Source organism: Mucilaginibacter sp. 3215 (assembly GCF_050433785.1).
In the GTDB taxonomy this organism is placed as follows: domain Bacteria; phylum Bacteroidota; class Bacteroidia; order Sphingobacteriales; family Sphingobacteriaceae; genus Mucilaginibacter.
In genome coordinates this window covers 576,715-634,385 of the sequence record NZ_JBNPWO010000001.1, presented here as the reverse complement: position 1 = coordinate 634,385, position 57,671 = coordinate 576,715, and the positions used below count along the sequence as shown (strand labels likewise).

Genomic DNA, 57,671 nt, shown 5'->3' with positions numbered 1-57,671 from the left:
GCCTGCTGATATTGCGGTGTTATAGTGATCTCGGCCAGGTTGATACCTGCGCCCAATTGCTCAGCCGACCAGCTACCCATTTTTTCTCCATCGATAAGGACATCATAATTGGCTGTTTTTAACCCTTTAACGGCAAGCAACTCCTGGTTCATTTCTTTGGTAAACGGCACAACCTTAAGCGCATCGGCTTGTTTTTTTCGGTTTCCCCAGCCACGCGGAATGGTATCAATGGGGTACGGCAATGAATTTGCGAGGTAATTGAACGATACGGAATCTGCCGAAGAAACCACGTTAGTTACTTTACAATTCACCGCCTTAACAGCCTTTTTATTTTTAGCATCCACAGCTACATCAGCCACTACCTTATTGCTAAAGCCCTGCGCCTTTAGAAAAAGATAAGCCATCACGAGGTGCCCGTCATTGTCCGGATGCACCCTGTCATTAGGCGTTAAGCTGAAGGTGGAATCTTTGGCTTGCTCACGCAGATTGATCTCTGTCATGGGATGATAGAAATCAACATAACCCCAGTTATTTCTTTTCGCTGCTGCTTGCTGAAAATCGATCACCTTTGAAAAAGCCGCACTTTTTTTAGGATAGATATTTTTTGTAGTAAACTTGCTTGTTTCATCATAAGGCGAACCAAGAATAAAAATTTTACGGATCTCAGGGTGTTGCTTTAGTTTGTTTTCCAGCAGTGTATAGTTATCGTATGAGCCCTGGATCCTTTTATCCATAACATCCTGTGCATCGGGGCGGTACCATTCAAAATAACCGGTATCATTCATGCCCCAGGTAAGGGTTAATACATTTGGTTTTTTGCTGAACACATCATCTTCAAAACGGTCGTTGATCTGCCCTACAACATCGCCGCCAATGCCGGCGTTATAGCAGGTTATCCGCATGTTAGGGAAACGGGTCATATAGTACAACCATATGTACGAGTGGTAATGGCCCCCATCCGTAATACTGTTGCCAACAAAAGCCACCCGGTCGCCCGCGCGAAATGGCGCTATGTTTTGGGCAGTTACTGCTCCCCGGGCTGCTATCAGTACTAATAATAAAATCAACTTTTTCATTAACTGTTAATTATAATGTGTTCAGCAAAAAATAAATTCAAACTATAAACCCACCAGGCTGTACGGAACCCTTACTGCTTTTACCTGGTAAAAGTTAGGATCCTGGTTATTATTTACGCAGGTGGTTGTGCTGCAGCTGCCGCCATCACCATTATAATTAAGGCAATAGGTAACAAGCAATTCGTTATGTCCGTTTATAAACTCAGCGTGGATGGCCGGGGTATAGTACTTTGCCAAATGGCCCTGGTAAACATCATTGATGGTGAAAACCATTTTAGGCGCAGTGAAAGGCCCCTTAGGACTATCGGCCGTTGAAATATAAATGTTATGGCTCGCCGGATCACAAAAATAGCCCAGGTCCATTTGCATCATTACATATTTATTGTTCACTTTTGATATGGTCACATTTTGCTGCGTGGTATTGCCCGCACCTACGTTTATAGCTGCCGCCGAAGCGGTTGTACGGGTTGACGACCATGAAGAGCCTGTCCAGAACGACCAGTTAGACGGGTTACTTACCGGGAAGCGGGCCAGGAATACATTGGACGTATTGAAGAAAACGCTTTTGCTTCCGTAAACATATACCGAGTCGTTAGTAGCGTTTTTAACCATCCCGTTTGAAAACCCGGTTTCTGTTTGGCCCGACATGCCCGCAGGTGTTAATCGTGCGGCTGTACCCCAGTTAAGTCCGGATGTATTTTGAGTTAAGTCATAAAGCACCTGGTTTTCGGGCGTAGCACCGTTGGCCGATTCAAATGTGTAAAGATAAACGTGGCTACCGGCCTCAATTCCCGCGCCGGGCCAGCGGTAGGTTGAGTTATGATCGCCCGGGCTTTCAATGATCTCCATGCTGTTTACCGGCGAATTATTGGTAGTGATATTTGGCGTAAGGGATTGATCCCAGCTGTGACTGGCCGGCTGCAGCAGGGCCGAATTATGATACTTAAAAAACTGGCAATATAACTGTCCGTTACTTTGAAGCTGTGACGATTCATAGGCATCCTCAGTTATCCAAAGCACTTTTCCGTTGTTGGCCCCATAGGTAAGCGGGATACTTTTTCCCTCATCAAAAGCCACGGTGCCATTGGTACGGTGAAAAAAATTCACGACATCATCGTCGCGGTAAGCCTCGGCTGTAAGCCCGTTAAGCAGCCAGGTTTGCGCCGTATTCCCGGCAACAAATACTTCCTGGGTAATAGGCGTACCATTAGTGGCAGATGATCCATGATTGGTGACCGCAAGCCCATTACCCACATTAATAATTTTATAAACGCCGGTACTTACTGCCTGAATATACCATTGCTGGGCATTGTTAGTGTTGGCTTTATCCTGCCATAGGCCTGTACCGGGATTCGTGGTGGCCAAGGGTACTTCCAGATATTTACCGCTGGCTACGTTCATGATCTTAAATTTGGTAGTGCTGGTTATAGCGCCGCTACCCTGTTGTACAATTATCCATTTTTGGTTGGGAGCCGTGGCCGTACCACTGCCCGAGTATTGGTTTTGCTGCGCACCGGTGCCATCATTAAGCATACCGCTGCTATTAATTTCAATAGCTTTACCGCTTAACACGTTGGTGATGAAAAAGGTTCCGTATGAGCTTACCGGCGATCCGCTGGTTAGTTGTACAGAATCTGTGCGTACAAAAGGTTTGGGGTACTTAACGGCAGCTTGTTTGCTGCATGAGGCCAGCAAGGCCATGGCCGTCATGGTACAGGTGAACAGGTTTGTTTTCATAATTTGGTTTGGTTTATAATTTGGTTTGATGTTTGGTTAGTGCTGTAAAATCATTCAATTTATAAAATCGATTTAGCAATTCTATATAAAAAACCTGCTCATCTTTCCTTCACGCATATCCTAAATTATCAGATCCCCCAGTTTTTATTGGGTGTTGCGCCCATACTTAACTCGAGCGTACCGCCGGCAGCAATATCCTTATAATCTATATAGCATTTATTGTAGGCTTTGCCGTTAAGCTTTGCCGCCTGTATATAAATGTTTTTTTCCGAATTGTTATTGGCGATGATGGTAAAGGTTTTACCCTTTGCGTATTTAGGATCAAGCTTTAACGTTACTTTATTGAATACCGGACTGGTGATCTCCTGCCTGGTATCGCCGGGACAAACGGGATGCAAGCCACTCGCTGCCAATACATACCAGGCCGACATCTGCCCGACATCTTCGTTGCCCACCAAACCTTCTACGGAGTTTTTATAAGCCCGGCGGCAGATCTCACGGGTCCATTTCTGGGTAAGCCATGGAGCGCCCAATCTGTTATATAAAAATGGAACATGGTGTACAGGCTCATTGGAATGATTGTAGTAATCGTTCCACATCATGTTATCGGGCGTTTTTTCAAAAAGATTGTTCAAATCAGCTATCACTCTTTCGCGGCCGCCCATTAGGTTTGCCATACCATTTACATCCTGCGGTACAAACCATCCCTGCTGATAAGGGTTACTCTCAATACAGCCATACCATTGTTTAATGCGTCCCTCTGCAGGCCACGGAAGCCAGTTGCCGGTACTATCCTTAGGCCGGAACCAACCTTTATCCGCGTCAAAGATGTTTTTAAAGGCTTCTCCCCTTTCGTCGTATTTTTTTAGGTCTTGTGTTTTGTTAAGCGCTTTTGCAAGCTGTGCAACGCACCAATCGTTATAGGCGTATTCAAGCGTATAGCTTATGCCGCCACCACCCGGAGTAAAACCCTTATCGCCATTGCCAAATTTTTCAACAGTGCTCACCGCTAATTTATAGGCATCTGGTATATTATAATTACGGATGCCTTTGGCATAAGCATCGGCCATTACAGCTACAGCCGGGTTGCCAAGCATACAACCGCTATAGGCATTCAACAGTTCCCAGCGTTCCAGGTAATCTTTCTTCTTTTCATTGGCAAGGGTAACCAGCGAATTAACCAGGTCATTAACCAGCGACGGATTAATAATAGTTTGTAAAGGCATCTGGCTCCTGAAAACATCCCACCCGCTAAATATGGTGCGTTTTTTAAATGTTGTAGTATGATGCACCTTGCCATCGCCGCCCATATATTGCCCTGTAACATCGCTTACAATGCGGGGATCGATCATGGTATGGTACAATGCTGTATAAAACACCGTTTTTTGCTCTGTGGTGCCACCCTGGATACTTACTTTTGATAAGGCGTTATTCCACAGGTTAACGGTATGCTGATGAACAGCATCGAAATTCCAGTCTTTTATTTCGGCTTGTAAATTGGCTTTGGCACCGGCTATGCTTACAAATGAGATACCTGATTTAAGCAACACCTGTTCACCAGCTTTGGTAGCAAATTCGCTATAAAAACCAAGGTGCTTTCCCTGCTTTTCCTTCAATCCTTTAAGGATCTCAGCATTAGCTACGCGTTCCTGGTATTTATCGCCGGTAACGTCGTCCAGCTTACGGCTCCAATCGCTTGGAATATTGGCACTCCAGATGCCATAGTTTTTAAGCGGCTTGCTGAATTGTACATAAAAATACACTGTATAATCTGCATGTCCATCACCATTGCCCCAGCCGCCACCGTCTGGGCTGCATTTCATAAAGCCCTCAATAGTGTGGTCATCAACTACTTTTACATATTGCAGCGTTGAGGTTCCCCCTACCCTCCGGGCCAGATCAATCTGGATACGCGATTGTTTATTTTGTGAAAAGGTAAAGCGCAACATGCCGCTATGAGGGGCGGCAGTGGCTTCGGCCTTGATATGATTATCAGTTAGCAGAACACTGTAATAGCCCGCTGATGCTTTTTCAGTGCTTTTATCGTAAGCAGAACGATATCCAACCCCTGTAGTGCCTGGTTTACCGGCACTGGTTTTAATTGGCCCCGCTGTAGGCATTACCAAAAAATTCCCCAGATCGCCATACCAGCCAATGCCACTCATTTGAGTAAAGGCAAAGCCTTCAATACTTTTATGTTCATAGCTATAGCCCGAGCCATTGTCGCCTCCGGTTATGGTGTTTGGGCTTAACTGTACAAGCCCGTAAGGTGAGGCAGCGCCCGGAAACGTTTTACCTAAGCCATGGTAAACCCCTGCTCCATCGGCACTGGTGCTGGCCCCTATAAAAGGATTAACATAGGAAGCCGCATTTTGCGCTTTCAGCATTGTTGCCGGAATAAACAACATACCCGCGGCAAATACGGTTATTAAACATTTTTTTAAGGCTGGTAGTGTAGTTATGTTCATAATAGTGGTACCGGATAGAAAGCTTCGTTTACCGTAAGTTTTTTATGACAGATAAACCTTCAGAACTAAAATTGACCGGTATTTATTAATTGGTTATCGCACGACCAAATTATATAATAAAATCGATTTAGCAAATTTTTGTTAATTTTATTTTTAAGACTTAGCTGCGTTTAAATTAGCGACTTATTAATTATTCAATAAAATTCATTGCCGTTGACTTCAGCCAACGGAATAATGCCGTAAATTTAAGGGGCTTTAGCCAAAATACCATCTGAATTTGGCTAAAGCCTCTCCTCATTGGCTATTTTACCGTTGGCTGAAGCCAACGGCAATGAATAAATCACTCTTTAAACAGCTTCTTAGAAATACTTAATGGCTTCCCTTAATATTACAATGCTGTATTACAACCATTTGCTAAACCAATCCAACGTCATTTTAAAATGTTCAGGCGTAGATGTATGGAATAGCTTTGGCGTTACATCGCGCATAATCTTATCGGTTGCCCCTTTCGATCTATATACTTGCATGGCCGAAGCGTAAGCTATGTTTGCTCCGGGAAGCGGGCAATTGGGATCGTTTTCTGTGCCTACAATCAACATCGCACGGGGCGCTATCAATCGCAGCATCGACGGACAGTCGAACTCGCCGGTGATACCGGGTAATAGTTTATCCCATACAGCCTGTACATTACGCCTGTTTAAGACCGAATCGCCAAAGTCTTTAGCTGCCTGCAAATGCGCTTCCCGGATAGTACCTGCACGCCCCTGCCATTTATCATTATCTAACGACCATTTGAAACTTTGCACTGCAATATCCAGCACAATTACTTTTATCCGCTTATCTACTGATGCCGCAAGCCATGTTTCCATCCCTCCCATGGATATGCCGCCCATACCGATGCGGCTAGCATCTACATCAGGCCTGCTTGCCAGGTAATCGGTTACCCGCCAAAGGTCAAAAGCGGTATCAAACAAAAATGGATGGGTTTGATGGGCTTTATCCTTATTTTCCCAGGCAGCGGTAGCAGCAGCAACGTATTCTTTTGAGCCATGTGCGCCTCCGGCAATGCGTTCGCCATGAAAGCGGGCATCAATGGCTACGCCCATGATCCCTCTTTTAACCAATTGGTACAACATCTTTTTGTTGTCCTCCTTTTTACCGCCTGTACCGTGCAAAAAAATTACAGCGGGGTATAATTTCGTGCCGGCAACAGGTTTGTAAATCAGGATAGGTACCCGCTCATTCTTTTCGCTATAGATAAAACCGTGTTCTATAATAACTGAATCTGTACGAGTGATAGTAAAAGATGGACTTAACGGAACACGAGGCCTTTCCAGCAGTTTTTTAAAATCAGCAACAACCTTATCAACAGGAGGATAATTTATTTGCTGCGCAAATGAAAGCAAAGAGCATAACGATAATGTAATGCCGACACAAAGCACTTTGATCTTAAACAACATAACATGATTGATTTACCTGTACAATGTATAAAATATACAGCTTAATGAGTGTAACAATACTAACATGTAATAAAAAGCACAAAAGCTGAATGTTTCCATCCAGCTTTTGTAAAACTATCATTAACGACAACTTTCCTGAGCACGTTAATTTTCTTCGGTATATTTCTTAAAGTTGTTAAGTATGGCCTGCCAGCCGTTTTTTTGCATTTCAAGGGGATTTTGATCTTCAGGATCGAAAGCTACCTCAACTTCAGTTTGATCGCCATTGGCTTTGAAAGCAACAGAGGCCTGCCTGCCGTTTGGCATAGTATAGGTAAACTTTTCGCCATCAACAATTTCGTCATAAGTAGCTTCAAAGTCAAAACCGAAGCTTCCGTCTTTCGCTTCCATTCTTGCCGAGTATTTTCCGCCTACCCGCATATCATTTGATGCAGAAGGACATTGCCATGAAGGATCTGCAAAGTTCCATTTTGTAATGTGTTCGGGATTGGTGTAATAATCCCAAGCTTTTTTAGCATCTGCATTTACCGTAGCGGTAACTGTGATCTTGTTGCTCATTTTTTACTTTTTTAAGGTTAATAATAATTGGTCGAGCTTTTCGAGGGTTGCCATCATTCCCTGTTCCATACCCATCTGGATAACGGTTTCCAAATCTGAAAGCGATTTGTAAGTTACAATGGTTTCTACCAAAGCGTTTTCTCCTTTGTCGGTAAAATTCACAAGCCACTCCGCGCGGGGAAGATCCTTATTTATTTCACCTTCTGCATTACAGAAAGCATCCAATGATGTATAGTAATCAATAGGTTTTATTTTCAGATAGTCTGTCCAGCCCCAGTATTCTGTACCGTTGGGCTCTACCATGGCATAGTGCCAGTGGCCACCTTCGCTAAAATCCATTGACTTGGTTTTGGTGGTTAAGGGTGCCGGCGCAAACCATTGGTCGAGCAATTCCTGCCGGGTGTAACAATCCCAAACCAGTTGCCTGTCGGCTAAAAATTCACGCCTGATGGTCAGCGTATTTTTTTCCTTATCTGCAATAAAATCAAAGTGCAAGTTGTTTTTCATTTTTGTTGTTTTTTTAAGGTAGCTAAAAGGTTATCGAGTTGCAGGAACCGAGTTTCCCAAATCTTACGGAATTGCTCCAGCCATTTGTCTATTTCTTTCATTTTGTCAATTTCCAGTTGATAGTAGATCTCACGCCCCTGGTGTTCCTGTTTCACCAGTTCGCATTCGGTCAAAACCTTCAGGTGTTTTGAAATTGCCTGCCGCGTAGTGTCAAAATGCTCGGCGATGGCATTAGGTGTCATTGCCTGTAAGGCGATTAAGGCGATGATAGCCCGCCGTGTAGGGTCGGCAACAGCCTGAAAAATATCTCTTCTCATTGAAGTACTATTTACGAACCGGTTAATAAGATCGCCGGTTCATTTAAAACTTATTTCCTGATCATGGGCAGGTATTTTTCCCAATTGTCAATAATTACCCAAAGAACAATTGCGATCAATACTAATACGATAGGTAAACCTGATGGGGCCATACTAATATTAGCCAATAAAATACCGGTTAAAAGAGGTACGAGTACTAATGCGCCGAGCGCCCTGGTTCTTGGGATAATCAATAACAAACCGCCAAGGATTTCCATGGCACCCACCAGCGGCATGAGCCAGCCTATTTGCATAAAGGCCTGCCCCGCTTTCACCATTTTTTCGGGCATTTCTTTAGGCATCGGCATGTAATGAAAAAATTTGTCACAACCGGCGTTGATAAACATTAGCCCGGTTAATAGGCATAAAATAAATAGGATTTTAGTTTTCATGGTTTGGTTTATTTAAATAAGAAACTGATTGGTTGCAAATATATGTGCAACTAATTGGTTTCGCAAGTTTATTTTGATTTTTTTAAAAGGCTAAATTTTAAAATTGCTGAATCAAATAGTTATAGAAACACAAAGCCCCGATATTTGCGATATCGGGGCTTCTAATTATCCAATCTTATAACTGTTATCCCAGTTGCAGATCTTTTTGCTGTATAGCGCCTGGTTGCCCAGGTGCACACTGATGGCGGTGCGGGCTCCGGTGAATACATTACTATCCGGTAGCTCATTATGCAGTATTTTCTGATAAAAATCGTTGAATGCATACCAGGTACCATCTTTCGTCGCCTCGGGCAGAATGGGTGTGCCTCCTTCTTTATTCCATACTATACGTGTTGCGCCGGTTACGCCATCTACTGTCCCTTTTTCTTTCAATAGTTTTTTCTCAGGATAAAACATGCCCTGGTCGGTTAGCAGGGATACAGTACCCAGGGTACCTTTAATCTTGAAAAGATATCCGTCATGCGCATTGCCGCACATTGCGCCGAAATTACCGATCAGGCCCAGGTCCGGGTAACGTAACATCAGTTGTATATTATCATAGGTCTCCCTGCCATCTTTAAACACATCTATCCCGCCCGTGGCAAAAAATTCCTGCGGATGGGTATCAAAAACCCAGTTAATAAAATCAATCTGGTGCGAAAGCAGTTCGGCCGCCAGTCCTCCCGAATATTCTTTGTACATGCGCCAGTTGATGGCCCGTTCCAGTGAAGGATCAGGCACCGGGCGTCGCCAATTGCCATTGCGGTCCCAGCGGCAATCCACTTGTGTTACTTTACCCAGGTAGCCTTTATTGATCATCTCCTTAACCCGGTAATATAAAGGCGAATAGCGGTACTGGTGACCAACCTGCAGCACCTGGTTGCTGCGGCCATGCATCAGGCTTACAAGCTCAAGCGCTTGATCAATGGTATAGGTCATCGTTTTTTCCAGGTATAAATGTTTGCCCGAGCGGATAACATCAGCTGCCACAGCATAGTGCAGGTAAAGCGGAACAGCAACGATGATCGCCTCCACTTGCTTGTCATCAATTAATTTACGGTAATCCGTATATATTTTTACCGAACCTGGCTTAACCAGCTTTTGTGCCGCTGTCAGCCTGAAATCGAGCACATCGCACAAGGCAGTAATGCGGAACTGATCGGGCATTCCGTTAAGGATATTCATAATCCCGGTACCACGGTCGCCACAGCCTACCACTGCAATTTTAACGGGATCGGCCCCGGGCTGTATTGCGCTCAGGTTTTGGTTTAGCAATAGTCCGCCTGTTAGCAGGCCTGTATTTTTCAAAAAAGTTCTTCTCTCCATTTATCCAATTTTATTGTTGATATCCTTTAAAGTAAGCAGTAACCGTATCTGCTATACGGCCATCCGGCTTCCGGTATACAATATAAGCACCCAGATCCTTCCGGTTTTTCAGAAAGTTCAATGTGCGTTTTAATCCCATTGTCATAAACCCGTTATCATAGCCATCCGCTGTTATCGCATCTTTTGCATAAACGGTAACGCTGATCATTTCGTTTTGTATTGGGTAACCTGTTAACGGATCCATCAAATGCGAAACCTGTTTGCCGCCTGCTTCATGATGTTTGCGGTAATTGCCGGATGTAGTAATGGCGCCATCCCCCGGTTCGATCACTTTCCGCATCGGGGCCGGGTTCAGGTCATCACCGCTGATGCCTTCAATGCCCACCTTAAACGGTTCGTTTCCGGGTTTATGGCCTTTAATGCGTAATTCGCCACCCAATTCGATGAGATAGTTATGAATGGAATGCTGTTCCAATAAAGACGCCAGCAGATCGACAGAATAGCCCTGCGCGATGCCGTTGAGATCCAGTTGTACTTCCGGCTGGGTTTTGTGTAAAAAAGTACCTTTCAAACTAATTTTATTTGCCCCTACGTTATGAAGGAGCTCTTTCACTTCTTCCCGGTCGGGGTCATGTACCGGTTTAATTACACCAAATCCCCAGGCATCAACCAAAGGTTTCACTGTGGGGTCAACCAGCCCCCCGGTTGCGTGGCTGATCTGCAGCGCACGGGTGATCAGCACACGAAAAATCTCATCTATACGGATACCTTTTGCAGAACGGTTGAACTGGCAGATAAGCGAATTAGGCTGATATAGGGATACCGACTGATCAAAACGCTTTAACAGGCTGTCCGTTTGCGCTGTATTCACCAGGCTGTCGGGCGCATAATACACGATACTATATGTGGTACCTTGTGCATACCCCTTCAGCTCGAAGCGGCGGAGCGGCTCCTGCTGTACGAAAGCACAGCATATCAAAATAAAGACGCAAGGATACGCCAGTAAGGTCGTTTTCATAGTCAGATAGCCAAATGTAAGCATTCAGCCGCTTTTTCATCTCATTGCGTGAAATAAGCTTGATGATCATCTGCGGGCTACCGGAAGATCAATTCCCCGTGCTAAAATTCGTAACCAAAACGATAAATGAACTCCTAAAGGCCGGTAGTTAAAGCGGCTTTAAGTGTTTTAATATGCAATGAGCTGATTTAAAATTTGATTAACACCTTTCCAAAAGGCTTTTCCTCTATTAAATAACGCTGGGCTTCCGGTGCATCGGCGGCATCAAACACTTTTGCTACCGTTGGTTTTACAGAGCCGTTAGCAAGTAATGGTAATAGCTGGTTCCATACATATTGCTGTTGCTCGGCTGTAAACCAGCCCGAAAGGCTTTGCCCCCGCATTTGAAGGCCCTTCCACACAAAATCAGTAATGTTTGCTGTAAACTGTGCCCCTGCAGAATACCCAATGTTTACGATGATGCCATTTCTGGCCAGGGCCTTAATAGCGTTGCCGGTTAAATTACCACCAACACTATCAATAACGATGTCAACCCCTTTTCCACCGGTAATACGCATAACGCCTTCGTTAATACTTTCATTTTCCAAATTAATTACATTTTCAAAACCTGCTAATTCCGCAGCTTTTGCTTTTGAGGCCGATCCTGCTGTTGTTATTACCAATGATGCACCATGTGCCTTAGCCAGCTGCACGCCCGCATTGCCAACTGCGCCACCCACTGCCAGAGAAAGCACAGTTTTGCCCGGTGCAAAATCCGCTTTATTTAAACAGGCCTGAGCAGAAAAAAAACCTACAAAAACTGAAGCAGCCTCCTGGTCTGATAGGTTTGCCGGTGTTTTAATTAACTCTTCAGGATATAAAGCAAGATGACTTTGCCATGCTCCGTCAGATGCGATGCCTCTTATGACACCCGCCGGGGTAAAGGCCGATATAATAACTCGTGTTCCATTGGGGAACTGATTGTTACCTTTTACAACAATCCCTGCGGCCTCGTTGCCTAAAATCATAGGCAGCCTTTGAGCTTGTGGGATAAGCCCGGCCCTGATTGTATTATCTACCGGGTTAATTGCTGCGAAATTAACTTTTACCAATAATTGTCCCTGCAGTAAATCGGGTGCGGGGAGTTCTATAAGCTTTAAATTTTCATAAGCCCCGTGTTGCGTAAATTGAATTGCTTTCATTGTACTAAGTTTTAAAATTAATATCCAAAAAGAGACCAAAAGGTCTCAATAATATCAAAAAAATTTATTCCAAAAAGCTCAGGACTTCGCTCCTGAGCATGTCAATAACCATTTTCATTTGGCCTTTATTAGAAAACACCCGGCTGGTAAGTATCGTGCCTTCCAATAAATTAAACATATATATACCAAATTCATGTGGGTCAATATGCTTTTTAAATTCACCTGTTTGTATACCCTCTGAAATTATTCGGGCAAATCTATCCTGTATTGATTTGATGCCAAGTGCAACGCGATCCCTGATAACGTGATCGGTATCGTCAGTTTCCACGCCAAAATTTAATAATGGGCATCCTCCGTTTTCTGCAAGCGATAAACGGTCATGATAAAGATCAAGCACTGCAAATAATTTGTCCTTTGCACTGGTTTGGCTTTTAATCTTGTCATCGATCGCATTAATCAGTCTTTTCGAAAGGAAATTAAAAGCTTCCATTACAATTGCCTCTTTATTTTCAAATTGCCGGTATATGCCTCCTTTCGCCAGTTTTGTAGCTTCCATAATATCGCTGACAGATGTGCCGGCAATACCTTTTTTGTTAAATATCATTGCGGCTTCCTCAATTATACGTTGCCGGGTGCTTTCTCCTTTTTTCATGACAACACAAATATAGAGACCCTTCGGTCTCAAATAAAGTTTATTAATAAAAAATTTTCGATTATGTTATTTCAATGACTTTTGAATGCCGCTAATTGGTGAACTCTTTTTTTTGCAAGCTGTTTTTAAAATTTCTAAGCCGTTTTCAATTAAACCATCATCGGTGCAACAAAAGGGTAATGGTTGTTTTAATCTTCGCACTGTTTGAATAGCCCGCGTATAAAGAAAGCCAATTTAGCATCAGAGGCGCATTTTTTGTACACCCAGACCAATAGTAAGCCGTATTTCGTTCTATCTCATCATCAAATTAAAACGGCCGGGTATGAACAATCAATACCAGCTATTTGGAATGGTAACCTATTTTCTTTAATTAATCGATTAATAGCTTAGCATTTAAATACAATGCCATTATTTCATCTCTGTTCAATATCCGGCCAAACACTTTTATGTTAGTTAAAAATGATGAAGCTGAAAGATGGCCGCAGCTGCTCCCTATTGTTTTTAGCGGACAAACGAATTGCTTTTCGACTGATTCTGTTTCTTTGCCATCGATATACAAAGTACAGGTGTTATGCCCGCCGGTCAAAGTTATTTGCGTCCATTTATTTACAGGGACAGTGCCATTAAATACCTGCCGGTAAAAATCTTCACCCTCACCTGCGTACTCTTTATAGCCAACAGTCCGGGCAATACCTAAACCGGTCTTGCCCGATTTTTTATCTTTAAGGTTCAGGAAAATTGTTCCGTAAGGCGATTCGAACAGTACCGTCGTTGTATCGCGGGTATCTGTTTTTTTAACCCGGAAGCTCAATGTCCAGGGTTGTTCTAACTCGTCGGCTGGTAAGTTTAGCCGAACAAAATCATGCTGATCAAGCGCTAATACAGATTTTGATTCATAACCGGCCAAAGGTTTTATTAACTGTTTATTTACAGCATCGGGTAAAGTATTTTCTTTGAAATCGACGTCAATGATTGGATCACTGTTTTTGGAAGCGTCCAATAGCCTTGTATCATTTACCTGCGGTACGTTTTTCAAGCCGTCAACTCTCTTTATAAATTCATCAAAAGTAGGTGACATTTTATTGCCCCATAGTTTCTCGGCCATTAAGGGTAAAGCCACCGCAACCTCTTCTGCCGTTTCATGATAGGTAAAACCCATTGGCCCAAGATCATTCCATACATGCAGCTTCGCCCCTAACAAATCAGGTTCGCCCGGGTTTAGCTGCTGGTTTGGCCCGAAATCGTTGGGTGCCCATTTTTCATATAAAAACTTATTATCTACTCCATAGTAATTTGTACCCGGAACAATATACAGCCACCCGTCAGTTGATTGTACTACCTGGTGACCCGCTTTAATCTCCTCCTTCGCATTATTACCCAACCACATATCAATCATTATATTGCTATCAATAGGGGTAAATCCCGGCATTTCGTTGTATCCGGACCATATCATTACTTTTTTTCCCTTAGCACCTATGTATCTGTTGAAATGATTGATATAGTTGCAAAAACCTGCTGCAAAAGCCTTACGGTCTTCTGTCGTAGTAGCCTTTTTAAATCTGTATTCGTCAGTTCCGATATGGAAATACGGTGATGGAAATAAGGGTACAAATTCATCGAAGATCTTTTCCATCATGGCGGTGGTTTTGGGATTTAATACATCCAGTTGCCCATCCTGTAATTTTTCATTTTTTAGCTCGGGGGCAATATCTAAAATACTCATGGCGTGGGCAGGCGCATCAATTTCCGGGATAATATTTATGCCACGATCTGCGGCGTATTGTATCAATTCCCTGATTTCCTGCTGTGTGTAAAACCCATCTGTTGATGTTAGCTGCGGATAGGTTTTGCTTTGGATCCTGAAAGCCGCGTAGTGCTGGCCGTGAAAAGCCTGATCGTTTAAATGCAATTGTAATTGATTCATTTTATACCAGCTCATGCGGCATATGTAATCTTTCAGCTGCGATACCGGGAAAAATTTGCGCCCGACATCCAGCATAAATCCTCTGAAAGGATAAGCAGGTATATCTGAAATAGTATAACAAGGAATACTTTGCTTATCGGCACTCTGTTCAATTAACTGCAACAAAGTCCTGGTAGCATAAAAAACACCCGCCTCGTCCATTGCCTTTATAATAACCTTATCCGGTTTGATTTCCAGGTGATAAGATTCTTTTTGGAGTTGGGTTAAATGACGCTGGGGTTTGATTTCTATGATGATATCATTCTTCCCTCCTTTTGCCTGTAACCCGGCTTGTTGTTCCTTGCCTTGCAATGCAGCCAGGTCTTCAAGGAATATTGCAACGGTTTTTTGTGTTGAAGCAGACGGCTTAAATTTAAATACCGTAGCAGCATTGATAATGAAGCTGCCGCTACCTGCCTGCCACTGATGAACCGCCGGTATAATATTCGGCGCAATGTTATTCACCTGGGCGTGCAGGCCCGATTGTATTAAAACAAAGAACGTGATGTACGTGATTATTTTTTTTGTTGAGATCATTCAAATGAATTTCGATGTGGTTGTAAATAACAATTAAGAAAACTGGAGGGGTAATTTTGTCGCTTCGCCGGTGGTTTTAACCATATCAGTAGCCATTTATTCAATAGTAAACCATGTATAACTCTCGGGCGCAATATTGAAGGTTAGTGTGATCTCATACTTCCTGTCAACAGGATACTTTTTAACTACCCCTCCCTTTTCCCTGAGCAGGGCCGAACTTGTTAAACCTGTGTAGTACAGGGGTACCTTAATGGTTCTTGTGATGCCAACTTTAAGCGGGTTGTAAAGCATGATCATTCCTTTTGTACCCAGTTTGGGGTTCACATGCAGCAAACCATCCCAGTCTCTGCCATCGGCCCGGCGAAGATGGATGATCTCGGAGTTAAGGATACTGCGATATTTTTTATACCAGTCAATTACACTTACCACCATCTTCCGGGTAGCTTCGGTGTCATACAATCTTGGTCCGCGGTAACAGGCCTGGACTCCCGCCCCGTAATATTGCACCATCAATTGTTCATAATCTTTCAAATGATCCGAAAGCGGTTCCAGCACGGCTTCGGGGCCACCGCCCTGATACCGGGTAAGCGGCACAAATCCCCAGCCCATTGCGGGCGTCTTTTCCCAGGTACCATCAAAAATATTCTGACGGTTCAGGATCATTTGCTGATCACGCGGCAAAGAAAAATTAACTTCGCGGTAGCCTAAGGCAATTTTATTGGTGCCATCCAGAAAATACCAGTCGGGGGCGTTTACATAAACACCGTGCTCATTGCACCAATGATATAAACCTTTTTGCAGTTCCATTTGCTGCCATTGGCTATCATCCAGGTTTTTATGGCCGGGGTGTGTAGTTGAAGCACAAACATCACCGGGATAAGGGCCATCATTTTCAAAAATGTCGAACCCGGTTTTACTAATAAAATATTTTAACTTATCCAGATAAGCCAGGCCCCATTTGCTGCCCAAACAAGGGGCATTACCAAAGAAAGCAGCGGCATCCGGCTTTTTTGTTACCGGATCGATCACATCATCTTCATCGCTGATCCGCCTCGAACTAAATAAAGAATAGCCCCCTATCAGGATGTGTTTACTATGCGCGTAATTTGACAGTGTTTTCCAGCGTTGGATGTTGACAGCCGAGCTGTCTTCCATATTGCAATGGCTTCCAAAGCTGAGGATCAGGGCTTCATACCCTGTCGCAGCGCATTGGTCTATAGCCTTTTTTACATCATCATTGTTACGGCTTACGAGGTGCATAAAAATGGGATTTTCGGTTGTCCATGGAGCTATGGTGCTGTACATTTTCCTGATAGCCAATCCCCGCCTTTCGCGGTCATAACTATCCATCAGTAACTCATAAGTGCGAACCGAGTTAAAAACCTGCCCCTTTCCCAACGCTATACCAGTAGCCTTTTCCGGGTATACCTCTAATAAACACGGGGTCTGATAATTATAATTTACCTGTGATGTATAATTACTATCGGCTTTCCAATGGGTAGTTTGGTCGCTGATATCATATCGCATAGAGTTATTGAAGGCATAGTTAGTCTCCAGATAAAGGCCATGCTGTTTTTCCATTTGCGCCGGCGAGCCAACTACGGCACTCTCCTCCTCTACCGTTGCAAGCACCTCATTTATAACCCTGTTTAACGTTATCGCTTTATTTCCTTTATTCTGAACCGAAAGCCATTTTACAATAAGAGGGATGTTATTATACAGTTCATAATGTACAGTAACAAGCAGATCTTTTAAACCGTCAACATTTGATTTATAGGTAAATGACAGCATTTTACCGGAGCCAGGAACAGTATTCAGTGCCCATCGCCGCGGTTTCCAGCGGATGTAGGGAGGAATATCCGTTACCGAAAAGGATTGAAACTGAAAATCATTTTCATTGCCTTTGAATCCGCTAACCCATTCGGGCAGCAGATAGGCATTCTCCTTTTGCCCGTAAAGGCCTCCGATATTATATTCCCTGCCATCAACGGTTAACTTTGCTTCGGGCTTTACAGCCCTCAGCAATTGCTGGCCGTTGCTCATATTGCTGTAATCAATGCAGGCCACATTTTGCTGAATCCGGAAGGTCCTTTTTACCAAACCATTGCTCAAAATAATGTTTTTACCATCAGCATAAACATCGGCTTTTTGCTGAACAGGGCTTACCAGCCAATCCTGAGAAAGGATTGGCCTGTCGTTTTCCTTCCAGGCGGGTAATTTATTATTCGCTTCTTGTGAACTGCCGGTGTTGATGATGCCCCAAAAAGCAATCGTCGAAAAAAACAGCTTTCTTTTCATTTATTTCTTTTCAATTTGTTCAATCTTTTAAAAGTAACACTATACGGATAACCTGTTCAGTCAGAACGAATGCGGATAATAGCGGTTACTTACGCTTCCATCTTCAAATAAATCTAATATAGCATAGCCGGGCGGGGTTTCGCGGTAATAACATTTAGCCGCCGAATCACTATCGCCGTCTTCCCACCAAAATCCACTTAAGGCGCCGTTACAATAGTAGCGAACGCCATCATAACCGGCCTCATCAAGTAAATGGATATGGCCGCTTATACAAGTGATTGTTTTGTCCCGGTGTTTATTAAATAAATTAGTGATATATCTCGCATCTGTATGGTTGCCTCCTTCCATTATGGTGCTTACGCCCAAAATCGGGTAATGGCTCATACACAAAACGGGCGTGCCGCGCCGCAGTGACGCAAGGTCGTTCTCCAGCCATTTTCGCTGTTCGGCATCTAATGAACCTGCATTATCATTATTGCTGTCGAGAATGATAAAATGCCACCCATGCTTTTCAAAACTGTAAAAGCGGCCCGGCATTTCAAGTTGAGCTATTACATGCGGTTTGCCATACATGCTGTCGGATTTGTCAGGGCAAGCCCACCACATATCATGATTGCCCAAACAACTGTATACTTCATATCCCTTAAATCTTTCGCGAGCGTTTTTCCATATCGCCCACTGTTCGTTGACCCGTTCACGGGTAATGTTATTGTAGTCGGCAGCGAATATGGAATCACCTCCGTTTAGAAAAAAATCGATCTTATGTTTCTTTATTTCTTCAATGCAGCGCCCGAAACGTTCCGGGGCATTGTATTCGGGGCGGATATGTACATCTGTAATATGCGCTACCCGTAATACCCGTTTCTTTTCATGCGGCGCGGCCAAAACATTCGGTTCGCGTTTTACCCCCAATGGCAATGATATGGCGAGCAGCCCTATCCCCTTTACCAGGTCCCGCCTTTTTTTTGAGTCGACAGTGTTTGTCATGTTTTTAGTTGAGTGTTTTAATGGCCAAAATTTTGTTGCCGGCTGTGATTTGCAGCTGTACTTTTTGCCCTGATTTTACCATCACTTTAGGCCAATGTAAAAACGCGGTATACGGAAGCGGCTTCTGAGCCTGGGCACTACTTTCTGCAAAAACGGCTACGTTGGCATCATACCCGGTGTTGTTGCTCAGCAACAGTGTGGTCGATTTCTTATCCTTCTTCAAAACAGCAGCTTCCACATGATCAAAAACCAGGAGTTTTCCCTTATCTGTCTGAAGATAAATTCCGGGCAATTCAATCGCCATTAACATACCGTTGGTTTCCGTCCACGAATTCCGGGTGTTTATGAAATTGCCGACACTGCCCCTGCCTTCGGCGTCACTGGGCTGAATTCGTTCCATACTTGATCCGATAAGGTTGTTGGTAGTATAATGACCTGGCATGTTTACCGCTTCGGCGTGCGCATGTTGAATATCCTTTATTAAATCTGCATATAATTTGTTACCCGTTGCACGGTATAATTTGAACAGGTAATCGCCTGAGGCTTCACAAATACCCGGAGCCGAATGTTTATTTTGAATACTGGCCCAAACTGCCCCGGCCATATGGCAATTCAACTTTGCGATCTGGCTGCCGGCTGGAAAAACAGGGTCATAGGACAATATCCAGGTTGAGCAAAGCGCCGCTTCTACCTCAGCCTTCTGCAACCAGCTTTTATCGCCGGTAACGTTGTATAAGGCCATCAATGATTCTAAAAAACCAAATGCCGATTCTGAATTAGCATCCATGCTAATATCCCCGCAATCGCCGCCGGTGAGGCCCTGGTTCACCACATCGCGCTGGTAATAATAATTGGCAGCATCCCTGGCCACTACAAACCACTCCGGATTACTAAAGTAATTTGCCGCAATGGCCAGTCCGCCGGGCGCTATCGCCCCCGCCGTGGAGTTAAATACGGCTATCCGGCCAGTTTCGGGTACGATGTACTGCCCAAACTCGCCGTATCTTTTCCAGGTGTTAGTAAAAGCTTCGGCCAGTTTTTTCGCGGCCGACTCCCATTCGGGCTTAATTATATTTCCAAAACTCTGCGCTTTCAGCAGCAACAGATGTTTCATCAGCCACAGTAAAGCGTCACTGTTTTTGCGTACCATGGCCTGGCCTTCCGCGAAATCGGGGTGCATTTTTTCAAAAAGGAGGCGGCCATTTGCTTCGATTCCGCCGTAAAAAAAGCCGCTTTTCCCCTGAAGTTTATTCACTATGAAATCGATCTCCTCCGCCACACGCTCACGTTCTTTTGGATTATTGAGCGCCAGCATAGGATAGGTATTCATCATGCCGCTCACCCAACCCAACTGAAAATCGTCATTATTTTCGGGCTTGTAATAACTACCGGCAGGAACATGTATAAAATTGCCACTGCATATTGCCGAACCTACTGCAAGTAACTTACTCATAGGTAATATATTGCGGGGGCTATTTGGCCCGGTTATATCCTTACGTACCTGCATAAACTTCGTAAGCAAACCGGGGATGCTGCGGGCATCAAATACATATAACCTCATCGCAATGGTTATATGGTCGCCGGGTTTCCAGTCGTGTGCTTTATCACCACTTTCATGAAAATCCCCAAACCCGGGCGCCAGTCTGCGCACTGCCGGTGCCGAAATGCTAAAGCTGCAACTATCTTGTTTTGCATTTTCTGCAATGGTAAGGCCACTATTGCCCAACTGGGTCTGCTGGGTGGTCAACAGGATAAAGCCTTTCTTTAGCGATGGTGAAAAAAAGCACATTGCCGGCGTTGCTGCGTTGCCGGTTTGTAACTGCACCAGCGATGCTTTATCGGGTTCTGCGGATAACCTGGGGTTATTTGAAATGGTTAGCGGCACTTTGGGGTTATAGTACATATCCCTGGTATAGGGTGGGTTGTACCCGTTGCCAATGGCAGGATACCTGTTCCCGTTATACATACTTGCAGGCACCATAACATAATTCTTCCTGCTCCAGCGGCTGAAGTCAAAAGATACCTCCAGGGCCGTGGCAGCTGCATGGCCTTCTTTTAACTTAATATCGGCGGTGATATCCAATATCCCGGCGCTTGCACCCTGTTTTGCGGTTAAGTTAAGCAACCACTGGGCACTGTCTGTTGTCAGGCTATTGTTCCCGAACTCAAATTTATTTAATGCTTTGGTACCCTCATATTGGATAGCGCTTACACGCATATTTCCATGCACAGCTTTTAAAAAATCCGGAGTTATAAGCTTTTTTGCTCCCTGCGCGTGGGCAATGCTTGTTAAGCATGTATAAATTATGAATGCGGAAAGGCATCTTTTTTTGTTAAAATCCATGTTAAATCATCAAAGTTTTATGCCCGGTCCTACAGATGAAACCAGCAGTTCCATATTTACTTTTTGATTGCTATTATGCAGGGCGCTAACCTGGATTGATGATGCTCCATGCGGAAGTGTCAAATTGCCCTGGGCTGGAATTTCAGCGATCTTCTTTCTGTTCTTATCCGCTACATAGCAAGCATTATCCTTCAGGATAATAAATTCGCCATTGGTAATTTTTTTGTCGATTGAAAGTTCTGTACCGTCCTGAAAAGTGATCCTGATGCCATCAGCATACCCATCTTTTTCGGTTGATGATATCCGTATCGCACAATCCAGCGGCTGCGCATCAAATTCATTATTTAACCGGCAGGTATTTTTTTCGATAGTGTATTGCTGGTCAGGAAAGCGGGTTTCACGTACAGGATATAAAACAAAAGACTTTTCTCCGTTTTGCACCAGGTGAAATTTATAGTTTAAATCTTTTAAACGCTCTTTTAGTGTTTTGGTGAAAATATTCAATGCCCTGGCATTTTCCCAGGCGCGGTATGCCTTGAAAATATTATTCTTTTCCGGGCAATTTTCAACAGCATGCTGGCTCAAACCAAGCATGTAGGTTGCGTTCCATCCAATTGATTTGGCTTCCAGGTTTTCAGCATCGTATAAACTCCACTCACTGTGCAGATCAACTATTCCGAATGTTGCAGGTAAATAACTGCTCTCAAAAACATATCGCATATCTTTTCCCTCTATTCCCCATTGGTTCAATACCGGATTAAACATATTATTGCCGCCGCCAACATTGCAAACGCTCATATAATGCCAGTTGCCTTCATAAACCGCGCTCCCCATTACACGGAGATAATCACCTCCATTTTTTGCGTAGCTATCAAATAATTTTCTGAAAAACTGCTTAAAGGAGTACTGCCCTTGCCCCTGGTACATACAGCTCTCCAGGCCATCAAAATCAATATAATCCATCCCTCCTTCTGTTAGCCACTTGCCATAATAATCCGCATATACTTTTTGCAAATTCATATCCGGAACAAAACCACGATAGCAGTTAGGCTGCAGCTTTACTATTGTGGTACCCTTTTTATAGGCACCTCTTTTTGTTCCGTAAAGCCCCCTTTTGATATGTAAAAAGGTGTAAGGCTTGCTCTCGCTAATGCCATTGTATTCTATCAGTTCCTTCCCTATTTTCAGCACATTGGTATGGTTACCTTCCCATCCGCCGTACTCGTTGAAATAGGCCCTGTCGGCCACCGTTATAACCGTGTCCTGATCAGTAAGATCTTTGGTTACAGAAGTGCGCTGCATAATGGCCAGGCTATCGCTTGGTACCGGGGCTACATCGCTGTTATTATCAGGCTGCAAAAACTCGCACAGGGTATGCAGTCCATACCTGATCCCATTTTTTTTCATCAATGCGCCATAGTCCGGAATGTTCATGGGAGCTGCGTTGTTGAAATTTATTTTTCTGTTGGTCCAGCGATTTTGTGGGTTGGGATAATATTCGCCCCATCCTTCGTCCTGTATTCCTTTGATGGCTAATTGATGAGCATAGGTGATCAGGCTGTCATGAGCGCCATGCCACGCAATGTCAGGGCGGTATGCTTTAGGGTCTTTGATCCATTGACCATCAATTTCGGGATGCGGCAGCCCTTCCTTTAAAACTATTTGTTCGATAGTGCGGAGCCCGACAGAATCGGGGCAGGCCAGCAAAGCAACCGAAGATCCGATAAAATCGGCATTTACCGGCGGCACCAACTGGTACCTGGCCGAATTTACCTTCCCATCCAAATTATCGGGTAACACCGGGAAGCGTATCATTTGTTCCTTTCTGCGGTCTCTTGAGTGCATGCAAACTGTAGAACCAAAAGCGGGTTCAAGTCTTGCTCCGTTTCCGTAATTCATCCGGTAATACTCTTCCGGATGTGAATAAAACGCCACATCATTTATCCCATCTCCGCCGATTGTGAAAGTTTGACCTTCCTTAAGGTTTGGAGGCAAGGGGTATTTCAGCGGATCAGGCGAATGAATAAAATAGTACATGAAAGACATGTCGCCTCCTGTTGGGGGGCCGCTGGTAGTATTGTCATTTAAACCAAGTATGCCAAATGCGAAATCATCATCTCTTACTACGCCCAGGATATCTCCAATTGTTTTAGAGATAGTTAATTTATAAGGGCCCCAAACGATATTATCAACCCCGTTTCGCGGCTTAAGCGATACCAGTTTCAATCGTACATACTCCCCTTTTTCATCAGTTTGTACCGTTGCCACCGAACCATTAGGATAGTGTAGCGTTATGCGCTTATTGAGCGTGTTAAATGCAGCAGATACCGGCAGTATATAGTTTTCGCCTTTGTACAGACTAAGCAATGCAGAAACTTTACCGGCAGGGCAATATTCTTTATGGGATGATTTATCCTTAATACTGGTAATAAACCCACGTTTGTTTATACTAAGCGTAACAAACTTTGTGTTTAAAGTAATGGTTTGTGCGTTTGCCTGCGGATGAATTACCAGCATCATACTGAACGCCAGGAGAACTAAAAAACCTGTGTTCAATTTATTTATCATGTTATAAAAACTCATATATAATCAACTAAAAAGCATTTCCAATTTCTAAGCACCGCATTCTGATCAATGATAAAAGAGGGCGCCCTGTACCACCATACAGGGACGCCTCTTCAACTAAACCTCAGGTAGTCTCATTACCGGAAGTACACTTAAAAAATAAAACACATTCGGCACCTATTGTATTACCGGATTAAATGTTCCGCTATCCCATCCTATATTTTGCTGCAGATTTTTGTTTTGTAAAATATACTGCGGATCAATAGGACCGAAATAATAGGCATCGGGTATATTGATTTGACTGGTGGCACCAGGATCTATCGGCTCATATTTGTAATTGGTAATAGCCTTAAGAAAAGCGTTACGATCAAACGATGCCGGTGAATTAACTATCAGGTTAGAAAGCTGTGCAGCAATCCCGCTATTACTTTGCGTAATATTAATACCATATTGAGCGGATGCAGCTGCGCTGTTAAAGTACGGCCCGTAAGCGTGCAGCGTACCCATGCTATTCAGTACATTAAACATCCGCCTGCGCCTTAAATCCCAAAATCGTTTTCCTTCAAAAGCAAACTCTATAGCCCGTTCGGTCATAACAGCGTTCAACGTGGCCTGATAATCAGAACCAACCGAGGCAGCCAATCCATAATTTCCTGCTCCTGCTGTGATATGGGCCCTTTGGCGGATTTGAATAATATAGGCCCTTGCTTCGGCCGGGTGCTGTACTTCATTAGCAGCCTCGGCAAGGTTAAGTAAAACCTCAGCATACCTGATGATAGGCCAATCAAAAGCCTGGCGGTTCCAAACGCTTGAACCCAATGTGGTATCAATCCCCTTACGGCAATAAAAACCCGTGATATTATAATTGGGTGTAGCTTTGTACGCATCATCACCGGCTATCGTGTTAAAAATCCATTGCACACGTGGTGTTATGTCCGCAAAATCATACCTGGCGCCATTGTATACAATTGTTTGATAGAAGCGCGGATCCCTGTCCTTCCAAAACTCTGCAGGGTCATATCCCGAAGCCGGGTCGGAAATTGGGAGACCATTTTTCATGGGATAAGCCTGCACCATCTCCCAGGTAGGATCACAGGAGCCTGCAGCGCCAGAGGTTTCAGTTAAAGGCCTTTGCCCTTGTTGAAAGCCATTTGTTTTTTCGGGATAATGGTAACGTAAGCTCAAAACCATTTCCTTAGCAGCCCCTGCCTTATCATACCACATGTTTTCATTTGGTTTTGCAGTATTATCGGTATATAAGCCATAACCATCAGCGTCTAACTCAGTTTTAGCAGTCAACAAAGCACTATAAGCGTCGTTCCAATAAGTGGCATTAGGTGTTTTGCAAAACAGAGGGCTTGCTTTTAATAACAGGGCTTCGCCTTTTACTGCCATAGCCGCACCTTTGGTAACCCGGCCAATATCATTTGAGCCCCAGGTAGCCGGCAATAAATTAATTGCGCTATCCAACTGTTTGCCAATAAAATCAAAACACTCAAGTGATGAATTCCTTTTTACCAGTAAAGTATTTATGTCGGCCGTTGGGTCCTGAACCGCTGTAATGATCGGTACCCCTCCTAATACTTTTACCATCCTATAGTATAAATACGCGCGGAAGAAGTATGCCTGGCCTTTCAGGCCTTTATAATCGGCATCGGATAAAGCAGATTTGCTTTTATCAATATTTGCAAAAAAGTTATTGATAGACCTTACCCTTCCCCAGTCCCAAACCCTGTCGGGGTAACCACTTTGACTTGTATAGGTGCCTTTAAGAAAAGAGTTAAGGCCGTTTCCGCCGCTGCCGCCAGAATAAGCCTCGCCGGCCAGTTCTTCGTTCCTGTTCCAGGAAGGCAAAATATTATAGAAGTCGGTTACATATCCTTTTACAAAATCAGGACTGCCCCATTCCTGCTCCGGCGTAATTGGGCCTCCCGGATGATCAACATCAAATACCTTTTTACAGGATATTGTTAAAGCAATCATCCCCAATAAAACGAATAGTATATTGAATTTAAGTTTCATGATCTAATAATTTAATGTTTAAAGTGTTACATTAAGCCCGCAGGTAAACCCTCTTAATACCGGGTACATTCTGAAATCGCCGCCCAGTTCAGGGTCCCAATCGCTTACATGGTTCCATTGATACAGGTTTTCGCCGCTGAAATAAACTTTCACAGCTTTAACTTTTATTTTCGCCAACAAGCTTGCCGGCAAACTGTAGTCAACAATTAAGGACTTTAACCGCAGGAAAGCGCCATTTTTTAACCAGAATGTAGATGACACCTCGCTATTGCTTGTGCCTTGCCAGTCGGTCATGATAGGACTTGGCATCGTGGCGCTAGAGGCTGTTTGCGGAGTCCATGCACTTTTCCAGATGGTTAAATTATCATTGCCAGGCAAAGGCCGTCTGTAGTAAACATCGGTAGGCATAATGTCGTAACGGCCCAAACCGGCAAATACAGCGGTGAGGTTAAGCCCTTTCCAGCCGAATGTAAAGTTGAAGCCATAATTAACACGCGGTATCCCGTTTTTTGAAATGATCTGCTGGTCGTTCCCATCAATTTTCCCATCAGGCGAATCAGTACCCAGCGGCCCCCTGATGTCCTTGTACATCAACATCCCGGGCTGTGGCTTGCTACCAAATATGGTGAAATTAGGACCATTAGCTTTTAAAATATTATCTACGTCCTGCTGGGTTCTGATAATTCCGTCGGATACATAACCCCATATAACCCCGTTGATTGGCTGTCCGATCAAATTCTGGTAACCACGAACTGATGCGGCCTGGTCAACCTTCAGATATTTGTTGGCAGAATATGACCAGTTGCCAGACACACGATAGAAAAAGTCATTGATGTGCCGTTCGTGACTAAGAGATAGCTCAATACCCCGTGCCGATGCTATTCCATAATTAACTGCAGGCAAGCTTGCTCCAACAGTACTTGGGACCGATGCTACACGTGCACCAAGGATATCGGTAGTTTTTTTGTACCATAAATCAACAGTTCCGGTAAGGATTCTTTTTGGCATGCCAAAGTCTAAACCCAGGTTGTAGTTATGATTTTTTTCCCATGTGATGTTGGGGTTGATAGTTGAACCCAACGTTGTTGAAGGCGGAAGCCCGGATCCTATATAAATACCTGAGTTTGCGTTAAAGTTGTAGGTTTGTTGCCACTGCCATGGAGCGGTGTTATCTGTGCCGGTTATACCGTAAGAGAAACGCAGCTTCAAGACATCAAGGACTTTAGTATAATTTGCGAAGAAGTTTTCATTGGCAATATTCCAGCCTGCTGAAACGGCCGGGAAATATCCCCAACGCTTATTTGACGGGAAAATATAAGAGCCATCAGCCCTCATGGTAAAGCCCAGCAAATATTTTGAGGCGTAATTGTAGTCGACCCTGCCAAAATAGGAAGCGAAGCCTGTAGGCTGGTTCTGATCGCCCCTGATGTACCAGTCGGTGCTATTGGTTGATCCGCCGTTAATTTGCTGATAGTTAGGGTTACTATAATTATCGTCCCAGATGTTTGAATAATGGCCCCGGTATGCCGATTGTTCATAGCCGGCAAACGCGCTGATATTATGAAGGCCAAAAGATCGGTCATAATTCAACATCAAATCCAGTTGGTAATTAGATGACTGCGAATATGACTCCTGCAATTCTGTAGGTGCACCAATTCCGGAAATCTGGGCCTGATCTAATATCTGATAGCCTCCTGATCGTGTTAAATCCAACTTATCGGTAACGATGTGGTTATGGTCGCCACCGGTTTGGAAATAATAAATGTAAGGTGCATTACGCCATGCTTTGGTGTAATTATTGGTGGTATTGTAGGCGAAAGTACCTTTTGCTGATAGTCCGGTTATGCCGGGGATATCATATTTCAGTTGAAAAACCGGGGTGATATTATTACCCGACGGCTTGGTGTAACCACCATTTCCCTTTGCCAGGTTGGCGGTATTAGTATTATCAAAGTTGCCAACAGGAAGGCCATTAATAAAAGACGGCCGGCCGGGATTTACCATTAACAACCTGTTGTACATGTTCGACAAATTGAAATCCCCATAATCATAGGCCCAGAACGGACGGCTGCCGTTATTCCATTCGCTTTGGATATTTAAATTATAGCTCCACCGCTCAGAGATTTGTCCATCTATTTTTGCTGTTAAATTATATTTACGGAAGGAATTTGAGGTTGCCCCTTCCTGCTGGAAATAACCTGCCGAGATGTAGTACCTGGCTGCTTGCGAACCACCGCTTACGGCTAAGTTATGTGAAGTATTCCAGGGATTACGCCAAGTATCTTTTAACCAATCGTACGAATGTGTTTTGAAATAATCTAATTCATCAGGCGTATAGTAACTTGGATCGTTTGCCGGCAAACCTTTTTGGGCAAATGCCTCATTGGCAAAAGTATAAGCATCAAAAGCATTCATTCTCCGCGGTGTAATTTCACGGTTATTCATGGTATATGATGCATTGTAGGATATAAAGGTTTTATTGGCTACGCCATGTTTTGTTGTAATCAAAACAACACCGTTACCGCCCCTGATACCATAAATCGCGGTTGATGCGGCATCTTTCAGGATACTGATATTATCGATATCGGCCGGGTTAATGGTAGAAAATGTTGTTGCATCCCTTACAAAACCGTCTATCACGTATAGCGGGTCTGTTCCGCCCTGCCAGGTGGAGGATTCCCTGATTTTAATATTAGCGCTTGCGCCGGGATAACTACCTTGCGTAGTAACGGTAACGCCCGGCGACAGGCCTTGCAACAAATTGGCGGGGGAAGATGTAGGGCGGTTTTCAAGTGCAGATGATTTAATTACACCTATTGCACCTGTCAGGTTTTCTTTTTTCTGTGTACCATAGGCAACCACAACTATTTCGCTGAGCCCGCTTACATCGGCTTCCATCTTTACCAGCATAGGTGTACCGGGAGTAACCTGCAATTCTTTTTTCACATAGCCAACAAATGAAAAAACGAGTGTTGCGTTCCCATCCGGCACCTCTATGTTGAATTTACCACTGGCGTCGGATATAGCGATGGCTTGACTTCCCTTTACTGAAATAGTCACGCCGGCCAGGGGTATGTTTTTGGTATCAAATACTTGCCCGCTTATCTTAACCGGGCTTACATTTAAACTGGTAACCACGTTATCAACAGCCTTTTCAATTTGCTGAAGGACAATATTGTTATTAACCTTTTTATAAGTTAAGGACTGATTTTTAAGGCATTCCTTTAAAGCCTCGTCTATTGAGGCATCTTTCAGATGAATGGTTACACTTTTATTCTGTACATCTTTTGAATCATAAAAAAACACATATCCTGTTTGTTTATTTATCTGGTTAAGTACTTTTTTCAGTGAGGAATTTGTTTCATCCAGGTTAATTTTTTGACTATACACTTTTGCGCTACATTCAAGAAGGGCAACTAACATGATCAAGGTAGTCAATTTCATAACTAATAACATTTTGCGCGGCCACGGACAACGCATGGCCATTAAAAAAGCATTTAATTTCATACTTTTGCTGAGTTGGGTTAACAGATAGTTAGAGACACTAAACATATTCCCGTTTTGCGGGGAGGGTTAACTCAACATTTATCCGCATTCCGATTGCCCTCGGGATGCGTTTTTTTTGAGTTAACCTTATGGGGATGGGCCTAAATTTTGAAGGCCGGATGTGTATTTATTTTTCCATATGGTTCCTTTTATTTTGAGGTGAATAATTGGTTAATTACAGATGTTAATTCATTACAATAATTGTTTTCCCATCTATTTTGTAATGTATTTGCTTGAAGCTCAGAATATCCAGTATTTGTGACAGATTGACGTTCCTGGAAATTTCGCCCGAAAACCGCCGTGAGGGTAATTGCCCTTCATATCTGATCTCCACACCATACCAGCGCGAAAGCTGCCGCATTACTTCCTGAATATTATTGTCTTCAAAAAAGAAAAATCCATTTTTCCAAGCGACCATTTCATCCGCATCTACATTCATAACATCGATCAGGCCGTGGTCAAACCTTGCTTGCTGGCCCGGTTTAATGATGTTACTCACTTTCCCTGCTGATACTTTTACACTGCCTTCGAGCAGGGTAGTTTTAACAGCCTGTTCATCATTGTAAGCATTGATATTGAAATGGGTGCCTAATACCTCTACTGTTTGCCCGTTTGAGATAACTTTGAACGGCTTTTTGGCATTGTGTGCAACTTCAAAATAGGCCTCGCCGGTAAGTTCTACCCTACGTTCGTTACCATTAAAAACTACCGGGTATTTTATTGATGACGATGCGTTTAACCATACTTTAGTACCATCGGCCAAAATAAATTGATACTGCCCGCCTTGCGGCGTAGCTGCGGTGTTATATATAATGTTCTTTGACGGATGGAAGTCCACAACAACATCCCTATAACTAATTTGGCCGTCGGCGGCTTTTTTTATAACGATGTTACCCTGACGTGCGAGTTTTCCAATCTTTGCACCATTTAATACAATGGTACTCCCATCCCCTAATGTTAATATGGCTTTGTTTCCGCCGGGGGCTACATCCTGTTTCTGAGGCTTAACTTCAGCTATTTGCCGGCGGGAATTATTATTAATGATAAAAAAGTATCCCCCCACCGCCATAAAAAAAAGTATTGAAGCAGCTATTGCCCAACGCGATAATTGTATCCTTTTTGTCCTTCCCTGTATTTCATTCAGCAGATTATCAAGGCTCTCTTTCTGATCTTCTTCCAATTGCTCCTGCGACAAATAAGGATCGCTGTGCTTGTATTTTAAATACCAGCTTTCAACCAAAGCATTCTCTGCCGGAGTAGTCATGCCGCTGTTATACCGTTCTATTAAATTTTCAATGTCTTGTGGTTGCATAATCGTTAAAGGATATATCATCCTTATTACCCCATATACAACTACAACCGGGGGGAGGGAGTAGATAAAAATAAAAAAAAGTAAAAATAATTTACCGGATCATAAAACGGGGAAGGTATCACCTGTTGTGATTGTAAGAAAGCTTATTGAACACTTACTTATATTCAGCTATTTCAAGTCGCCGGATCGACATCGTCTATGCTTTCAGATATAAGAATTTGTCACAAATAAATTCAACGCAAACGTTTGTTTATCGCAACAAGGCTCATAAATATGTTTTTTGAGTTTTATAACCGCGAAGTGTTGTTATTGAAAGCCTGTATTAATTACCCCGACGGTAAAATCTTTACCAATCAGTTAAAAATAGCGCTCTTAATCAGCGGATTAAAGCGACATAGCGCTTGCATTGAGGGCAAGAAACTTTTTGTTAAAGCTGATTCGCCCAAATTAACGCAAACGGTTGCGTAGAACTTTAGCGCTTAAAATCACTCCAGTCCTCTTAATTTGTAATAACAATTATACAATAGATAAACAAGGGCCCCGTTTCAGGCGATTCGTTTATCCCCGACCTCAATGGTCAGCAATCAATAAATATCGCTTGCAAATTATAATCAATGTAAACTTTAATGGCTTTGTACGGTAAATATAGTGACGACGATTTGATAACGCTGGTAAGGCAAGATGATATATCTGCTTTTACGGCGATTCATTCGCGCTATTACGGAGCGTTATATCAGCATGCGTATAAAAGATTGCCGGACAGGGATACCGTTAAAGATCTTTTACAGGAGCTTTTTATCCATTTATGGGACCAAAGGACATCAATTGATATTAAAGGCAGTTTACAAGCTTATTTATGTACCGCTATCCGGAACAAGGTTTTAAATGTTTTTAAGCACGAGAAAGTAAAAGCCAATTACATTACCTCACTAATTAATTTTGAGCACACCTGTGAATCTACCACGGATGAAAATTTAAGAAATAAAGAACTCATTGCCCTGATTAAGGCCGAAGTAAGCTCTTTACCCCCAAAAATGAAACTGATATTTGAGTTAAGCAGGGATTCAAACCTGTCGCACAACGAAATTGCCGAAATATTGGAAATAAGCCCCTTAACTGTTAGAAAGCAGGTAAACAATTCTTTAAAAATACTGAGGGCAAAATTAGCGTCACATCTGCTAACGCTGTTTTTATAATCAGGTTTTAAGACTTACGTGGTGTATTTTGATATGCGATAATACCATCCTAACAGATTACAAAAAATTTATGCTGTTTTAAAATGTTCCCGGTTTTGATTCGTCTTCATTATTAAAGAAGGTTAAAATCATTAAATAAACAATAACATGAAAAAGCATATCATATCAACAGCACATAGTCAGTTGTGGGAGGGCATAGACGACTAAAAGAGTAAATTAACAAAGGTTATTAGCGGCGGGTGCTGTATCTTAGCGCCATGACGGATTATAAACTGGAAGCAGCTAAAGCCGCTTTAACCTTGATTACCCCCAATCAAATTATTGGTTTGGGAGCCGGGAGCACCATAGCTCATTTGGTTAATATGTTAGCCCAGGATCGTAAGCTTGCGGCTTCCTTAATATTTACCTCATCATCATTCAAAACAACCCAGTTGTTAAGCAAACATGAGTTGCGCATTCAGTCGCCTGCCTTGCTTAATAAACTCGATATCTATTTTGATGGCTGCGACCAGTTTGACAGCGAACTAAACGCACTGAAAAGCGGCGGCGGCATCCATACTACCGAAAAGATCCTTGCCTCAATGGCGCATGAATTTATTTTGCTGGGCGATGAGGGAAAATTCTCAGCCCAACTTAACGCTACATATCCCCTGGTTATAGAAATATTACCCCAGGCCTTACAAATTGTACTGGCAAAACTGGCAACCCTGTTTCCTCAGGCTACGCTTACCCAGCGTATGAGCACACAAAAAGATGGTGCGTTGATATCTGATAATGGCAATATGCTGATCGATGTACAATTTACTGAGCTACCCGAACCGGTTAAATTAAATACCCTGGTTAAAATGATACCGGGTGTTGTTGAACACTCCTTATTTTACCAAATGGCCGGCAGGGCAATTATTGCAGGCGAAAATGGTATCCGGACTATAAGGCCTCAACGCTAACCCTCAGTTGGGATTATTTAAAACGGCGATACCCTTGAGCGTACACACGCCATAGTTAAAATGGTTTAAAAGCTGCAGCTGAACATCCCATAAATTAAATTCGACATGCGGGTATATGGAGGCGTTAAAACCAAGTTCAATCTGGTTAACCCGCATAATGGCAATTATTCTGGTATCAATTTCGGGACGGACATACCCTTGATCGATGCCCTTTTTTAAAAGCTTCCCGATAATATTTACCATGAAGCCTGTTTTAAATTTCAGGTATAACATCCAGCCTTCATGATGGTACTTTTGCAGATCGAACAAGACAGCAGGGTTTACCCTCGAAAAGATCTCCCCTGTACATTTGGTGAGCTCAACCATCTCATCCATCATATTACCAGTGTCACTAATAATTGAGCAAAGCATTGCCTCATCATCGGCCAGCCGCTTTTTTACAAGAGCAGTAACAAGTTCGTTTTTGTCCCTGAAATGCTGGTAAATTGTTTTTTTGGAGATCCCCAGATGCCGGGCAATATCATCCATGGTAATGCTTTTTATCCCTGCTTCAAGAAAAAGCGCTTCACTCCCATTTAAAACCCGCTCCTTATCAATCATAGTATTAGGTAGTTATCAACGCGGTGATCCCCCTGATAGCGCCAATCAGGATCTCCTGGTTCATTTTTTCATCCCGCGTGAGCTGGATCATGTTAATGGCTATCAATCCATGAATTACGGCCCAGTAGGTGTAGTATTTTTTTTGAACTTCCTCCTCACTTACCTCCCGGGGTGCATACAGCGCCCGTATCAATTCAGAAACCATCTCCGGAAAAACCAACGCTTCCGCTATCCGGTTTTCTACCGGGCTGCAACCTGTACCAACGGCAAACATCAACTGGTAAAGCTCCTTATAGGCAATAGCAAAGTTCCAGTAAGCCAACCACATAGCCTCCATCTGTTCAATGGCGTCTGTATGTGCCTCTTTTGCCAGCTTCACCATAGCTGCCAGTTTCAGGTGCCCCTTGCGGGCAAGCTCGGTGTACAAAGCTTCCTTGCTTTCAAAATATTCGTAAATAGCGGGAGCCGTGTACTCGATATGCTCAGCAAGTTTCCGCATACTTAACGCATCACATCCCTCACACTTAATCATATCCAACGCAGCGTCCAGTATCTTTCGGCGGGTATCATCCTTTTGCCGCAATATCCGTTCTTTACTTCCCATGTTTTAACCTCTCAATCACAAGCAAAATTTACTTTAATTTATTCATTAATAAATAATTAACCATAATTAAATTATCAATTTGGTTTAGATGATTGTATGATAACAGGTTTTACAAAAATCAATTAGTTGGCATAGATAATAAATGTTTAAACAACTTCAAAATATGTCAAAATCACCACTGGTTATAAAAGAAGCCCGGCAGCTCAATTGCAAACCGGGCTTCATGATTAACATGGTGCTAATGTCATCTATTTCCAACCGCCCCCTAAAGCGCGGTAAAGGTTAACTATGGCTTGTAATTCCTGCAAATGATCGTTAACGCCGCTTAACTGGGCAGCAAGCAAGTTTTGTTCTGAAGTTAAAACATCGGTATAATTTGTTGCCGAGCTGTAACGCAGCAACTCTTTGGTATAATCAACCGATTTTTCGAGCGCCTGCAACTGTTTAACTCTTGAGCCTTGTTTTTCAATGGCGTTTTGATAGGAGAACAACGCGTTGGTTACCTCCTGCCCCGCAGTGAGTAATGATTTTTGATAAGCATAATAAGCTTCCTGTTGCTGGGCTTGCGCCGTTCTTAAACGCGCCCGGTTTTGACCTTTGTTAAAAATGGGCTGGGTAATGCCGCCAACAAAGTTGTAAAATATGGAATGATCAAAAAAGTTCTTCAACTGCAGGGTTGATAAACCGGCCTGCCCGGTAATGGTAAGCTGCGGATAAAAATAAGTACGTGCCAGGTTGGTATTCTCAAACGCACTCCTGAATGCAAACTCAGCCTCCTGCACATCCGGGCGGTTTTTTAAGAGCTGGGATGGGATGCCCGTTTTCAGGTCGGCTACAGGTTTCTGTTCGCTTAGCGTTGTACGTTTGATAGTACCCGGGGCCCTTGCCAGTAAAATACTTAAAGCATTTTCAGCTTCGCGGATGCTTTGTTTAAGGTCGGGTATGGTAACCTCGGCGGCGTAACGGTTTGCTTCGCTTTGTACCACAGCCGCGCCGTTTACAACAGCACCTTCCTTCAGGGCTTTTACGGTCTCTACATCTTTTACCCGTATGGTAAGGGTTTGCTGAGTGATAGCCAATTGCTCATCAAGCGCCAGCAGGTTATAATAAGCGTTTGCTATATCGGCTATGAGCTGGGTTTGAACCGCTCTTTTTGCCGCGTCACTTTGTAGCAGTGATGCCAGCGCCGCTCTTTTCGAACTGCTTAATTTACCCCAGATATCGGCCTCCCAACTGGTATTCAAGGCTGCCTGGTAAGTAGTGGTTTTCAGGTTGAAGGAGTTGGCAAACTCAGGCGGAAAATTTAAGCTTGCCGCTGATGTTTTTGCCCTCGTAACGGTTCCGCTCCCTTCCAGGCTTGGCAGATATGCCGCCTTGCTCTGGTTAAATGTTGCCTGCGCCTCGTTAATGCGCTGTACGGCAGTTTTTAAATCGAGGTTTTCACGTAGCCCTTCCTGGATCAGGTTTACCAGTACGGTATCAGAAAATAGCTGGCTTACCGGCATGCTGGCCATTGATGTGGTATCGCTGATGGTGGTATCGCGATACAGCCTATCGGTATTTACTACCGGCTGCTGGTATTTTTTTGTAACACATGAGGCAAATACCGCCGTTGCTGCCAGCGTGGCCAATATTTGCCGTTTATATGAATGGATCATTTTTTTGCTTATTTATCGTTTTAAAAATTTTGCTCTGAGGCTACCGTTTCGGTCTCAATCTCTATTTCTTTTCCAACAGGTTTACCGCTTACGCGTTCCTGGAGTGATTGGAAGATAATGAACAGTACCGGGATCACAAACACACCGAATATGGTACCGATCAGCATCCCGCCTACAGCGCCTGTACCTATTGAGCGGTTACCTTCGGCACCTGCTCCTGATGCAATCATTAGCGGGACTAAGCCCAGTATAAATGCGAAAGATGTCATCAAAATAGGCCTTAAACGAGCAACCGAACCATCAATAGCGGCCTGCACAATGCTTTCGCCGTTACGCCTGCGGGCTACCGCAAACTCAACTATCAGGATGGCATTTTTGGCTAACAGACCGATGAGCATGATGAGGGTGATCTGCAAATAAATATTGTTTTGGATGCCGAAGATCCTGGCGAAAATAAACGCGCCGGCCAAACCTATGGGCAGTGATAGCAATACTGCAAATGGCAGAATATAACTCTCGTACTGTGCACTTAATAAGAAGTATACAAACACCAAACACAGCAGGAAAATAAAAATAGTTTGGCTGCCACTGGCAATTTCCTCGCGGGTAAGGCCCGAAAATTCAAATCCATAACCGGCAGGCAATGTTTTTGCGCCTACTTCCTGAATGGTTTTAATGGCATCACCTGTGCTGAAGCCCGGTTTCGGAGCGCCATTTACCGAAATAGAAGTAAACAGGTTAAAACGGTTAACTGATTCAGGGCCGTAAACCTTTTTCAGCGTAACAAACTCAGATATGGGCGCCATCGTATTATTGGCATTGCGCACATACATGTTGTTCAGGCTGCCGGTGGTACCCCTGTAAGCGGCATCTGCCTGGATCATTACACGGTATTGCTTGCCAAATTCGTTAAAGTTGGAGGCATAAACACCGCCAAAATATCCCTGTAAGGCGCTCAATACCGAGTTTACAGTAATACCGGCATCCTTACATTTAGCCACATTAACATCAACCAAAAACTGCGGGAAGTTGGTATTAAAAAACGTAGACGCATATTGAATTTCGGGACGCTGGTTTAATGCGCCAAGGAACTTGCCGTTTATTTCGGCAAATTTCACAATGTCGCCGCCGGTTTTGTCCTGCACCTGGAACTCGAAACCGCTGCTGTTACCAAAGCCCTGCAAAGTTGGCGGGGCAAAGAACAGGACGGTAGCACCTTTAATTCCGGCTGTCATACCAAATAGTTTACCGATAACGGTGTTCACATCAGATCCTTTGGCCGTACGTTTATCCCAGGGTTTCAGCTTAACCATGATTAAGCCATATGAACCACCCGCGCCGCTTAGTATGCCCTGGCCGGCAACCCTGATAGTTGACTCCACTTCGGGCAGGGATCTTACTATACCTGATACCTTGTCGATAACCTCGGTAGTACGCTCCAGTGATGCGGCAGGCGGCAATGAGATATCGCCAATAATAAAACCCTGATCTTCATTAGGTACAAAGCCCGATGGCGTTGTTTTTAGCAGGAACCAGAATATCAAACCAAAAACCGCAATACCGGCAATGGAGAGCCATTTTTTTGCAGCAAGAAAACTTACAGATTTTTTGTATTTGCGGGTAATTGTATCAAAACTGGCATTAAAGGCTGTATAAAATCTTTGTAACAGGCCTGTCTTATGATGCTCACCTTCGGGATGCGGTTTCAATAACAGCGCGCACAATGCAGGGCTTAATGTTAAAGCGTTTACTGCTGATATAAAAATCGCGACAGCAAGCGTTAAACCAAACTGTTTATAAAACACCCCGGTTGAACCGGTAATGAACGTAACCGGGATAAACACGGCAGCCATTACCAAAGTGATAGATACGATTGCCCCGCTGATATCATTCATGGCGCTGATTGTGGCCGCTTTTGCCGATTTAGCTCCATGATCCAGTTTGGCGTGTACGGCCTCAACCACCACAATGGCGTCATCCACCACAATACCAATAGCCAGCACCATAGCAAACAGGGTGAGCAGGTTAATGGTAAAACCAAACAGTTGCAGAAAGAAAAAAGTGCCCACAATAGCCACAGGTACCGCGATAGCCGGGATCAGCGTAGAGCGGAAATCCTGAAGGAATACGAACACTACGATAAACACCAGTACAAATGCTTCAATCAGGGTGTGCACAACTTTTTCTATCGAAGCATCTAAAAAGTCATTAACACTAAAAAGGGAAGTATAGCTAATGCCCGCGGGGAACGTTTTCGACGCAGCCTCAATGGTCTGCTCGCAGTTTTTAATTAACTCATGCGCGTTTGAACCCGCGGTTTGATAAATGGCTATAGCTACCGCAGGTTTGCCATTCATGGTAGTAGCATTGGCGTAACTTTGCGCGCCAAGCTCAACCCGCGCTATATCTTTCAGGCGCAACAACTGTCCTTTGGTTGATGAGCGGATCACGATGTTTTCAAACTCGGGCACACTGGTAAGCCTGCCTTTGTACTTTAATACGTACTGGAACGACTGGTTATCGTTCTCTCCTACTTTACCCGGCGCGGCCTCAATATTTTGCTCGGCCAGCGCGCTGTTCACATCATCGGGCACAAGGCCGTAAGTGGCCATTACATCAGGCTTTAACCAAATACGCATGGAGTAATCCTGTATGCCAAATGAGGAAGCATCACCTACGCCGCTGATACGCTTGATCTGCGGCAGCACGTTAATGTTGGCATAGTTTTGCAAAAATTTCTCGTCGTAGCTTTTGTTATCGCTCGACAGGGAAAATACCATCACCATGCTGCTTTGGCGTTTACTGGTGGTAACACCCGCTTTGGTAACCTCGGCAGGGAGCAGACTGGTGGCTTTTGACACCCTATTCTGCACATTTACCGCCGCCAGGTCGGGGTCGGTGCCTTGTTTAAAATAAACAGTGATAACAGCACTGCCGTCATTACTTGCAGTAGAGGTCATGTAGGTCATGTTCTCCACGCCGTTAATTTGCTCTTCGAGCGGTACGATAACACTTTTCATTACCACTTCGGCATTAGCGCCCTGGTATGATGCGGATACCTGCACGGTAGGCGGTGCTATATCGGGGTATTCTGATATGGGCAAGGTTGTAAGGCCCAGGATACCCAGTATTACTATAATTACCGATATTACGGTAGAGAGTACTGGTCGTTCAATGAATGTACGTAACATATTGTTTATGTTGATGCCGGGTAAAAAGGAACCCGGCCGGTGTTGTGAAAATTATTTTAGATCTTTATATACCACGGCGTTCTCCTGTACTTCCGGTTTGATAACCATACCGTCTTTTAAACTGCCTGCGCCATCGGTAACAATGGTATCACCTGCTTTAAGGCCTTTGGTAACTACATAATATTGCCCTGTGGTGAGGTCCATAACGCTCACTTCGGTATTTTTAACCGCTCCTTTACCGTCAACCACATACACAAAATGCTTTCCCTGCAGCTCATAAGCGGCCTTTTGAGGGATTAGCACGGCATCTTTTACAGTCTGGGGGATCTGTATAGTAGCACTTCCGCCGCTGCGGATCAGGCCAACAGGGTTAGGGAATGCCGCCCGGTAACTTGCCGATCCGGTTTCGGTATTAATTAAACCGCTGATGGTTTCCACTTTACCTTTTTCGGCATAGGTGCTGCCATCCGGCAATACCAGTGAAACAGGCGGCGTGTTGGCCAGCTTTTCATTCATGGTTTTTCCTTTTACCGTTCTTGAAAAATCAAGCAGCTGCTTTTCATTCAGCGCGAAGTAAGCATACACCTTACCGATATTGGATACTGTTGTTAAAGGCTGCGCGGTTGAACCGGTGATAAGGCTACCTAATTTATAAGGAATGGCCCCTACCACGCCATCAACCGGGCTGGTTATTACCGTATAACCTAAATTGGTTTTGGCGTTTGCTAAACTAGCTTTTGCCTGGGCAAGGGTAGCCTTGCGGGCTTTTAATGTATACTCCGCCGATTCAAGCTCATAATGGCTGATGATATCTTTTTCAACCAACGGCCTGGTTTTGTTAACCTGCAGTTGGGCAGCGCTTACATCAGCTTCGGCACTGGCGATGGCCGCGGTGGCGGTGTTTACGTCCTGGGCATATTGCGGCGCGCTGAGCTTAAAAAGCAGCTGGCCCTTTTTTACAACGCTGCCCTCGTCAATGTAGATCTTATCAACATAACCATCAACTTTAGGACGGATCTCTATATTTTGCTGCCCCTGGAGTGTGGCAGGGTATTCGTTGTTCAGCGTAGCGTCATGTAAACTGATTTTAAACACCGGGTAGCTTTGCGGTGGCTGGGGAGCTCCCGCAGCCATAGCACCGCCCTGATTTTGGCTGCCGCCGCATGACGACAGTAGAATTAAGGCGGCTCCAAAGCCGGTTAGCAGTTGAACTGTATTTTTCATAAATATAAACTTGTAGTTATTGGAGTGAATTGATATTGAAGACATTGTGATGTGTGTTAAATTATTTTGTTTGACGATTGCGTTAATCACCGGATAAATTTTTTACTGGAAAATCATTTTACAGATCATCTTCTTTCGCTCATTAATGAGGCAGGTATAACTTTCGTTGCTCAGGTTAAAGGCCTTTTTATATATGGGCCCCATGATAAGCGGGTATGACATCAGCGAAAACAGGTTCAGCACAAAATGCATGGGGTTCATCCGTTCAATATTACCCGCTTCCATTTCGGCGCTGATCTGCTCCATGAACTTATTGATATGGTGCGGCCTGGCCTCGTTTGTGTACTTACAGATGTTTGAATTGATCTCTGTGATCAGGAAAGTTTCCTGGTAGGGGTAATTGTTGGCCTCAGTTAAAAACAATTCTATAAAACTTTCAACCTTGCTTTTAAATGGCATGTCGGATGCCATAACAGCATCAAGGCGGGTTGTTAAAGCAAGCATAGCTTCCTTAAACACCTGCTCAATTAAAACATCCTTAGTGCGGAAATAGTAATTTAACAAGGTGCGGCTTACACCGGCCGCGTCGGCAATATCCTGGGTATTGGCATGGAGCCGCCCCTCGGCAAAAAAAATGTGCTTAGCGGTGTCCTTAATTAATTGTTCGGCACCTGTGTCCCTTATCGGCATAAACAAACCTGGCGTTTAATCGGGCACACTATTGCGCCCGGCTGCATCAACAACTGATGACAGGGCAAAAGTGGCTCAATTATCGTTTTTGCAGAATGTTTAAAGGATGGCGCAATATGTCAAAAAGTCGTTTTTACCAAAAACATTGTAATGGAATGGTAATAATAGTTACAGCGTTGCAACGATACTTATCATTTGCAATTAAAATTATAACGGATAGTGTAGTAACTGTGTACCAATGAGATCGGGCTGAGAAGAATTTTTCCAGGGAGGGCTATAGGCTTATAAAGGCGTTTGACGGTATTTACTGGGACTGGTACCGCATTGTTTTTTGAAAAACTTGCTAAAAAAGAACTGATCGGCAAAGTTGAGATAGGTAGCAATCTGGGCTATGGTTAGCGAGGGGTCGTTAAGGGCGACTTTAGCTTCCAGGATCACAATCTCGTCAATGAAGTCGCCCGCGGTTTTGCCGGTAATTTCCTTTACAGTTTGCGAAAGGTATTTAGGGGTAATATTCAGCATGGCAGCATAAGCCTGTACGCTTCTTTCTTCCTTAAAATGCTGCGGAAGGATTTTTAGAAACCGAAAAGTCAGTTCCTCCTTACGCGTGCCTTTTACTTCCGCTATTTTTTGTTGCTTTTGATATAACGCGCCTATCTCATAAACAAAACCGGTAAAAATGCTTAGCACAACTTCATCCTGGAATGCCAGATCATTACGATTATCCATTTTACTTTCAAGGATTTTCATAATTGATATAAGATTATCGGCCGAATCCTGATCAATAACCAGTAACGGATTTACCTGCGATGATAAAAAATCAAACGCTTCTACATTTTTTGTGTGGATACTGGTAGCAGATAGATAAGCCGAGGTAAATATGATCGAGGTAAGCCTGCAATCTGGCGAAACATTCAGAAACTGGCGAACGGTATTGGGAGCTACCATCAGGATATTGTTCTTTTTTAATTTATACTCCAAAAGGTTGGCATTAATTGATAACTCACCTTCATGAACAAGCGTTAAAAAAAAATGATCTGACCGGAAGGGGTGCAAAATAGGCACCTCAATATCCCCCGGATTAAACGACATAATATGCAGGCCTTTATACTGATTGGTAATACCAAGCGGGGCAAGCAATTGCTCCATGGTATGCATCTGTACAGGCAGGATATCTTTCGGCATAGTAAGCAATAATAACTATTATTTGCACGAATTATTACGAATTGAACGAATTACGTTCATTTTCGGCAGATGAACTGAAATAAAAAAGCGTCATTGCTGTAAGATACGAAGCAATCCCCTATAAGCAGGGCCGATCTGTATAGTTTGGGATTGCTTCGTATCTCGCAATGACGCTTGTACTTTGTATCCGATTATTACCGCCTATCAGCTCATTGACGGGAACGAAATCCCCTTAATTTTTCTGAACAACTCAACCGCATACAGATCGGTCATGCCCGAAACAAAGTCAAGAACGGTCTGGATCTTTGAATAATCGTCGTTGGCTTTGGTTAAAAACTGTTTAGGGATCAGTTCGATCAGTTTCTCATGGTATTTTGAATTATTTTTTAAATAAGCAGGGACAAACTCTTCCAATAAACCACCCATTACCTTATAACCGGCAACTTCCTTCTGCACTACCGAGCTATAGTTGTAGATCTTTTTTACAGAAACCTTTTCGATCGCTTTCATGGCAGACCGGAGTGGTTCTTCAATTGCATCCATCAGTGCCGAATTAAAATCACCATTCATGATCTCTTCTTGTTTGTCATAAAACAGATTTGAACATTGATTTACCAGGGTATTTATTGCTATTGCCCTCAAATAGCCAACTTTGGCATCTGTATCATCAAACTCTTCCAGTCGCTCTTCCATCCGGGGAATAGTACACAACGGTATTAGCAACGCTTTCACTTCCTCGTAGGAGAGTATTTTAAGGCGATGGGCATCTTCCAGATCAACGACATTGTAGCAAATATCGTCAGCCGCCTCAACAAGGTATACTAATGGATGCCTTTTGTAAATAAGCTCATCGTCCTCTACCCTTATCAAACTCAAATCATTGGCTATCTTTTCAAAATCTTGCTGTTCTGAAGCAAAGAACCCATATTTTTTGCGGTAGATAATACCTTTTTTATGCCCGGCTACAGATGAGCACGGATATTTTGCAATAGAAGCTATGGTGGAATAGGTTAACGCCAAACTGCCCCGGCCTTTACCTGCAAACGGATGCGTCAATAATCTCAGGGCATTGGCGTTACCTTCAAAATGGGTCAGATCTTCCCATTGCTGAGCGGTAACGGCGTCTTTGTAATCCTTACCTGCTCCCTCCGCAAAATAATGTGAAATGGCTGATTCGCCCGAATGGCCAAAAGCGGGATTACCCAAATCATGGGCTAAGCAGGCGGCAGCCACCATATTGCCGATCTCACTGATCAGCGGATATTTCTTTTCTACATCCGGATCTTCTTTAAGCATCCGGTTGAAATGCATCCGCCCTAATGAACGGCCCACACTGGCTACCTCCAAACTATGGGTAAGCCGGTTATGTACAAAAATACTTCCGGGTAGAGGGAATACCTGGGTTTTGTTCTGTAACCTCCTGAATGGGGATGAAAAAATTATCCGGTCGTAGTCCCGCTGAAATTCTGACCGCGCATCGATATGGTTTGCAATATATTTATCCTCGTACCCCCAGCGCTTTGCCGATAACAGTTGATCCCAGTTCATTATAGTTTGATGTATATAGAGCGGCAAAAGTAGCTATTATGCATGAAAGAAATAATAAGCTACACCACCTCAAAATGCTGCCTCAATTTTTCTTCTTCCAAATCAAGCAGATCTAATTGCTGCTTTACAATATCATCGCTGATGTTTTCTTTTTTATTTAGCGTAAGTAACAAGGCCCGCTGCTGTGCCATTACATCATTTAAAATTATGCGGTAATCATGATAAAAATTATCGGCGCGTTGTTCACTGCCATCTTTTTCCCAGTCTTTCAGCAGTTCCATATCGGCACTCAATCTTAACCTAAATGCCTTGATCATATCGTTACCTTCTAACCTGTCGGCATATTTATCTTCAAGTATTTGTAAAGCTAACTTCGATAACTTTTTCCTGACCAACTGTTTTTGCTGCTCCGGCGAAACGGTATAGTCGCGATCGGGCATATTTACAAACTTCACCAATAAGGGCAACGTAAGGCCCTGAACAACCAGTGTAAACATGATCACCACGAATGTGATAAACAAAATAAGGTTGCGTTGAGGAAAGGCTGCACCGGATGGTAAAAGTTCGGGAATACTCAAGGCTGCGGCAAGTGAAACCACACCGCGCATACCTGCCCAGCCTAACAATAATGGCCCCTTCCAGCCCGGGCTCGGATCGGCTGTAGTGATGTAACGGCTAATGAATACGGTAAATACAGAGGCACCAAAAGTGCTGGCTAAACGGGCTACTATTAACACGCCTGTTATGATAAGGCTATAGTTTATAGCCGGTCGCAGCCCTTCGGGGCCAAGCGCCTTGATGATCACCGGAAATTCTAACCCTATCAGTATAAACACGAAACCGTTTAAAACAAAGGCAACTGTTTCCCAAACGTTAACCCCCTGCAACCGGCTGCGGTAACTTAATATCACATGCCTTTGGGACGACAGGAACAATCCGCCGCTCACAACGGCCAGCACGCCCGAAAAATGGAACTCTTCGGCTACCATGTACATGGCATAAGGAGTAACAAACGTAAGGATAATATCAATATTAGCTGTTGTTGGTAGCCAGCGGTGGATGGCATAAAAAATCAAACCTACGGCCAATCCAATAACGATACCCATTACAATTACCAGTACAAAACTTAGCGTGGCTTGTCCTAATGCAAATTTACCGGTAACTACAGCGGCAAGCGCAAACCTGAATATCACCAGGCTCGATGCATCGTTCATCAAACTTTCGCCCTCAACAATGGAGATAAAGCGTTTAGGTATTTTGATATTTTTAAGGATATTGCTTGCTGATACGGCATCTGGCGGAGAAATTATCCCCCCGAGCAAAAAACCCAGGGGCAGGGTAAAACCTGCTATCAGGCTATTTGACACTACCGCGATTAAGCACGATGTTAAAATAACGATCAGAAACGCGAAGCTGGAGATCACCCTGCGCCATTTCCAGAAATCTTTCCAGGATGTGTTCCAGGCCGATTCATAAAGCAAAGGCGGCAGAAAAATAACAAAGATCAGATCGGGTTGAATTTCGATGCCCTTTAAAAAAGGAACAAAACCAAGTGGCAAACCAACCAAAACCAATAATATGGGATAAGCTATTTTGATTTTTTGCCCAAGCATTACCACAAAAAGGATAACTGTTAACAGGCAGGCACATTGAATAATAACGTGATGCAGCATGTAGCTAAAATACAATTATTCGTTGAGTAAAGCTTGCAAACTATATTATTAGGCAGTATTAAGGAAGCATGAACAAATAACCGTTTTTGCTGTTATGAAAGCATTAAATAAAAACTACCGAAGTAAAAATTGAGTTATAAAAAGATAAAATCCTAAAAAACAGCAACAAAAAATAAAAATAAAGTCATTTTATATCAAAAAAAATACAAACCTATTTCGATAGCTTCAAATATTTTAGTATTTTCGCAATCATGGCGCCGACGATAAAAAAAATATTCTTCGCATTATTTTTTTTCCAGCTTGCAATAGCTGTAGCCCCTGCTAACGCCGAATCAATTTTAACCCATTACAAAAAATCCGGCCAGGCTGCCGATTTAATTTCCCGTACCCATCAAAGGATCATCGGTCAAATTCAGCAGCAGGAGGTTCAGGATGATTCACCTGATTCAGATACTAACGAAGCTCATCATAACCGTACCATCATACGCTTTTTACCCAGCCGGGTAAATTATTCGTCGGCACTAATGCCTGGTCAGCAGGCCTCACTTGCAGATGTTATATCATTAGTCGAAAAACGACAAAACCAGAATAAATCCATCAAAGGCTTTTTGCCTGCGTATTACAATTTCCTTTTCAGGCTCAGCCCGTTCTGATCCTTTTTCCGTTTCAGATGCCCTTTGCGGCAAATCCATGTTTTTATAAATCAAATTTTAACATTGGCTAACAGTACGTGATTAGCACTGCTATGCCTATAATCTATCCGGAAAAAAATGAAAAGGATCATCATTTATATACCCCTGCTGGCCATGGCCGCCGGCATATTTGTCACGGGTTGCTCAACCAAAGCCAAAACCAATAACGAAGCTGCCGCTTCCGATACGCTTCAGCTGCCTGTACTTACGTTAAATACGCAGGATACCGTTCTTCAAAAATCATACGTTGCCGATATCCAGGCACAAAAAAACATCGAGATCCGTTCGCGTGTTCGCGGCTTCCTCGAAAAAATATACATCGATGAAGGAAAGCAGGTTAAAAAAGGCCAGCTTTTATTTAAGCTTAACGACCAGGAATTTAAAGTAAACCTGTCAAAAGCTAAAGCCGCGTTAAGTAATGCCGTGGCCGCAGCCAAAGCAACCGAACTTGAGGTAGCAAGGGTTAAACTACTGGTTGACAAGAAAGTAATATCTAAGTCTGAACTGGAAGTTGCCGAATCAAAGATGAGTGCCGATCGGGCAACCATTGAAGAAGCACGCTCTATGGTACAAAGCGCCGAAGACCAACTGGCTTATACCTACATCCATGCGCCGTTTGATGGCATCATCGACAGGATCCCGCTTAAGTCGGGTAGTTTGATTGACGAAGGCACATTGCTTACCAGCCTGTCTGATATCAGCTCCATGTACGCTTATTTTAGCTTCCCTGAAAATGAATACCTGCAATACATCCGCAAAAAAGAATCGGCACCGGGCCAAACAAGTGATAAGGTTAAACTGGTATTAGCCGATGGGCTGGACTTCCCCTACCAGGGCGAAATAGAAACTGTAGAAGCAGAAATTGAACAAAAAACAGGTTCTATCAACTTCAGGGCGAAGTTTCCTAACCCTAACAAGCTGTTAAGGCATGGCGCTACCGGTAAACTTTTTATCTCTACTAAAGCCAATAACGTAGTCATGGTGCCGCAGCAGTCGGTATTTGATATCCAGGATAAAAGTTACGTATACATAGTTGATAAGGATAATAAACTGCACATGCAGGCCTTTTCGCCGCAAACCCGTTTTTCTACCTATTATATTGTGAAAGACGGCCTGAAAGCAGGCGACAGGATCTTGTACCAGGGAGCGCAGAACGTACGTGACGGCATGATCATTAAACCAAGGAAAATGGCAAAAGATTCATTGCTGGCAATGAAATAATTATCGCCAAGGTTTCCTTTTTCCGGCCGCGTAAAACGCGCGGCGCGGGTTTATTGTACACTTACCCTAACAAACTATGTTCGAAACTTTCATAAAGCGGCCGGTGCTGTCGCTTGTTATCTCATTGATAATTACCATGCTGGGTGTGCTGGCGTTGATAACGCTTCCAGTTACCCAGTTCCCGGATATTGTGCCGCCATCGGTAACTGTAACGGCCAACTATACCGGTGCCAATGCCGAGGTATGTGCCAAGGCCGTGGCTACCCCGTTGGAGCGTGCCATTAACGGTGTGCCGGGGATGACCTACATGTCGACCGTTTGCAGTAACGATGGCTTAACGGTGATCCAGATCTACTTTAACGTTGGGGTTGACCCCGACCAGGCCGCGGTGAACGTGCAAAACCGCGTAGCCACCATTATTGACGAAATGCCGGAAGAAGTGATCAAAGCCGGTGTTACTACAGAAAAAGAAGTAAACAGTATGCTGATGTACCTGAACATCATGAGCCAGGACACCAGCATGGACGAAAAGTTTATTTATAACTTCACCGATATCAACGTTTTACAGGAACTTAAACGAATTGACGGTGTAGGCCGTGCCGAGATCATGGGCGCTAAAGAATACTCTATGCGCGTATGGCTTAAACCCGACAGAATGATGGCCTACAAGGTATCAACCGATGAGGTGATAGATGCCATCCGTGCCCAGAACGTAGAGGCCGCGCCGGGCAAAACCGGCCAAAGCTCGGATAAAACCCCGCAAATGCTGCAATATGTATTGCGCTACCCGGGCAAATTTTTTGAGCCTAAACAATATGAAAATATTGTGATCCGCGCCGAGGAAGACGGTTCGGTATTAAGATTGAAAGAAATTGCTGATGTTGAATTCGGTTCCCTAACCTACAGTATGGTTTCCAATACTGACGGCAAGCCTTCGGCATCAATCATGATAAAACAACGCCCCGGTTCTAATGCCCGCGAGGTGATCAATAACATTAAAACCCGCATGGCCGAGCTTAAGGAAAGCTCATTTCCGGCCGGGATGACCTTTAACGTAAACTATGATGTATCGCGCTTTTTGGATGCATCAATACATGAAGTATTACGTACGCTGGTTGAGGCTTTTATCCTGGTTTTCATTGTAGTATTCATTTTCCTGCAGGATTTCCGGTCTACATTAATTCCCGCCCTGGCTGTACCTGTAGCTCTCATCGGTTCACTGTTTTTTATGCAGATGCTGGGGTTCTCTATCAACCTGCTCACGCTCTTCGCCTTGGTGTTAGCCATCGGTATTGTGGTAGATAACGCGATTGTAGTAGTGGAAGCCGTACACGTAAAAATGACCGAAAACCACATGAACGCCATGGATGCCACTGTAAGCGCCATGCGCGAGATCAGCGGTGCTATTGTGGCTATTACGCTGGTCATGTCGGCGGTGTTTGTGCCGGTGGCCTTTATGTCGGGACCGGTTGGGGTGTTTTACCGACAGTTTTCGCTTACGCTGGCAATCTCCATTGTAATATCGGGCGTCAATGCGTTGACGCTCACCCCTGCCCTTTGTGCTATCATGCTGAAACATAGCCCTGCTTCAAAAAAGAAAAGTTTGATGCAGCGCTTTTTTGGCGGTTTCAATAAACGGTATGATGGGTTGCAGAACAGGTATTCAACCTTCATGACCTATCTGTCGCCGCGCAAGGGTATTACTTTGATATTGCTGGCGGGCTTCTTTATCCTCACCTGGGGAACCAGCGCTATTTTGCCAACGGGCTTTATCCCAACTGAAGACCAGGGTATGCTTTACGTGAACGTAACCACCCCGGCAGGTGCTACAGTTGAGCGTACCGAACAGGTGCTGAAAGAGATCGAAGCCAAAACCAAATCGATGAAATCTATAGAATCGGTTTCAACCCTTTCGGGTTACAGTTTGGTGAATGAAATTGCCGGTGCCTCGTACGGCATGGCCATGATCAACCTAAAACCATGGGATGAGCGCAGTGAATCATTGGATGATATTATTGCCGAACTAACCGCTAAAACGAAGAATATCGGCGATGCATCCATTCAGTTCTTCCCCCCGCCTACCGTACCGGGCTTTGGTAACGCCAGCGGTTTCGAGATAAGGGTACTTGATAAAAGCGGCCAGGGCGATTTGCAAAAAGCTGCCGATGTAACCAAAAACTTTGTAAATGCGCTTAACGCCTCACCGGAAATTGCCGGGGCATTCACCAGCTTTGACCCCAACTTCCCGCAGTATATGATCTCTGTCGATCAGCAAACAGCGGCCCAAAAGGGCATTACGATTGATAAAGCCATGTCGACCCTGCAAACATTGATGGGGAGTTTCTATGCTTCCAATTTCATCCGTTTCGGGCAAATGTATAAAGTGATGGTACAGGCCTCGCCCGAATATAGGTCGCGCCCCGAGGATGTTTTAAACCTGCAGGTTAAGAACGATAAAGGCGAAATGGTACCGTTCTCCACGTTCATTAAAATGGAGAAGGTTTTCGGCCCCGAGCAGCTCACCCGCTATAATATGTACACATCGGCCATGGTTACCGGCGATGCAGACAAAGGCTTCAGCAGCGGCGATGCTATTAAAGCCATTGAACGTATTGCTGCCGAAAAACTGCCGAAAGGCTATGCCTTTGAATGGTCGGGCATGACGCGTGAGCAAATCCTTTCAGGTAATCAGGCTATTTACATCTTTGTGATCTGTTTGATATTCGTTTACCTGTTGCTGGCTGCCCAGTATGAAAGCTTTTTACTGCCGCTTCCGGTTATCCTTTCATTGCCTACCGGTATTTTCGGCGCGTTCTTCTTCCTGAAGATCACCGGGCTCGAAAACAACATTTATGCCCAAGTGGCGCTGGTAATGCTTATCGGCTTGTTAGGTAAAAATGCCATCCTTATTGTTGAGTTCGCTATCCAGCGGCAAAAAGAAGGATTGAGCGTGCTAAAAGCCGCTATTGAAGGTGCAGTATCCCGTTTACGGCCAATCCTCATGACCTCGTTGGCGTTCATAGCCGGTTTGATACCGTTATGCGTGGCCAGCGGTGCGGGCGCTATGGGTAACCGCTCTATCGGTACCGCTGCTGCCGGAGGTATGCTGATGGGAACTATTTTCGGATTGATCCTTATTCCGGGTTTGTATGTCATCTTCGCCGGTTTGGCCGAACGAAATAAAAAGAAGAAATCGAGCACAGAAGTAACTCACCATGAGCTCGATATCGTTAATAATTAATCAAGATCTGCAATGCTAAAAAAAGCAATTTTCTATATACTCTATACGGCACTTTTGATGGTAATCATGGCCGGCTGTAAAAGCTATAAACCGGTCACGGGGCAGGAAGTGGCCGCTAATCTGCCGTCGTCATTCAATAACAGTACTGATACGGCAACCATTGCAGCCTTTCCAATAGGCCAGTTTTTTGCCGATCAGAGGCTCGTGAGCCTGATTGACACAGCCCTTAAAGCAAACCCTGATTTGTTAAGCGCCCTGCAAAGGGTTGAAGCCGCGCGGGCCAATCTACGGTTCAACGCCTCAAAGCTTTTACCTACCATAAACCTGGCCGCCAACGCAGGGGTTGAAAAATATGGTGATTATACCCAAAACGGCGTAGGTAATTACGATACCAATTTTTCAAATAACATCAATAGCGATCAGCATATCCCCAATCCTGTACCTAACTATTTCATGGGTTTTCAAAGCTCATGGGAGGTTGACCTTTGGGGTAAGTTAAACAACCAAAAAAAGGCCGCTTTTGCCCGTTTCCTGGCCAGTCAAAGCGGATATCGCCTGGTAACAACAGCCCTCACTGCCCAAATTGCCGGGCTTTATTATCAGTTACTGGCTTACGATACCGAATTAGGCATCATCAAAAAAAATATCAGGCTGCAGGAACACGCGCTGGAGATCGTTAAAATCCAAAAACTGGGTGGCCGCGCTACGGAATTGGCTGTGCAGCAATTTGAGGCGCAGTTGGCCCGTACCAAAGGTTTGGAGTTTACCACCCGCCAGCAGATCACCGAAACCGAAAATCAGCTCCGCTTTTTAACCGGAAGTTATACCGGAACGGTAACACGGGATACTTCTATCATGAAAACGAAACTACCAGTGGTTGTTGGTACAGGAGTTCCATCGCAAATGCTGTTAAACAGGCCGGATATCCGCTCTGCCGAACTGGAGCTTACCGCCATGAACGCGGATATCAAAGCGGCAAGGGCAAACTTTTTCCCCACTTTAACTTTAACTCCGTATGTTGGCTATAATAGCTTTAGAGCAAACCTGTTATTCGATCCCGCTTCATTTACTTATGGTATTTTAGGAGGTATCACCGCCCCTATTTTTAACCGCAAGGCTATCAAAGCAGAATATGAGCGGACTATAGCCGAGCAGAAAATAGCGGTGTACAATTATCAAAAAAGTATCCTTTCCGGTTTCCAGGAAGTGAAAAATAATTTGAGCGGGATAGAGAATTTTAACCGCGCTTTTGAATTTAAACAACAGGAGCTGCAATCGCTAAACAATGCCTTGTCCGTAGCCAACGATTTATACCTTGTTGGCCGGGCCAATTACCTTGAAATTATCACCGCGCAACGCAGCGTACTTGATGCCGAACTTGAGCTGGCTGGTATTAAGCGGGATATCTTCCTGAGCTCGGTTAATTTATACCAGGCTGTTGGTGGTGGTTGGAGGTAAATAGATTTTTCACCCGACTAATAAAAGAAAACGTCATTGCGAGGTACGAAGCAATCCCAAACTATACAGGCGGCTCTGCAAATCGGGGATTGCTTCGTACCTCGCAATGACGTTTTTTATACGGTATCGTTCCATAAATACCACACGCGTCACAAATCCGTTACACAAATCAAATTACATCGCAACAATATTAACCAGTAGTATAAATTGCTTAATATAGTGGTTCCGGTGTTTACCAAACGAAACGCCGGTTGACTGACTAATACTTAAACAATTAACACAAATGATCAAACTTTTAAAGCATGCATTGATCACTCCATCAATTGCTGTACTGGCGCTTAACGCGGTTGCTCAAACCGCCACGCAACCAAAGCTTATTGAAAAGGTTACCCGCAAGGGAACCGAGCTGGTGATCCCCTATGAAAAATATGTATTACCCAATGGCCTCACGGTTATTTTGGCCGAAGACCACTCCGATCCGCTGGTCCATGTGGATATCACCTATCACGTAGGTTCGGCCCGTGAGGAGATCGGCAAATCGGGCTTCGCCCACTTTTTTGAGCATATGATGTTCCAGGGATCAGATCATGTAGCCAATGGCGATCATTTTAAGATCATCACCGAAGCAGGCGGTACCCTAAACGGTTCAACTAACCGCGACCGTACCAACTATTATGAAACCGTACCCGCCAATCAGCTGGAAAAAATGCTTTGGCTGGAGTCGGACAGGATGGGCTTCCTGCTCGATGCTGTCACCCAACAAAAATTTGAGGTGCAGCGTGCAACCGTAAAAAACGAACGCGGGCAAAACTACGATAACCGCCCATATGGTTTAGTTAGCCAGTATGCATCAAAAACACTTTATCCATACGGCCACCCCTATTCATGGCTTACCATTGGCTATATTGAGGAGCTGAATAAAGTAGGCGTAAACGATCTTAAAAACTTTTTCCTGAGATGGTACGGCCCTAATAATGCCACGCTAACCATTGGCGGCGATCTTAACCCAAAACAAACCCTTGCCTGGGTGAGCAAATATTTTGGCGGGATCCCAAGAGGTCCTGTGGTAAAGAATATGTATTTACCTGCACCTGTGTTAAAGGCCGACAGGTATGTATCCTACACGGATAATTACGCCAAGTTCCCCTTGTTATCTGTAAGCTATCCGGGCGTAAAGATCTATGATAAAGACATGTCGCCTCTTGATGCTTTGTCGGCCATCATCGGGCAGGGCCGTAACTCTATCTTTTACAAAAACTTTGTAAAAACCCGTAAGGCGGCACAGGCCACCATGAGTTCATCCAATACCGAACTGGCCGGTGAGATCAGCATGCGGGTTATACCTTTCCCTGGTCAAACTTTGGCTGACACCAAGAAACTGGTAGACGAGTCATTAGGCGAGTTTGAGAAAAAAGGTGTAAGTGACGATGACCTGGCCCGCTTTAAAGCCACCGCCGAAGCCGATTATATCAACAGTTTATCGAGCGTAAGCGGTAAAGTATCTGAACTGGCGCAGGCACAAACCTTTACCGGTAACCCCAACCAAATTGGCCGCGAACTTGCTGCTATCCGCGCGGTTACCAAAGAGGATGTGATGCGCGTTTACAACCAGTATATTAAAGGAAAACCGGCGGTAATACTGAGCGTATTGCCTAAAGGCGGCAATATGCAGCCTGTAGCACCCGATAATTTTACTGTTGATACCACAGGTTACAAAGCACCGGATTATGGTTATAATGGTTTAACCTATCATAAGCCTAAAGATAGTTTTGATCGTACTGCAAAACCTGGCGTTGGCCCTAACCCGGCCATTAAAGTTCCGGCTATATGGTCGGCCAATACATCAAATGGTATCAATATCATCGGTACGCAAAATAACGAGATCCCATCGGTATCTATGTCAATCTCTATTAAAGGCGGAGGCTTGTTTGCCATCAATGATCCATCAAAAGCAGGCCTGGCAGGTATTGTTGGCCGCATGATGAATGAAGAAACGCAGAAATACACTGCCGAAGATTTCAACTCCGAACTGGATAAACTGGGTAGCAGTATCACTTTTTATGCCAGTTTAGATCAGATTGATGCTGAGGTATCGTCGCTCACCAAAAACCTGGGCAAGACAATGTCCCTGCTCGAAGAAAGGTTATATCACCCTAAATTCACCCAGGACGCGCTCGACAGGATCAAGAAGCAAACTTTGGAAGGCTTTAAACAAGCTAAAACCCAACCTGCAGGCGTAGCAAGCACAGTTTACAGCAAAATCCTTTATGGTACCGATAACGTACGCACTTACGCTGCGGGCGGTAATGAAGAAACTGTTGCAGGTATAACGTTGCAGGATGTTCAGGACTATTACGATAAAAACTTTTCGCCATCGCTGACCAAAATTGTTGTGGTAGGCGATGTTAGCGAGGCATCTGCAAAAAGCGCACTCGCTTTCCTCAATACATGGAAGGATAAAAAGGTGAACATCCCTGCTCCTGCTGAGGGTAAAACATTTGATAAAACCACGCTATACCTGGTTGATATCCCGGGCGCGGCACAATCTGAAATCCGTATCGGGTATCTGGATAAACTAAACTATGATGCAACAGGCGATTATTATAAGCTGAACATAGCCAACTACATTTTAGGGGGCGCATTCAACAGTCACATCAATCTTAACCTGCGTGAGAAAAAAGGCTGGACATATGGTGCCCGTTCATCTTTCAGTTCGGGTAGATATGGCGGCGACTTCACCGCCGCGGCCGGCGTATTGGCTACGGCTACCGATAGCTCGGTGGTTGAGTTTATGAAGGAGATCACCAACTACCAAAAAACAGGGATTACACCCGAAGAATTGAAGTTCACCCAAACTTCTATCGGCCAGAGTGATGCCCGCCGTTATGAAACCAACGCGCAAAAAGCGGCGTTTTTATCGCGCATCCAGGAGTACGGCCTTAAACCTACTTTTGTTGACGAGCAAAGTAAGATACTATCGACCATTACTCCCGCCGAGATCAATGAGCTTGCTTCAAAATACCTCAATCCCAACAACATGATCATTTTGGTTGTCGGCGATAAGGCAAGGATCTATCCGGGCCTGCAAAAACTGGGCTACCCGATTATTGAGCTTGATGCCGATGGCAAGCCAAAGCAATAAATTAACCTAACAACAGGCGGATAAATCCCTTATACCCTAACCGGTATAAGGGATTTTTACTTAAAAAACCAATCCTTTAAAGTCAAGCACCAACCCTGCAGGTGTTATTTATACCGCCGCTTTGCAACTGAAAAGTTACCATTCAAAACCTATTTACTAACATTGATTTAACCTAAATTGAATACACAAAGTTCAATTTTGAAAGGTTGATATAGTGCTTATGACAACTGCCAAAGCCGGTAATGGTAATATTTAAGTTTTAACTGTTAGCGTGCAAGCACTGCACCGGCCTTGTAATGGCACAATAATATCCCAACAGGAGCATGTGAATGCGTATTCCTGTTTCTTTTAGTTCCCCTAAATCTTTCCGGTTTAAAAATTTGCACAGCGTAAACGCTTTTGCTATGCATTGTATTTATCTATCATAAAAAACACACTATGAAAATTAACAACTTACTTATCGGCCTGGGCTTAGCTTTAACCTTTGCCGGATGTTCCAAAGACCTTAAAAACTCGCCTACTCCACCAAAAACCGGCGATACTACAGCAAGTCCTCCTGCCCCGGTTCCTTATTCCATTACCGAAGGTTTTGAACAGGGCAGTAAAACCGCCTACGCAGCAGCCGATGTAACCCTAAGCACCGGAAGCTGGAATTTTAGCGATGCCCTGATAGGCAATCTCGCTGCCGACCTTAAAGATGGCAGTAAATCTGTAAGGCTGCGTACCGGGGATATCGCGATGAATTTTGATATCAAAGGCCTTACTACTTTATACATTAAACATGGTAAATATGGCAGCGATGCCACATCGACCTGGCAGTTGCTGATGTCGACCGACGGCGGGGCGAATTACACGCAGGTAGGTACCGATATTACTGAAACCAATACCACCCTGGTAACCGACTCATTTAAAGTGAGCGTTACGGGTAAAGTTAGGTTTGAGATCAAAAAAGCAGGCACAACCCGCATCAATATTGATGATATTACCTTTAAGGGTACCGGCGATCCGGGCATCACCGTTGGCATACCTGATACGGGCGGCAGCGATACTACCGGCACATCAAACTCAGCAACACCAAGGGACGTTACCGCCGGAGCCGACGCGCCTCCTGTAAGCGGCGATAACAGCAACCTGCTTTTTGGCAACCCTTCAAACGCCCTTTCAACACTGGCATCTAAGGATAACTACCTTATAGACCAGAAGTATTATGTAGAATCATACAACGCTACTAAAGGCGAACCAAACTGGGTAAGCTGGCACCTTGATGCGACCAATACCACTAATGCGACTGGTCGCTTGGATAATTTTGCCGGCTGGAGCGGGATCCCTGCCGGCTGGTACCAGGTGGAGAGCAACAGCTATTCGGGCAGCGGGTTCGACAGGGGGCATAACTGTCCCTCGGCCGATCGTACCAGCTCGACCGACGCTAACTCATCAACCTTCCTGATGACCAATATGATACCGCAGGCGCCTCAAAATAACCAGCAAACCTGGGCCAATCTTGAAAATTACCTGCGCGAACAAGTGGCGGCCGGCAATGAGGTTTACATAATTATGGGCAGCTATGGTACAGGGGGAACAGGTTCAAACGGCGCTGCCAGTACCATCAATAATGGCCACGTAAATGTACCCAGCAACGTTTGGAAAGTCGCCCTGATCATCCCGAAAGGTGACGGCGACGTTGCGAGGGTTACCGCTTCAACCAGGGTTATCGCGGTAAACACCCCTAATGTTAACACCATCAACTCCGACTGGACCAAGTACATAACAACTATCAAAGATATTGAAACAGCAACAGGTTATACCCTGCTCTCAAGCCTGCCAACTGCGGTTAGGATAGCGCTTGAAGTTAAGGTAGATACCGGAGCTTCGGGAACATAAGAAATTGGTAATTGAAAAAGGAAAGCCGGGAGTATAAATATTCCCGGCCTTTTTGTTGGCTTTTTCGCGGGTGTTCAATTTTTGAAAAAAGGGGTGTTCAACCTTTTGCAATCAATTTTCACAACTAACTGATTATCAATATCAAGGTGTTCAATTTATGCTATTGAGGATTTCTTGATATTTATAACAAATTGATTATCAATGGATAAAATTTAGACAAAAACAACAAGTGTTCACACTTTTAAAAATTGAACACCTGCCATTTGTGTAAGTTTTGCTAATTCTGAAGCTATTAGGAAACAGGATTAATCCACTCCTTTTACATTCATTTTAAAAGTGTAAACTGCCTTTGATGCGGTTATAAATAATACATCTTTGTTTTTGCCGCCAAAACAGATGTTGGCAGTCCACGGTTCATCGATATCTATGTGGCCAATCTTTTCGCCTTTGGGGTTAACTATGGTAACGCCTTTGCCGCACATATAAATATTACCATGCTCGTCTATCGTCATGCCATCGCAGCCCATAGCTATAAACAGGGTTCGGTTAGATAATGTACCATCTTTATTGATATCGTAACGATAGGTTTTGTTATCGCCGATATCGGCTACATACAAAGTCTTACCATCCGGAGTTCCGATGATGCCGTTAGGACGTACAAACTTATCATCAACCATAACAGCCGGTGCTTTTCCATTGGCCAGGAAGTATAATTTTTGGCCGTCAAGATCAGGTTGCTTGCGGGCCCAGTAGTCACGTTGATAGTAGGGATCCGTTATGTAGATGCCCCCGTCCGGGCGCACCCAAACATCATTAGGGCCGTTAAACTTATGCCCTTCATAGTCTTTCAGCAAAACGGTCACCTTTCCTTTAGGGCTGATGGCCCACAGCTGATCATCAGCATCGGCACAGCTAATGAGATTGCCTTTTTTATCAAAATACATCCCGTTTGAGCGGCCCGCGCTATCCAGAAAAACAGAAAGCTTGCCATCGGTATCATATTTCCAGATTTTATTGTTGGGCTGATCGGTGAAAAACACATTGCCTTTTTTATCAACAGCGGGTCCTTCGGTAAAGGAGAATTGTTTGGCAACCAGTTGGGGTTTGGTATTGGGGTCGTACAAATTGGCATCGGTTTGTGCAAACACTTTAACAGAGAACGCCGATATCAATAAA

General features: G+C 44.1%; 38 protein-coding genes (2 of these 38 only partly in view). 8 read left to right on the top strand and 30 right to left on the bottom strand.

From position 1 onward, the window contains the following. From ABIC84_RS02785 to ABIC84_RS02690, 20 genes are all read right to left on the bottom strand, one after another. On the bottom strand, window positions 1-1,076 hold the 5' portion of the coding sequence (locus tag ABIC84_RS02785) for a GDSL-type esterase/lipase family protein (protein WP_429262593.1). 310 nt of this gene lie to the left of the window's left edge; only the first 1,076 of its 1,386 coding nucleotides appear in the window; it begins with the start codon at window positions 1,074-1,076; the stop codon falls past the left edge of the window. A gap of 42 nt (window positions 1,077-1,118) precedes the next feature. Further along, complete coding sequence (locus ABIC84_RS02780) at window positions 1,119-2,813, bottom strand: RICIN domain-containing protein (RefSeq protein WP_176627393.1); 1,695 nt, start codon at window positions 2,811-2,813, stop codon at window positions 1,119-1,121. A gap of 128 nt (window positions 2,814-2,941) precedes the next feature. Next, window positions 2,942-5,281 (bottom strand): GH92 family glycosyl hydrolase, encoded by a 2,340-nt coding sequence (locus tag ABIC84_RS02775; RefSeq protein ID WP_429262592.1) that lies wholly within the window; start codon window positions 5,279-5,281, stop codon window positions 2,942-2,944. A gap of 401 nt (window positions 5,282-5,682) precedes the next feature. Beyond that, on the bottom strand, window positions 5,683-6,741 hold the full coding sequence (locus ABIC84_RS02770) for an alpha/beta hydrolase family protein (RefSeq protein WP_429262591.1): 1,059 nt from the start codon (window positions 6,739-6,741) through the stop codon (window positions 5,683-5,685). 144 nt (window positions 6,742-6,885) lie between these two features. Next, a complete protein-coding gene (locus ABIC84_RS02765; protein WP_426587055.1) occupies window positions 6,886-7,299 on the bottom strand; it encodes an SRPBCC family protein in 414 nt (137 codons plus the stop codon). 3 nt (window positions 7,300-7,302) lie between these two features. Further along, on the bottom strand, window positions 7,303-7,806 hold the full coding sequence (locus tag ABIC84_RS02760; RefSeq protein WP_429262590.1) for an SRPBCC family protein: 504 nt from the start codon (window positions 7,804-7,806) through the stop codon (window positions 7,303-7,305). Beyond that, window positions 7,803-8,123, bottom strand: a complete 321-nt coding sequence (locus ABIC84_RS02755) for an ArsR/SmtB family transcription factor (RefSeq protein WP_090527244.1) — start codon at window positions 8,121-8,123, stop codon at window positions 7,803-7,805. Before ABIC84_RS02755 ends, ABIC84_RS02760 begins: the two co-directional genes overlap by 4 nt. Before the next feature lie 50 nt (window positions 8,124-8,173). After that, window positions 8,174-8,554, bottom strand: a complete 381-nt coding sequence (locus ABIC84_RS02750) for a MauE/DoxX family redox-associated membrane protein (RefSeq protein WP_429262589.1) — start codon at window positions 8,552-8,554, stop codon at window positions 8,174-8,176. Between the two features lie 165 nt (window positions 8,555-8,719). After that, window positions 8,720-9,919, bottom strand: coding sequence for a Gfo/Idh/MocA family protein (locus ABIC84_RS02745; protein WP_429262588.1), 1,200 nt, complete (start codon window positions 9,917-9,919; stop codon window positions 8,720-8,722). Between the two features lie 10 nt (window positions 9,920-9,929). Next, on the bottom strand, window positions 9,930-10,937 hold the full coding sequence (locus ABIC84_RS02740; RefSeq protein ID WP_429262587.1) for an FAD:protein FMN transferase: 1,008 nt from the start codon (window positions 10,935-10,937) through the stop codon (window positions 9,930-9,932). A gap of 188 nt (window positions 10,938-11,125) precedes the next feature. Beyond that, window positions 11,126-12,118 (bottom strand): quinone oxidoreductase family protein, encoded by a 993-nt coding sequence (locus tag ABIC84_RS02735; RefSeq protein WP_426587045.1) that lies wholly within the window; start codon window positions 12,116-12,118, stop codon window positions 11,126-11,128. Window positions 12,119-12,182: 64 nt separating this feature from the next. After that, the gene (locus ABIC84_RS02730; RefSeq protein ID WP_429262586.1) at window positions 12,183-12,770 is read right to left on the bottom strand and encodes a TetR/AcrR family transcriptional regulator; all 588 of its coding nucleotides are present in this window, start codon (window positions 12,768-12,770) and stop codon (window positions 12,183-12,185) included. Window positions 12,771-13,140: 370 nt separating this feature from the next. Then, entirely contained in the window at window positions 13,141-15,270 is a 2,130-nt protein-coding gene (locus ABIC84_RS02725; protein WP_429262585.1) for a family 20 glycosylhydrolase, read from the bottom strand. A 96-nt stretch (window positions 15,271-15,366) separates the two neighbouring features. Beyond that, window positions 15,367-17,568, bottom strand: a complete 2,202-nt coding sequence (locus ABIC84_RS02720) for an alpha-galactosidase (protein ID WP_429262584.1) — start codon at window positions 17,566-17,568, stop codon at window positions 15,367-15,369. 60 nt (window positions 17,569-17,628) lie between these two features. Continuing rightward, a complete protein-coding gene (locus tag ABIC84_RS02715) occupies window positions 17,629-18,555 on the bottom strand; it encodes a metallophosphoesterase family protein (protein ID WP_426587038.1) in 927 nt (308 codons plus the stop codon). A gap of 4 nt (window positions 18,556-18,559) precedes the next feature. After that, the gene (locus ABIC84_RS02710; RefSeq protein ID WP_429262583.1) at window positions 18,560-20,899 is read right to left on the bottom strand and encodes a hypothetical protein; all 2,340 of its coding nucleotides are present in this window, start codon (window positions 20,897-20,899) and stop codon (window positions 18,560-18,562) included. A 9-nt stretch (window positions 20,900-20,908) separates the two neighbouring features. Then, a complete protein-coding gene (locus ABIC84_RS02705; protein ID WP_429262582.1) occupies window positions 20,909-23,467 on the bottom strand; it encodes a hypothetical protein in 2,559 nt (852 codons plus the stop codon). A 174-nt stretch (window positions 23,468-23,641) separates the two neighbouring features. After that, entirely contained in the window at window positions 23,642-25,486 is a 1,845-nt protein-coding gene (locus ABIC84_RS02700) for a RagB/SusD family nutrient uptake outer membrane protein (protein ID WP_429262581.1), read from the bottom strand. 18 nt (window positions 25,487-25,504) lie between these two features. After that, complete coding sequence (locus ABIC84_RS02695; protein ID WP_429262580.1) at window positions 25,505-28,930, bottom strand: SusC/RagA family TonB-linked outer membrane protein; 3,426 nt, start codon at window positions 28,928-28,930, stop codon at window positions 25,505-25,507. Window positions 28,931-29,216: 286 nt separating this feature from the next. Beyond that, window positions 29,217-30,344, bottom strand: a complete 1,128-nt coding sequence (locus tag ABIC84_RS02690; protein ID WP_426587028.1) for a FecR family protein — start codon at window positions 30,342-30,344, stop codon at window positions 29,217-29,219. 626 nt (window positions 30,345-30,970) lie between these two features. Between ABIC84_RS02690 and ABIC84_RS02685 the strand changes: the two genes are divergently transcribed. Next, window positions 30,971-31,540: an RNA polymerase sigma-70 factor gene (locus ABIC84_RS02685; protein ID WP_426587026.1), complete on the top strand. Its 570-nt coding sequence runs from the start codon at window positions 30,971-30,973 to the stop codon at window positions 31,538-31,540. Window positions 31,541-31,797: 257 nt separating this feature from the next. Further along, window positions 31,798-32,487, top strand: a complete 690-nt coding sequence (rpiA, locus tag ABIC84_RS02680) for a ribose 5-phosphate isomerase A (RefSeq protein ID WP_426587024.1) — start codon at window positions 31,798-31,800, stop codon at window positions 32,485-32,487. Between the two features lie 3 nt (window positions 32,488-32,490). Here the strand turns inward: rpiA and ABIC84_RS02675 are convergent, their stop codons facing one another. From ABIC84_RS02675 to ABIC84_RS02635, 9 genes are all read right to left on the bottom strand, one after another. Beyond that, window positions 32,491-33,087: a TetR/AcrR family transcriptional regulator gene (locus ABIC84_RS02675; protein WP_426587022.1), complete on the bottom strand. Its 597-nt coding sequence runs from the start codon at window positions 33,085-33,087 to the stop codon at window positions 32,491-32,493. 4 nt (window positions 33,088-33,091) lie between these two features. Further along, window positions 33,092-33,691 (bottom strand): TetR/AcrR family transcriptional regulator, encoded by a 600-nt coding sequence (locus ABIC84_RS02670; RefSeq protein WP_426587020.1) that lies wholly within the window; start codon window positions 33,689-33,691, stop codon window positions 33,092-33,094. A gap of 248 nt (window positions 33,692-33,939) precedes the next feature. Beyond that, window positions 33,940-35,349, bottom strand: a complete 1,410-nt coding sequence (locus ABIC84_RS02665; protein WP_429262579.1) for an efflux transporter outer membrane subunit — start codon at window positions 35,347-35,349, stop codon at window positions 33,940-33,942. 20 nt (window positions 35,350-35,369) lie between these two features. Further along, a complete protein-coding gene (locus ABIC84_RS02660) occupies window positions 35,370-38,540 on the bottom strand; it encodes an efflux RND transporter permease subunit (protein WP_429262578.1) in 3,171 nt (1,056 codons plus the stop codon). 51 nt (window positions 38,541-38,591) lie between these two features. After that, on the bottom strand, window positions 38,592-39,764 hold the full coding sequence (locus tag ABIC84_RS02655; protein WP_429262577.1) for an efflux RND transporter periplasmic adaptor subunit: 1,173 nt from the start codon (window positions 39,762-39,764) through the stop codon (window positions 38,592-38,594). 102 nt (window positions 39,765-39,866) lie between these two features. Then, window positions 39,867-40,454 carry a TetR/AcrR family transcriptional regulator gene (locus tag ABIC84_RS02650; RefSeq protein ID WP_188832544.1) on the bottom strand — a complete coding sequence of 196 codons (588 nt, stop codon included), beginning with the start codon at window positions 40,452-40,454 and terminating at the stop codon, window positions 39,867-39,869. A 282-nt stretch (window positions 40,455-40,736) separates the two neighbouring features. Continuing rightward, the gene (locus tag ABIC84_RS02645) at window positions 40,737-41,639 is read right to left on the bottom strand and encodes a helix-turn-helix domain-containing protein (protein ID WP_426587011.1); all 903 of its coding nucleotides are present in this window, start codon (window positions 41,637-41,639) and stop codon (window positions 40,737-40,739) included. A gap of 204 nt (window positions 41,640-41,843) precedes the next feature. Beyond that, window positions 41,844-43,187 (bottom strand): deoxyguanosinetriphosphate triphosphohydrolase, encoded by a 1,344-nt coding sequence (locus ABIC84_RS02640; RefSeq protein ID WP_429262576.1) that lies wholly within the window; start codon window positions 43,185-43,187, stop codon window positions 41,844-41,846. A gap of 59 nt (window positions 43,188-43,246) precedes the next feature. Further along, window positions 43,247-44,860, bottom strand: a complete 1,614-nt coding sequence (locus tag ABIC84_RS02635) for a Na+/H+ antiporter (protein ID WP_429262575.1) — start codon at window positions 44,858-44,860, stop codon at window positions 43,247-43,249. Window positions 44,861-45,111: 251 nt separating this feature from the next. Between ABIC84_RS02635 and ABIC84_RS02630 the strand changes: the two genes are divergently transcribed. The 6 genes from ABIC84_RS02630 to ABIC84_RS02605 all read left to right on the top strand — a co-directional run bounded on the left by ABIC84_RS02630 (window position 45,112) and on the right by ABIC84_RS02605 (window position 56,495). Continuing rightward, complete coding sequence (locus ABIC84_RS02630; protein ID WP_090527185.1) at window positions 45,112-45,513, top strand: hypothetical protein; 402 nt, start codon at window positions 45,112-45,114, stop codon at window positions 45,511-45,513. Between the two features lie 117 nt (window positions 45,514-45,630). After that, window positions 45,631-46,773, top strand: coding sequence for an efflux RND transporter periplasmic adaptor subunit (locus tag ABIC84_RS02625; RefSeq protein WP_429262574.1), 1,143 nt, complete (start codon window positions 45,631-45,633; stop codon window positions 46,771-46,773). 76 nt (window positions 46,774-46,849) lie between these two features. Continuing rightward, window positions 46,850-50,014 (top strand): efflux RND transporter permease subunit, encoded by a 3,165-nt coding sequence (locus tag ABIC84_RS02620; protein WP_429262573.1) that lies wholly within the window; start codon window positions 46,850-46,852, stop codon window positions 50,012-50,014. Window positions 50,015-50,026: 12 nt separating this feature from the next. Then, window positions 50,027-51,472: a TolC family protein gene (locus tag ABIC84_RS02615; protein WP_429262572.1), complete on the top strand. Its 1,446-nt coding sequence runs from the start codon at window positions 50,027-50,029 to the stop codon at window positions 51,470-51,472. Window positions 51,473-51,755: 283 nt separating this feature from the next. Then, on the top strand, window positions 51,756-54,614 hold the full coding sequence (locus ABIC84_RS02610; protein ID WP_429262571.1) for a M16 family metallopeptidase: 2,859 nt from the start codon (window positions 51,756-51,758) through the stop codon (window positions 54,612-54,614). Between the two features lie 438 nt (window positions 54,615-55,052). Then, window positions 55,053-56,495: a DNA/RNA non-specific endonuclease gene (locus tag ABIC84_RS02605; RefSeq protein WP_429262570.1), complete on the top strand. Its 1,443-nt coding sequence runs from the start codon at window positions 55,053-55,055 to the stop codon at window positions 56,493-56,495. 305 nt (window positions 56,496-56,800) lie between these two features. Here ABIC84_RS02605 and ABIC84_RS02600 read toward each other — a convergent pair whose 3' ends face one another. Next, on the bottom strand, window positions 56,801-57,671 hold the 3' portion of the coding sequence (locus tag ABIC84_RS02600; protein WP_429262569.1) for an SMP-30/gluconolactonase/LRE family protein. 23 nt of this gene lie beyond the right edge of the window; the window shows 871 of its 894 coding nt (coding positions 24-894); its start codon lies off the right edge, out of view; it ends in the stop codon at window positions 56,801-56,803.

What these genes read in the sequence shown, in the direction of transcription:
- ABIC84_RS02655 (WP_429262577.1), bottom strand. Translation starts at nt 39,764, where the DNA reads ATGAAAAATACAGTTCAACTGCTAACCGGCTTTGGAGCCGCCTTAATT.
- ABIC84_RS02685 (WP_426587026.1), top strand. Translation starts at nt 30,971, where the DNA reads ATGGCTTTGTACGGTAAATATAGTGACGACGATTTGATAACGCTGGTA.
- ABIC84_RS02635 (WP_429262575.1), bottom strand. Translation starts at nt 44,860, where the DNA reads ATGCTGCATCACGTTATTATTCAATGTGCCTGCCTGTTAACAGTTATC.
- ABIC84_RS02690 (WP_426587028.1), bottom strand. Translation starts at nt 30,344, where the DNA reads ATGCAACCACAAGACATTGAAAATTTAATAGAACGGTATAACAGCGGC.
- ABIC84_RS02605 (WP_429262570.1), top strand. Translation starts at nt 55,053, where the DNA reads ATGAAAATTAACAACTTACTTATCGGCCTGGGCTTAGCTTTAACCTTT.
- rpiA (WP_426587024.1), top strand. Translation starts at nt 31,798, where the DNA reads ATGACGGATTATAAACTGGAAGCAGCTAAAGCCGCTTTAACCTTGATT.
- ABIC84_RS02725 (WP_429262585.1), bottom strand. Translation starts at nt 15,270, where the DNA reads ATGATCTCAACAAAAAAAATAATCACGTACATCACGTTCTTTGTTTTA.
- ABIC84_RS02640 (WP_429262576.1), bottom strand. Translation starts at nt 43,187, where the DNA reads ATGAACTGGGATCAACTGTTATCGGCAAAGCGCTGGGGGTACGAGGAT.
- ABIC84_RS02620 (WP_429262573.1), top strand. Translation starts at nt 46,850, where the DNA reads ATGTTCGAAACTTTCATAAAGCGGCCGGTGCTGTCGCTTGTTATCTCA.
- ABIC84_RS02720 (WP_429262584.1), bottom strand. Translation starts at nt 17,568, where the DNA reads ATGAAAAGAAAGCTGTTTTTTTCGACGATTGCTTTTTGGGGCATCATC.
- ABIC84_RS02750 (WP_429262589.1), bottom strand. Translation starts at nt 8,554, where the DNA reads ATGAAAACTAAAATCCTATTTATTTTATGCCTATTAACCGGGCTAATG.
- ABIC84_RS02740 (WP_429262587.1), bottom strand. Translation starts at nt 10,937, where the DNA reads ATGAAAACGACCTTACTGGCGTATCCTTGCGTCTTTATTTTGATATGC.
- ABIC84_RS02665 (WP_429262579.1), bottom strand. Translation starts at nt 35,349, where the DNA reads ATGATCCATTCATATAAACGGCAAATATTGGCCACGCTGGCAGCAACG.
- ABIC84_RS02645 (WP_426587011.1), bottom strand. Translation starts at nt 41,639, where the DNA reads ATGCCGAAAGATATCCTGCCTGTACAGATGCATACCATGGAGCAATTG.
- ABIC84_RS02675 (WP_426587022.1), bottom strand. Translation starts at nt 33,087, where the DNA reads ATGATTGATAAGGAGCGGGTTTTAAATGGGAGTGAAGCGCTTTTTCTT.
- ABIC84_RS02735 (WP_426587045.1), bottom strand. Translation starts at nt 12,118, where the DNA reads ATGAAAGCAATTCAATTTACGCAACACGGGGCTTATGAAAATTTAAAG.
- ABIC84_RS02670 (WP_426587020.1), bottom strand. Translation starts at nt 33,691, where the DNA reads ATGGGAAGTAAAGAACGGATATTGCGGCAAAAGGATGATACCCGCCGA.
- ABIC84_RS02650 (WP_188832544.1), bottom strand. Translation starts at nt 40,454, where the DNA reads ATGCCGATAAGGGACACAGGTGCCGAACAATTAATTAAGGACACCGCT.
- ABIC84_RS02695 (WP_429262580.1), bottom strand. Translation starts at nt 28,930, where the DNA reads ATGAAATTGACTACCTTGATCATGTTAGTTGCCCTTCTTGAATGTAGC.
- ABIC84_RS02745 (WP_429262588.1), bottom strand. Translation starts at nt 9,919, where the DNA reads ATGGAGAGAAGAACTTTTTTGAAAAATACAGGCCTGCTAACAGGCGGA.
- ABIC84_RS02760 (WP_429262590.1), bottom strand. Translation starts at nt 7,806, where the DNA reads ATGAAAAACAACTTGCACTTTGATTTTATTGCAGATAAGGAAAAAAAT.
- ABIC84_RS02730 (WP_429262586.1), bottom strand. Translation starts at nt 12,770, where the DNA reads ATGAAAAAAGGAGAAAGCACCCGGCAACGTATAATTGAGGAAGCCGCA.
- ABIC84_RS02755 (WP_090527244.1), bottom strand. Translation starts at nt 8,123, where the DNA reads ATGAGAAGAGATATTTTTCAGGCTGTTGCCGACCCTACACGGCGGGCT.
- ABIC84_RS02615 (WP_429262572.1), top strand. Translation starts at nt 50,027, where the DNA reads ATGCTAAAAAAAGCAATTTTCTATATACTCTATACGGCACTTTTGATG.
- ABIC84_RS02630 (WP_090527185.1), top strand. Translation starts at nt 45,112, where the DNA reads ATGGCGCCGACGATAAAAAAAATATTCTTCGCATTATTTTTTTTCCAG.
- ABIC84_RS02610 (WP_429262571.1), top strand. Translation starts at nt 51,756, where the DNA reads ATGATCAAACTTTTAAAGCATGCATTGATCACTCCATCAATTGCTGTA.
- ABIC84_RS02770 (WP_429262591.1), bottom strand. Translation starts at nt 6,741, where the DNA reads ATGTTGTTTAAGATCAAAGTGCTTTGTGTCGGCATTACATTATCGTTA.
- ABIC84_RS02780 (WP_176627393.1), bottom strand. Translation starts at nt 2,813, where the DNA reads ATGAAAACAAACCTGTTCACCTGTACCATGACGGCCATGGCCTTGCTG.
- ABIC84_RS02765 (WP_426587055.1), bottom strand. Translation starts at nt 7,299, where the DNA reads ATGAGCAACAAGATCACAGTTACCGCTACGGTAAATGCAGATGCTAAA.
- ABIC84_RS02710 (WP_429262583.1), bottom strand. Translation starts at nt 20,899, where the DNA reads ATGGATTTTAACAAAAAAAGATGCCTTTCCGCATTCATAATTTATACA.
- ABIC84_RS02705 (WP_429262582.1), bottom strand. Translation starts at nt 23,467, where the DNA reads ATGATAAATAAATTGAACACAGGTTTTTTAGTTCTCCTGGCGTTCAGT.
- ABIC84_RS02625 (WP_429262574.1), top strand. Translation starts at nt 45,631, where the DNA reads ATGAAAAGGATCATCATTTATATACCCCTGCTGGCCATGGCCGCCGGC.
- ABIC84_RS02700 (WP_429262581.1), bottom strand. Translation starts at nt 25,486, where the DNA reads ATGAAACTTAAATTCAATATACTATTCGTTTTATTGGGGATGATTGCT.
- ABIC84_RS02660 (WP_429262578.1), bottom strand. Translation starts at nt 38,540, where the DNA reads ATGTTACGTACATTCATTGAACGACCAGTACTCTCTACCGTAATATCG.
- ABIC84_RS02775 (WP_429262592.1), bottom strand. Translation starts at nt 5,281, where the DNA reads ATGAACATAACTACACTACCAGCCTTAAAAAAATGTTTAATAACCGTA.
- ABIC84_RS02715 (WP_426587038.1), bottom strand. Translation starts at nt 18,555, where the DNA reads ATGACAAACACTGTCGACTCAAAAAAAAGGCGGGACCTGGTAAAGGGG.